Source organism: Kribbella sp. NPDC050124 (assembly GCF_044460355.1).
Classification (GTDB): Bacteria; Actinomycetota; Actinomycetes; order Propionibacteriales; family Kribbellaceae; genus Kribbella.
Window position 1 is genome coordinate 55,237 of the sequence record NZ_JBITJU010000026.1, and the last position, 57,671, is coordinate 112,907.

48 protein-coding genes, 2 tRNA genes and 1 pseudogene (1 of these 51 running past the window's edge) are annotated in these 57,671 nt (G+C 67.1%); 24 read left to right on the forward strand and 27 right to left on the reverse strand.

The features are described from left to right. Positions 1 to 1,263, reverse strand: partial view of a tetratricopeptide repeat protein gene (locus ACIBL3_RS38975; protein ID WP_396358988.1) — the start only. Its footprint begins 1,941 nt before the window's first position; 1,263 of the gene's 3,204 nt are visible here — the first part of the coding sequence; it begins with the start codon at positions 1,261 to 1,263; the stop codon falls past the left edge of the window. Positions 1,264 to 1,477: 214 nt separating this feature from the next. On the opposite strand from ACIBL3_RS38975, the gene ACIBL3_RS38980 reads away from it, so the two are divergent. The 3 genes from ACIBL3_RS38980 to ACIBL3_RS38990 all read left to right on the forward strand — a co-directional run bounded on the left by ACIBL3_RS38980 (position 1,478) and on the right by ACIBL3_RS38990 (position 3,180). Next, the gene (locus ACIBL3_RS38980; protein ID WP_396358989.1) at positions 1,478 to 2,377 is read left to right on the forward strand and encodes a class I SAM-dependent methyltransferase; all 900 of its coding nucleotides are present in this window, start codon (positions 1,478 to 1,480) and stop codon (positions 2,375 to 2,377) included. Positions 2,378 to 2,428: 51 nt separating this feature from the next. After that, entirely contained in the window at positions 2,429 to 3,076 is a 648-nt protein-coding gene (gene orn, locus ACIBL3_RS38985) for an oligoribonuclease (RefSeq protein ID WP_396358990.1), read from the forward strand. A 31-nt stretch (positions 3,077 to 3,107) separates the two neighbouring features. Continuing rightward, positions 3,108 to 3,180 (forward strand) — tRNA-His (locus ACIBL3_RS38990). Between the two features lie 436 nt (positions 3,181 to 3,616). On the opposite strand, the gene ACIBL3_RS38995 is transcribed toward ACIBL3_RS38990, so the two are convergent. Further along, on the reverse strand, positions 3,617 to 3,871 hold the full coding sequence (locus tag ACIBL3_RS38995; protein ID WP_396358991.1) for a hypothetical protein: 255 nt from the start codon (positions 3,869 to 3,871) through the stop codon (positions 3,617 to 3,619). Between the two features lie 100 nt (positions 3,872 to 3,971). On the opposite strand from ACIBL3_RS38995, the gene ACIBL3_RS39000 reads away from it, so the two are divergent. Beyond that, positions 3,972 to 4,514 carry a TetR/AcrR family transcriptional regulator gene (locus ACIBL3_RS39000; RefSeq protein WP_396359055.1) on the forward strand — a complete coding sequence of 181 codons (543 nt, stop codon included), beginning with the start codon at positions 3,972 to 3,974 and terminating at the stop codon, positions 4,512 to 4,514. Here ACIBL3_RS39000 and ACIBL3_RS39005 read toward each other — a convergent pair whose 3' ends face one another. The 3 genes from ACIBL3_RS39005 to ACIBL3_RS39015 are packed head-to-tail and all read right to left on the reverse strand — an operon-like array spanning position 4,515 to position 7,585. After that, entirely contained in the window at positions 4,515 to 5,837 is a 1,323-nt protein-coding gene (locus ACIBL3_RS39005) for a Dyp-type peroxidase (RefSeq protein WP_396358992.1), read from the reverse strand. It lies immediately after the preceding gene. A 1-nt stretch (position 5,838) separates the two neighbouring features. Beyond that, positions 5,839 to 6,996, reverse strand: coding sequence for a DUF4331 family protein (locus tag ACIBL3_RS39010; protein ID WP_396358993.1), 1,158 nt, complete (start codon positions 6,994 to 6,996; stop codon positions 5,839 to 5,841). Between the two features lie 19 nt (positions 6,997 to 7,015). Next, positions 7,016 to 7,585: a hypothetical protein gene (locus ACIBL3_RS39015; protein ID WP_396358994.1), complete on the reverse strand. Its 570-nt coding sequence runs from the start codon at positions 7,583 to 7,585 to the stop codon at positions 7,016 to 7,018. A 594-nt stretch (positions 7,586 to 8,179) separates the two neighbouring features. Here ACIBL3_RS39015 and ACIBL3_RS39020 point away from each other — a divergent pair. Both ACIBL3_RS39020 and ACIBL3_RS39025 read left to right on the forward strand, forming a co-directional pair. Beyond that, entirely contained in the window at positions 8,180 to 8,668 is a 489-nt protein-coding gene (locus ACIBL3_RS39020; RefSeq protein ID WP_396358995.1) for a SigE family RNA polymerase sigma factor, read from the forward strand. A 15-nt stretch (positions 8,669 to 8,683) separates the two neighbouring features. Continuing rightward, on the forward strand, positions 8,684 to 9,481 hold the full coding sequence (locus ACIBL3_RS39025; protein ID WP_396358997.1) for a hypothetical protein: 798 nt from the start codon (positions 8,684 to 8,686) through the stop codon (positions 9,479 to 9,481). Between the two features lie 52 nt (positions 9,482 to 9,533). Here the strand turns inward: ACIBL3_RS39025 and ACIBL3_RS39030 are convergent, their stop codons facing one another. Continuing rightward, positions 9,534 to 10,154, reverse strand: a complete 621-nt coding sequence (locus tag ACIBL3_RS39030; protein WP_396358998.1) for a response regulator — start codon at positions 10,152 to 10,154, stop codon at positions 9,534 to 9,536. Beyond that, positions 10,151 to 11,323, reverse strand: coding sequence for a sensor histidine kinase (locus ACIBL3_RS39035; protein ID WP_396358999.1), 1,173 nt, complete (start codon positions 11,321 to 11,323; stop codon positions 10,151 to 10,153). Before ACIBL3_RS39035 ends, ACIBL3_RS39030 begins: the two co-directional genes overlap by 4 nt. Positions 11,324 to 11,461: 138 nt before the next feature. Between ACIBL3_RS39035 and ACIBL3_RS39040 the strand changes: the two genes are divergently transcribed. Beyond that, positions 11,462 to 12,430 carry an SMP-30/gluconolactonase/LRE family protein gene (locus ACIBL3_RS39040; protein WP_396359000.1) on the forward strand — a complete coding sequence of 323 codons (969 nt, stop codon included), beginning with the start codon at positions 11,462 to 11,464 and terminating at the stop codon, positions 12,428 to 12,430. A 116-nt stretch (positions 12,431 to 12,546) separates the two neighbouring features. Further along, positions 12,547 to 13,623, forward strand: coding sequence for an ankyrin repeat domain-containing protein (locus ACIBL3_RS39045; RefSeq protein WP_396359001.1), 1,077 nt, complete (start codon positions 12,547 to 12,549; stop codon positions 13,621 to 13,623). Here the strand turns inward: ACIBL3_RS39045 and ACIBL3_RS39050 are convergent. Beyond that, positions 13,620 to 14,291 (reverse strand): DUF429 domain-containing protein, encoded by a 672-nt coding sequence (locus tag ACIBL3_RS39050; protein WP_396359002.1) that lies wholly within the window; start codon positions 14,289 to 14,291, stop codon positions 13,620 to 13,622. The genes ACIBL3_RS39045 and ACIBL3_RS39050 overlap by 4 nt on opposite strands. A 40-nt stretch (positions 14,292 to 14,331) precedes the next feature. Here ACIBL3_RS39050 and ACIBL3_RS39055 point away from each other — a divergent pair, with 40 nt between their 5' ends. After that, positions 14,332 to 15,066 carry a biotin/lipoate A/B protein ligase family protein gene (locus ACIBL3_RS39055; RefSeq protein ID WP_396359003.1) on the forward strand — a complete coding sequence of 245 codons (735 nt, stop codon included), beginning with the start codon at positions 14,332 to 14,334 and terminating at the stop codon, positions 15,064 to 15,066. Further along, positions 15,063 to 16,304 (forward strand): amidase, encoded by a 1,242-nt coding sequence (locus ACIBL3_RS39060; protein WP_396359004.1) that lies wholly within the window; start codon positions 15,063 to 15,065, stop codon positions 16,302 to 16,304. Before ACIBL3_RS39055 ends, ACIBL3_RS39060 begins: the two co-directional genes overlap by 4 nt. A gap of 25 nt (positions 16,305 to 16,329) precedes the next feature. Here ACIBL3_RS39060 and ACIBL3_RS39065 read toward each other — a convergent pair whose 3' ends face one another. From ACIBL3_RS39065 to ACIBL3_RS39080, 4 genes are all read right to left on the reverse strand, one after another. Continuing rightward, positions 16,330 to 16,557 carry a hypothetical protein gene (locus ACIBL3_RS39065; RefSeq protein ID WP_396359005.1) on the reverse strand — a complete coding sequence of 76 codons (228 nt, stop codon included), beginning with the start codon at positions 16,555 to 16,557 and terminating at the stop codon, positions 16,330 to 16,332. Positions 16,558 to 16,688: 131 nt separating this feature from the next. Continuing rightward, positions 16,689 to 19,460, reverse strand: a complete 2,772-nt coding sequence (locus ACIBL3_RS39070; RefSeq protein WP_396359006.1) for an ATP-binding protein — start codon at positions 19,458 to 19,460, stop codon at positions 16,689 to 16,691. Positions 19,461 to 19,530: 70 nt separating this feature from the next. Then, positions 19,531 to 19,842, reverse strand: a complete 312-nt coding sequence (locus tag ACIBL3_RS39075) for a hypothetical protein (protein WP_396359007.1) — start codon at positions 19,840 to 19,842, stop codon at positions 19,531 to 19,533. 121 nt (positions 19,843 to 19,963) lie between these two features. Further along, positions 19,964 to 21,700: an aminotransferase class V-fold PLP-dependent enzyme gene (locus ACIBL3_RS39080; RefSeq protein WP_396359008.1), complete on the reverse strand. Its 1,737-nt coding sequence runs from the start codon at positions 21,698 to 21,700 to the stop codon at positions 19,964 to 19,966. Positions 21,701 to 21,793: 93 nt separating this feature from the next. Here ACIBL3_RS39080 and tenA point away from each other — a divergent pair, with 93 nt between their 5' ends. From tenA to ACIBL3_RS39100, 4 genes are all read left to right on the forward strand, one after another. Then, positions 21,794 to 22,456, forward strand: coding sequence for a thiaminase II (tenA, locus tag ACIBL3_RS39085; protein WP_396359009.1), 663 nt, complete (start codon positions 21,794 to 21,796; stop codon positions 22,454 to 22,456). After that, the gene (locus tag ACIBL3_RS39090) at positions 22,453 to 24,000 is read left to right on the forward strand and encodes a phytoene desaturase family protein (protein WP_396359010.1); all 1,548 of its coding nucleotides are present in this window, start codon (positions 22,453 to 22,455) and stop codon (positions 23,998 to 24,000) included. The genes tenA and ACIBL3_RS39090 overlap by 4 nt, the downstream gene beginning before the upstream one ends. Before the next feature lie 71 nt (positions 24,001 to 24,071). Then, positions 24,072 to 24,144: transfer RNA gene (locus ACIBL3_RS39095), tRNA-Lys, on the forward strand. Between the two features lie 244 nt (positions 24,145 to 24,388). After that, a complete protein-coding gene (locus tag ACIBL3_RS39100) occupies positions 24,389 to 25,819 on the forward strand; it encodes a helix-turn-helix domain-containing protein (protein ID WP_396359011.1) in 1,431 nt (476 codons plus the stop codon). An 81-nt stretch (positions 25,820 to 25,900) separates the two neighbouring features. Here the strand turns inward: ACIBL3_RS39100 and ACIBL3_RS39105 are convergent, their stop codons facing one another. Both ACIBL3_RS39105 and ACIBL3_RS39110 read right to left on the reverse strand, forming a co-directional pair. Continuing rightward, positions 25,901 to 26,362: a PPC domain-containing DNA-binding protein gene (locus tag ACIBL3_RS39105; RefSeq protein ID WP_396359012.1), complete on the reverse strand. Its 462-nt coding sequence runs from the start codon at positions 26,360 to 26,362 to the stop codon at positions 25,901 to 25,903. An 11-nt stretch (positions 26,363 to 26,373) separates the two neighbouring features. Then, positions 26,374 to 27,669, reverse strand: a complete 1,296-nt coding sequence (locus ACIBL3_RS39110) for a hypothetical protein (protein WP_396359013.1) — start codon at positions 27,667 to 27,669, stop codon at positions 26,374 to 26,376. A 611-nt stretch (positions 27,670 to 28,280) separates the two neighbouring features. Between ACIBL3_RS39110 and ACIBL3_RS39115 the strand changes: the two genes are divergently transcribed. Both ACIBL3_RS39115 and ACIBL3_RS39120 read left to right on the forward strand, forming a co-directional pair. Next, positions 28,281 to 29,021: a helix-turn-helix domain-containing protein gene (locus ACIBL3_RS39115; RefSeq protein WP_396359014.1), complete on the forward strand. Its 741-nt coding sequence runs from the start codon at positions 28,281 to 28,283 to the stop codon at positions 29,019 to 29,021. Next, a complete protein-coding gene (locus tag ACIBL3_RS39120) occupies positions 29,021 to 29,497 on the forward strand; it encodes an NUDIX hydrolase (protein WP_396359015.1) in 477 nt (158 codons plus the stop codon). The genes ACIBL3_RS39115 and ACIBL3_RS39120 overlap by 1 nt, the downstream gene beginning before the upstream one ends. On the opposite strand, the gene ACIBL3_RS39125 is transcribed toward ACIBL3_RS39120, so the two are convergent. Both ACIBL3_RS39125 and ACIBL3_RS39130 read right to left on the reverse strand, forming a co-directional pair. Then, positions 29,477 to 30,043, reverse strand: a complete 567-nt coding sequence (locus tag ACIBL3_RS39125; RefSeq protein WP_396359016.1) for an HD domain-containing protein — start codon at positions 30,041 to 30,043, stop codon at positions 29,477 to 29,479. The genes ACIBL3_RS39120 and ACIBL3_RS39125 overlap by 21 nt on opposite strands. Positions 30,044 to 30,133: 90 nt before the next feature. Continuing rightward, complete coding sequence (locus ACIBL3_RS39130; protein ID WP_396359017.1) at positions 30,134 to 30,859, reverse strand: multiprotein-bridging factor 1 family protein; 726 nt, start codon at positions 30,857 to 30,859, stop codon at positions 30,134 to 30,136. A gap of 166 nt (positions 30,860 to 31,025) precedes the next feature. Between ACIBL3_RS39130 and ACIBL3_RS39135 the strand changes: the two genes are divergently transcribed. From ACIBL3_RS39135 to ACIBL3_RS39150, 4 genes and pseudogenes are all read left to right on the forward strand, one after another. Continuing rightward, complete coding sequence (locus tag ACIBL3_RS39135; RefSeq protein WP_396359018.1) at positions 31,026 to 31,229, forward strand: hypothetical protein; 204 nt, start codon at positions 31,026 to 31,028, stop codon at positions 31,227 to 31,229. A 152-nt stretch (positions 31,230 to 31,381) separates the two neighbouring features. Further along, on the forward strand, positions 31,382 to 31,654 hold the full coding sequence (locus ACIBL3_RS39140; RefSeq protein WP_396359020.1) for a hypothetical protein: 273 nt from the start codon (positions 31,382 to 31,384) through the stop codon (positions 31,652 to 31,654). Between the two features lie 347 nt (positions 31,655 to 32,001). Then, positions 32,002 to 32,340 (forward strand): annotated as a pseudogene (locus tag ACIBL3_RS39145) (recombinase family protein); the annotation flags it as partial. A gap of 131 nt (positions 32,341 to 32,471) precedes the next feature. Continuing rightward, entirely contained in the window at positions 32,472 to 32,588 is a 117-nt protein-coding gene (locus ACIBL3_RS39150; RefSeq protein ID WP_396359056.1) for a helix-turn-helix domain-containing protein, read from the forward strand. Between the two features lie 319 nt (positions 32,589 to 32,907). On the opposite strand, the gene ACIBL3_RS39155 is transcribed toward ACIBL3_RS39150, so the two are convergent. The 6 genes from ACIBL3_RS39155 to ACIBL3_RS39180 all read right to left on the reverse strand — a co-directional run bounded on the left by ACIBL3_RS39155 (position 32,908) and on the right by ACIBL3_RS39180 (position 43,908). Beyond that, complete coding sequence (locus tag ACIBL3_RS39155; RefSeq protein WP_396359022.1) at positions 32,908 to 33,399, reverse strand: hypothetical protein; 492 nt, start codon at positions 33,397 to 33,399, stop codon at positions 32,908 to 32,910. An 88-nt stretch (positions 33,400 to 33,487) separates the two neighbouring features. Then, positions 33,488 to 40,129, reverse strand: a complete 6,642-nt coding sequence (locus tag ACIBL3_RS39160; protein ID WP_396359023.1) for an RHS repeat-associated core domain-containing protein — start codon at positions 40,127 to 40,129, stop codon at positions 33,488 to 33,490. Between the two features lie 425 nt (positions 40,130 to 40,554). After that, entirely contained in the window at positions 40,555 to 40,755 is a 201-nt protein-coding gene (locus ACIBL3_RS39165) for a helix-turn-helix transcriptional regulator (RefSeq protein ID WP_396359024.1), read from the reverse strand. A 385-nt stretch (positions 40,756 to 41,140) separates the two neighbouring features. Next, positions 41,141 to 42,124, reverse strand: a complete 984-nt coding sequence (locus ACIBL3_RS39170) for a hypothetical protein (RefSeq protein WP_396359025.1) — start codon at positions 42,122 to 42,124, stop codon at positions 41,141 to 41,143. A gap of 28 nt (positions 42,125 to 42,152) precedes the next feature. Next, positions 42,153 to 43,505, reverse strand: a complete 1,353-nt coding sequence (locus ACIBL3_RS39175; protein WP_396359026.1) for a hypothetical protein — start codon at positions 43,503 to 43,505, stop codon at positions 42,153 to 42,155. Then, a complete protein-coding gene (locus ACIBL3_RS39180) occupies positions 43,489 to 43,908 on the reverse strand; it encodes a hypothetical protein (protein ID WP_396359027.1) in 420 nt (139 codons plus the stop codon). Before ACIBL3_RS39180 ends, ACIBL3_RS39175 begins: the two co-directional genes overlap by 17 nt. Positions 43,909 to 43,920: 12 nt before the next feature. Between ACIBL3_RS39180 and ACIBL3_RS39185 the strand changes: the two genes are divergently transcribed. From ACIBL3_RS39185 to ACIBL3_RS39200, 4 genes are all read left to right on the forward strand, one after another. Further along, positions 43,921 to 44,097: a hypothetical protein gene (locus tag ACIBL3_RS39185; protein ID WP_396359028.1), complete on the forward strand. Its 177-nt coding sequence runs from the start codon at positions 43,921 to 43,923 to the stop codon at positions 44,095 to 44,097. A gap of 395 nt (positions 44,098 to 44,492) precedes the next feature. Next, positions 44,493 to 48,089: a MobF family relaxase gene (gene mobF / locus ACIBL3_RS39190; protein WP_396359029.1), complete on the forward strand. Its 3,597-nt coding sequence runs from the start codon at positions 44,493 to 44,495 to the stop codon at positions 48,087 to 48,089. 506 nt (positions 48,090 to 48,595) lie between these two features. Then, the gene (locus tag ACIBL3_RS39195) at positions 48,596 to 52,234 is read left to right on the forward strand and encodes a hypothetical protein (protein ID WP_396359030.1); all 3,639 of its coding nucleotides are present in this window, start codon (positions 48,596 to 48,598) and stop codon (positions 52,232 to 52,234) included. A gap of 20 nt (positions 52,235 to 52,254) precedes the next feature. After that, positions 52,255 to 53,355: a hypothetical protein gene (locus tag ACIBL3_RS39200; protein WP_396359031.1), complete on the forward strand. Its 1,101-nt coding sequence runs from the start codon at positions 52,255 to 52,257 to the stop codon at positions 53,353 to 53,355. Positions 53,356 to 53,592: 237 nt separating this feature from the next. On the opposite strand, the gene ACIBL3_RS39205 is transcribed toward ACIBL3_RS39200, so the two are convergent. The 5 genes from ACIBL3_RS39205 to ACIBL3_RS39225 form a co-directional block, all read right to left on the reverse strand. After that, positions 53,593 to 54,732, reverse strand: coding sequence for a hypothetical protein (locus ACIBL3_RS39205; protein ID WP_396359032.1), 1,140 nt, complete (start codon positions 54,730 to 54,732; stop codon positions 53,593 to 53,595). Further along, positions 54,729 to 55,208: a DUF4365 domain-containing protein gene (locus ACIBL3_RS39210; protein ID WP_396359033.1), complete on the reverse strand. Its 480-nt coding sequence runs from the start codon at positions 55,206 to 55,208 to the stop codon at positions 54,729 to 54,731. Before ACIBL3_RS39210 ends, ACIBL3_RS39205 begins: the two co-directional genes overlap by 4 nt. Before the next feature lie 137 nt (positions 55,209 to 55,345). Further along, positions 55,346 to 55,624 (reverse strand): hypothetical protein, encoded by a 279-nt coding sequence (locus ACIBL3_RS39215; protein ID WP_396359034.1) that lies wholly within the window; start codon positions 55,622 to 55,624, stop codon positions 55,346 to 55,348. 103 nt (positions 55,625 to 55,727) lie between these two features. Next, on the reverse strand, positions 55,728 to 56,171 hold the full coding sequence (locus ACIBL3_RS39220; protein ID WP_396359035.1) for a hypothetical protein: 444 nt from the start codon (positions 56,169 to 56,171) through the stop codon (positions 55,728 to 55,730). An 873-nt stretch (positions 56,172 to 57,044) separates the two neighbouring features. Next, on the reverse strand, positions 57,045 to 57,170 hold the full coding sequence (locus ACIBL3_RS39225; RefSeq protein WP_396359036.1) for a hypothetical protein: 126 nt from the start codon (positions 57,168 to 57,170) through the stop codon (positions 57,045 to 57,047). Positions 57,171 to 57,671 lie beyond the last annotated feature (501 nt).

The following is a 57,671-nucleotide window of genomic DNA, read 5'->3' on the forward strand; positions in this document are numbered from 1 at the left end:
CTCCTTCGCACCCTGCCAGTCGCCGAGCACCTGCCGTGCTTCACCCTCCAACTGGTCCATGCCGGCGTCCCGCAGCTCGGCCGGGAGTGCGGCGACAGCAGCAACTACGATCTCGGCCAGACCACCGGTGACCATCGCATGGCCGCGCTCAGCCAGCATGCGAGCCGCTGCAGCCGGGTCGACAGCTTGGTAGCAGGCCAGCGCGTCGCGGTGTTCACCGGTCGACTCGAACCACTTGCCGGCTTCCAGGGACAGCTGTGCCATCTCCTGCTCGTCCACGGCCAGCCTGTCCTTGGCGAAGTTCTTCACCAGCGGGTTGAGCTCGTAGCCGTCCGCCTCGCCTGCTGAGACGAGCAGCCCACGCGTCCGCAGTTGCTGGAGCGTCTCTGCGCTGTCTGTCAGTCCTATTGCCTTGCACAGGTCCGACCCGAACCGCGGCAACACGGCTACGCCGGCGACCAAGCGCCGTACCGCTGGGGGCTCGGCTGCGAAGACCTCCTCGGCCAGGTAGTCGTACAGCGGACCGTCCGATCGCAGTGCACGCCGCAGCCGGCTGGCGCGCTCGTCCGACGGCGCTGTCCGCAGAGCCTCTACAGCAAGACGTACGGCGGCCGGCCAGCCCTGCACTGCGGTCTGCAGCGACTCGGCCAGGTCGTCCGTGCCCTCACCGAGCACCTGCTGCAGTACGGCGAGGGTCTCGGGCACCGTGAACGCCAGAGCGGGTGCATCGATCTCCAGGACCTGGCCACGACCGCGGAGGCGGTCGATGCCGAAAGGCATCTGGGTGCGAGAGGCAACGACCAGGTGCAGGTGCGGCGGCGCGGTGCGGACCAGGCCCTCGATCAGCCTGGTGGCCGGAGCCAATGGATCCAGCTCGTGCAGGTCGTCCAGGACCAGGACCAGGTCGTGGCTGAGGTTCTGCTCGAGACCGTCGGCGAGCAGAGCGGCGTACGCGAGCGCACGGGTCTGCTGCTCCGCGTCGGCATCCGGGCCGCGCGGGCTCTGCAACTCGGCCGGGATCGCTTCGAGGGCAGGCACCTGACGGCGAAGCGCCTCCACCAGCCCGGACACCATGGCCGCGAGCGATGCGTCCTCCGCGCGCACTGTGTGCCAGGCGCAGGGGCGCCCGGCCGCCCACGAGCTGAGCAGTGTCGACTTCCCGAACCCGGCATCCGCCACCACGGTCAGCAGCCGCCGCTGAGCACCCTCGTCCAGCAACGTCGCCAACCGGGGCCGCGCCACCGTCCCCGCCACGGAATCCACTCCCCACCTCCTCCCCAGACAGTGCCTAGGACAGCACCCCAGGTCACCGGGCCGCAACAGTGCTAGCCCTGATCTCCCGGTTGAACGTCACAATCTCCCGGCTCGGGCGGGATTGCCGTCCCGGGAGTTCCGGTACGTCGAGTTGCCGAAATGAGTGTTGCCGAAATGGCAACTGTCCATGGGAGTTGCGGCCGGCCCGCAGCAGACTTGGCTCATGGTGGAGATCGAATGGGGTGAATGGGCCGGGCACCTGCGGGAGTCGGCCGCGAACGAGGCCGACTGGAACGCCGCGGTGGCTGCCGGACTGGTGCGGGACAGCGACATGGTGGCCGTCGACGTCGGCTGCGGAGGCGGCGGCATGGCGAAGGCACTCGCCGCGGCCATGCCGTCCGGTACGACGGTGGTGGCGATCGACGCGGATCCCGACGTACTCGAGCAGGCGCGCGAGCACACCGCCGGAGCCGTCCGGTGCGAGCTGGCCTCGATGGACGACGGCGCCGAACCGTTGCGCAAGGCAATCGACGCACCGGCTGATCTGATCTGGGCGTCGGCTTCGGTGCACCACGCGGCCGACCAGCAAGCAGCGATCGATGCGCTGGCGTCGCTACTGGCACCAGGTGGACGGCTGGCGCTCGCGGAGAGCGGTCTGCCCGCCAGGAGCCTGCCGTGGGACCTGGGCATCGGCGAGCCCGGACTGGAGCTGCGGCTGGACTTGGCGCAGGACAAGTGGTTCGCGGCGATGCGTGACTCGTTGCCGGGAACAGTGCCGATGCCGTACGGGTGGACCGACGCGCTGACGCGGGCTGGGCTGGTCGAGGTCGGGACGCGGAGCGTGCTGACCGAGTCGTCGGCGCCACTGGGAGCTGAGCAGCAGGAGCGAGTTGTCACTCAGTTCCAGCACCGGGTGGAGCGGCTCAAGCCGGAGACTGGGGAGCATGGACAGGGGCACGGCCATGGACACGGGCACATTGAGTATCAGGAGTGGTTGTCGGCCGAGGACCTAGCGGTGTGGGAGCAGCTGCTCGATCCCGAGGGTGAGCACTACCTCGGACGGCGGACGGACCTCGCCGTACTGTCCGTGCGCAGCATCCACATCGGACACGCACCACGCTGACCGGCCTGGCGAACGCGACGGTGTCGGCGGCTCGCCGTAGGGTGGGTGCCCATGAACGACCGGCTGGTGTGGATCGACTGCGAGATGACCGGCCTCGACCTGGCGGCAGACGCCCTGATCGAGGTCGCGGTACTCGTCACCGACTACGAACTGAACGTGCTCGGTGACGGGATCGACCTGGTCATCGCGCCACCTGCTGCCGCACTCGAGCAGATGGGCGACTTCGTCCGCGACATGCACACCGCCTCCGGCCTGCTCGACGAGCTCGCCACCGGGATCGCGCTCGCCGACGCCGAGCAGCAGGTGCTCGACTTCATCTCCGGGTACGTCAAAGAGCCCCGCAAGGCCGCGCTGGCCGGCAACTCCGTCGGCACCGACCGCACCTTCCTGGTCCGCGACATGCCCCGCGTCGAGGCGCACCTGCACTACCGCAACGTCGACGTCAGCTCCATCAAGGAGCTCGTCCGGCGCTGGTACCCGCGGGTCTACTACGCCACCCCGGCCAAGACCGGCAACCACCGTGCGCTCGCAGACATCACCGAGAGCATCGCCGAGCTCCGGTACTACCGTGAAACCGTGTTCGTGCCCCAGCCCGGGCCCGACTCCGACACCGCCCGGGCCGCCGCCAGCCTGGTCGCCGAAGGCGTCAACGGCGCCCCTGCCGACCCGATTTCTGGTAATCGGCCATCATCGCTATGATTGCTCAGCCGTCGCAGTCCGGACGGCAATGGTGGGTGTAGCTCAGCTGGTAGAGCACCTGGTTGTGGTCCAGGTGGTCGCGGGTTCGAGTCCCGTCACTCACCCTCAGGCGAGGGCGACCTGTGTCCGCGGAGAGCGCGGAGCGGGTCGCCTTCGGCATTTTGTGCGGCTTCGCTTCGCTCGCCGCGGGCGGGGGCTCCGCCACCCGCACCCCCTACGCCTTCGCTGCGCTCGGCTCCCCGGCTGAGGTCGTTTGTCGGGTTCCCGCTTGCGCCTTCGCTTCGCTCGGCTCCGTGGTTGAGTTCGTTTGTCGGGTTCCCGCTTGCGCCTTCGCTTCGCTCGGCTCCGTGGTTGAGTTCGTTTGTCGGGTTCCCGGTCGCGCCTTCGCTCGGCTCCGTGGCTGGCGTCGTTGGTCGGCGCGCCTTCACTTCGCTCGGTCCCCGGCGGAGGTTGCTTGTCGGGCGCCTTCGCTGCGCTTGGCCCGCCGACCGTACTCACCGAGGCCTTCGACCAGGGCGCGACGGACGAAGTCGGCCTGAACTACGCGCCGAAGCCGGCCAATGCGTCGATCGGCTGCCCCACGCGCAGTCCGTCTTGCTGGTTGGTGCCCCAGGCAACGTCTTCGGCGGGGGCCTGGTCGACATCGCCGACGTCAGCCCAGCGCGTGTCCTCACCGCGGGGGCCACCGGCTTCCCACCCAGCCATGCCGTCCAGGGCAATCGGCGATGCGAAGTACAGCCCGTTCATCCGCATCGCCGGCTCACCGACGGTCTGCAACGCGGCCGACAGTCGCAATCGGCGACGGCCCGCACGGCCAAAATCGCAACTCGACTTGCGATAGACTGCGGTCGTGAGTGATAGTCAGGATCGTCCGGTCCGGCGGCGCGGCGAATATGTGAGGCGAACGGTCCTGGCCGCGACGGTCGACCTGCTGGTGTCCGAGGGGCTCCAGGGCACCACTGTCGGGGCCGTGGCACGGGCCGCGGGGGTGCACGAGACGTCGGTCTACCGGCGTTGGAAGACAAGGGAGAACCTGCTGGCCGACGCGGTGTTCGAGCACGCCAATGAGGCCATTCCTGTGCCCGACACCGGTCGGGTCCGCGACGACCTGGTGGTGTTCTTCGGTGCCGTGGCGCGGTTTCTGTCCTCACCGCTGGGGCGGACACTGGTTCAGATCAGCTTCGCGCAGCAGGACGGTCTCGACGACGATCGGATACGAGCAGACTGGACGACGCGCATGGACCGCGGCGAGAGCATGCTCCGGCGCGGCGTCGAGCGTGGCGAACTGCCTGTGCAGACCGATCCACATCTCGTGCTGGAGGCCATCTCCTCCTCGCTCATCGTCCGCGTTCTCCTGACCGGCGAGCCGCTCGACGAGGCTGTCGTGGCGCGGCTCATCGACCTGGTGCTGGACGGGGCGCGTACGCCTCGCAGCTGATCATGTCGTCAGATCGCCGAGCCAGCGCAGCGCGCGCAGGCCGGGGATGAAGCAGTACTCGCCACCGCGGTTGACGACGAACGCCGGCAGGTTTCGCAGGCCACGCCGGATCGGCCGCGACGGGATCGTGAACTGGCCGCCGGCCTCGCGCCCGGCGACCAGCGGGTCGCGTTCGCCGGGCGTGCCGATGAACTTGCCGTCGCCGATCCACTGCTTCTGGACGAACTCGAACTGGCGGTCCAGATGCGCGTTGACCGCGGCGAACATCAGGCCCCGGTCGGCTCCGTCGTCCTCGACGGCCCCGTCGGCCATCGGAGGGCCGTAGGTGGCGCCGCGGCGGATCAGCCGGTGCAGGCGCACCTCGCCGATGACGACGGAGTCGCGGGGATTCATCCGGCGGGCGTGTGATCCGATCGGGACCTTCAAGCCGCGAGGATCGTCGCCGTACAGAAAATTGTTGTTGCGGGCCGGATCCGCGCCGAGCTCGGGATCGTCCGCGTCGGGCGCCAGGGCCAATGGAGCCCCGCTGGGCCATCGCCCGACGATCTTGGCGGCCAGCAACTCCTCGTCCCCCGGGCCGGTGGCCTGCTCACGCAGGTAGCGCCGGAAGGCTGCCACATCGGTGTACAGCTTGCGGAAGACGAAGTAGCTGCCGTTCCGTCCGAGCACGTCGGGCTGCGGTACCGGCTCGACGGACCCGGTCTCGTCCGGGTAACCGAGGATGAACTCGCCTGGCTTGAGTGCCGGCTCCTGCCGGTTGCTTCGCCGGACGCCGCTGCCCTCGACGCCGGGCTGCGAGATCCCGTCGTTGAAACCGAAGGAGTTCTTGCCGTCGACCGGCGAGGACACGTCCTGCCGCCACAGCTCGGACATGCCGGGCAGGTCGTCAAGCGCGGCCCGCGTGTCCTGCAGCGTTGCCTCGAAAACTGCGAGGTCTGGCGCCAGGATCAGGATCACGACGTGCACGTCGGTGGAGCCGAGCGGCGACTCCCAATGCTCGGGGGCGTTCGGGCCGGTGTCCCCGAGCTCCGCCGCCCGCGCCGCCATGCCCTGCCGGAACTCCGGGGCGAAGGTCTCCAGCGAGTCCTGCGGGACTCCGAGCGCCTGCAGTCCTGCGTGGGTCAGCGCGATACTGACGGAGACATGGGTGAGCGGGTCGGGCATCTGGGAAGCCGGGTGCACCGCCTCGACCAGCCTGCGCATCAACGTCCGGCCGTCGCGCCGGTCGTCGATGCGCAGGAGCAGGTACGCACCGGCGTACGGGTTCGGGCGGCCGCGCAGGCAGCCGGCCTGGATGTCGTCGAGGTCGAGCTCGATCGGCATGTCAGGCTCCGGGGCTCGCCGGTAAGGGGGTGTTCGCCGGTGCGAGATAGGGGAACGTGTCACCCGCGCGGACAGTCGCCTGGGCGACGCCGTCGCTGATCCCGGGTCCGGTGTCCGCCGCGAGCAACAGCGTGTACAGGGTGTGCATGACGGGTTCGTTGAGCGATCGGCCGCCGCAGGTGGAGTTCGGGCGTCCGCCGCGGGCAGACTTCTCGATCTCCAGGAAGGTGTTCTCCGCGTACGGCTTGCTGACGTCGACGACGAGATAGTCGGCCAGGATCAGCTCGGTCAACGGGTGGTGACCGTCCTCGTCCGGCGCCCAGTCGGCCTTGCCGTCCAGCAGATCCAGCGCAGCCAGGTTGGCGTCGAGCCGGGCCCGGTACGCGCCCAGGTAGTCCTTGCCCAGGTGGAACGGGTCTTCCAAGTTGTACAGGTCGCGCAGTTCGATGTCGCCGTTGACTCTGTCGAAGTGCTTCCACTGGAGCATGACGTTCTTCACCTCGGGCCGTCCCACCCGCTCGAGCCGGATCGGGATCCCGGCGCGGACGACCGTCTCGGCGATCGCCGCGAACAACGGCCTGGTTCCCTCGGACAACAGCGGGGCGCAGTCCACCTCGATCACCACGCTGAGGACGTTCCCGCCGTGCAGCGAGTTCGTCCCCGGCTCGGTGAACGCCAACCGACCACTGTGCAGCGTGCGTTGAAAGGCGGCCAGGTCGATGAAGAACGGATCCGAACGCAGGCCCGCGTAGACCCGCAGACCGTCACTCCGGGCACCGGCCACGTCGCCCACCTCGATCGGGACCGGAGTCCCGAGCGTAGGGGTGGGGCCGCCGTGGAACGGACTGGCCGCACCACGCGACGGCACGACCCGGCCGGTCTGCCTGCCCGAGCCCGCCGCGTCGAAGGTGACGCTGTAGGCGACCTCCTCGGCCTCCTCTCCCAGGATCAACGCTCCGGCGTCGCCTACGGAGACCGGCCGCAGCCGGAAGTTGTAGCTGATGGCCTCGGAGAAGTGGTGTTCCGCGCCGGCGAGCGGATGCACGTTCATCACCAGGACGAGCTTGCCGGCGCGTTCCGGACTGGGGAACGCGTAGAAGTCACAGATGTCGCCGGCCGGGCCGGCCAAGGCCCGCGGACCGGAGAAGTGATCTGACATGATGCCGCACTACCTCCCGTCAGCCCGCGGCCTGCTCGAGCAGCGGCGCAAGCGCCGGCTGTCGTAGCGCAGCCTCGGCGTCCGGGGCCTCGAGCACCTGCTCGAACGCGGCTCCGAGCTGCTGAAACCGGCGAACCTCCGGCATCGTCACGTCGAACAGCGAGTCGAAGAATGCGGCGGCCGGGACCTGGACGGACTGCAGGAACTCCTTCACCTCGGCGTTGGTCACGGTGTCGGGATCGAGGCCCAGGGCCGAGTACTCGTTCGTATGCTGAAGCCAGTCCACCCAGCTCCGCATACCGATCAGCTCGAGGGCGTCGTCGATGTACGGGTCCCAATCGGTCTCGAACGCCGTCAGCCACATCAGCCGGCGCCCGTCGTCGAACACGATGTGTCGCATGTAGCGGATGCCGATCTTCTGGATGTAGCCGGGCTTGTGGGCGGCGGCCTGGAGCAGCCGCTCGTTGAACCGCCCGGACGCGGCTTTGAGCTCGTCCAGGTGGCCCTCGATGACGGTGAGCGGGGCGCTCAGCTCGGAGACCACGCCGTGCCGCCGGCCCAGGCCTGCTTTCTTGGTCGGTGTTGCCATGATTCCCTCACAGATGGAGCGGGTGATCGGCCGAAATCCGGCCGTCCTGATATCGCAAGGCTAGTTGCGATACCGCTGCTATCGCAAGATGACTTGCGATATGGCGAAGGTGACGTAGCCCACTGCCACCGGCGCCGGTGCCCATCGTTGCCGACGGCAATCTGCAGGAGCCCGTCCGAACGAGCGAAGGCGCCGCAAGGGGCCGATTCGCGGGGCGAGGGCCGGCCTTGCGGAGCGTGTTGATGGGTTCCTTCTGTGTCAGCGCATAGCGTCTGATGCGCGCAGGCGCCGCGGCGGAGGGCGGAGCAACGCGGCGCGGGCGGGGCTTCGCCATCCGCACCCCTGCGCCTTCGCTTCGCTCGGCTCCGTGGCTGATGTCGTTGGTCGGCTGACCCCGGTCCGCTAAGGCAGGATGTCGGGGTGAAGTCTTCTGGGAGCATGTGGGTCGGGTACGGCCTTGTGGTCGTTGTCACGTTTGTGGTCGGGTTTCTGGCCTTTGCGGTTTGGGTCCTCTCGAAAGTCTTCTGAGCGGGGTGTGATCTGCGTGGTCCGTCGATGCGTCATCTAGGCAGGAGCGTCGAACGAAGGGCTGCGATGAGGGGTTCTGAAGAGTTTGAGGAGTTTGCGCGGGCTCGGATTCCGCAGTTGTACCGGACTGCTTGGTTGCTGACTGGGGATCGGCATCACGCCGAGGACTTGGTGCAGGACACGCTCGCCAACATGCTCCGGACCTGGCACCGCGTCGACAACCCGATCGCCTATGCGCGGGCTGCTATGGCTCGGACGTTTGTGTCTCAGCGGCGGCGGAAGAGTTGGTCCGAGCGGCCTACTGAGGTGGTGCCGGAGCGGGTTGAGCGGGCTGGGGATCCTGAGCTTCGGGTGGCGTTGCAGGGGGCGTTAGCTCAGTTGGCTCCTTTGGATCGGGCGGTGCTGGTGCTGCGGTTCTTCGAAGATCGCAGCGTTGAGCAGGTGGCGCTTGATCTTGGGAAGAACGCCAGCGCGATCACGACGCGGACGTCTCGTGCCTTGGAGCGGCTTCGTGCCGTGCTTGGTGACGAGGCTGCCCAGTTGATCGTGCACTGACCTCAGGGAGAACTCATGAACAACTTGAATGACACGCTGCCGGGGCTGATGCAGCGGGCTACTGAGAATCTCGAGCCGGTCTCCAACGATCTCCTCGAACGCAGTGTCCGGCAGGGGGTTCGGCTACGGCGGCGCCGGACGACCCTTCTGTCGGTCGCGGGGGCGAGTGCGGTCGCTGCGACTGTGGGGCTGGTGGTGGGGGCGACCCAGCTCGTCGGTGGGCCGTCCGAGGCGGTGGTTGCCGGACCGCCGTCGCCGTCGACGACACCGGTTGCGACGCCGGTTGCGCCCAAGGCGACGGGTCCTACTGTGCAGGAGGCGCTGGGTACGTTGCGGGGCCTTGTCCAGGCGCCCGGTCGCAAGCTCTCGCAGCCGCAGACGTGGGGGGACGCGAGTGCGCTGGGGGCGGCGTACGTAGTTGACGACGGCAAGGGGGCGTCCCGGGTGGACGTGTTGCTGACTGGGGGCGGTGAGATGAACCGTTGTGCTGAGGCGGGTGCTCGATGCACTACGTTGCCGGACGGTTCCAAGGTGTTCAGTCTGGCCGCGGAGCCTACGTACGCCGGCTCGCGCAACGTGGACGGCGTCGTTGCGAACTACGTGGCGCGGTATCTGCCTGACGGGCGGTTCATGAGCCTGACCAGCTACAACGCGCCGGCGGAGAAGGGGTCGCCGCACACTCGGGCCAAGCCGTTGTTCACCGTCGCGCAGTTGACCGAGCTGGTGCAGAGCCCGGCGTGGAAGCTGCCTGACACTCGCAGCGTCGTGAAGCCGTCCAAGGGCGCCACGCCGCCGCCCAGCAAGACCAAGTAGGGCGCCTGCGTCCCGCCGTCCCCGGGCTTCAACCTGGAACGGCGAGTAGGCGTCAGGCGGGCGGCCGGATGATCCGCTGCTCGATCGCCCGGGCCACCGCCGCGGCCCGGGTGTCCACCTCGAGCTTGGTGTAGATGTGCGAGAGGTGGGACTTGATCGTCGCCTCGCTGACGAACAGGCGCTTGGCCAGCTCGCGATTGGACTGACCGGTCGCGAGCAGGCCTAGGATCTCGACTTCCCGATCGGTGAGGCTCGGGCCGGTACGTCGTACCAGGCGGGCGGCGACCGCCGGCGCCAGGACCACCTCGCCGCGCGCAGTGCCCCGGATGGCGCGGAACAGGTCCTCCGGCGGTGCGTCCTTCAGCAGATAGCCGGACGCGCCGGCATCGATCGCGCTCAGGATGTCGGCCTCGGTGTCGTACGTCGTCAGCACCAAGACCTGCGGCGCCTCCGGCAACGCACGCAGCCGTGCGGTCACCTCGGCGCCACCTGGTCCGCTGCCGAGGTTCAGATCCATCAGTACGACGTCCGGCCGGACAGCCGCGACCAGTTGCTCAGCGCTGTGCGCGTCAGACGCCTCACCGACCACGGTCAGGTCCTCCTGCCCCTCAACGAGCGCACGCATCCCCGCACGCACCACAGGGTGGTCGTCGACCAGCGCTACCCGGATCACGACTGCTCCAGCGGCACCGAGGCCGCGAGCGCCGTACCCTCACCTGGCTCGCTCTCGAGCACGAGCGTGCCGCCGAGCGCCTGGAGCCGCTCCCGAATGCCGACCAGGCCACGTCCGCGGTCAGGGTCCGAGCTACCGGCGCCCAGACCGCGGCCGTCATCGCGGACGTCCAGTACGACGGCATCCGGCTGGTAGGTCAGTGTGACGACCGCACTGGTCGCAGCAGCGTGTTCGAGCACGTTAGCCAGTGCACCACGCGCCGTACGCAGCAGTGCGGTTTCCACGTCCTGCCGGAGCGCTACCGGCGTGCCGTGCACCTGGACCTGCACGTCGACGCCACTGTGCTCGGCCAAGCGCTCACAGGTCTGCCGCAACACCTCCGGCAGCGAACCACTCACCAGATCGGCGGGCGCTAGGTCGCGGACGACCCGCCGTACCTCGTCCAGACCGTCGCGGGCAGTTGCCGCCGCCTGGGATGCGTGCTGGCGTGCAGCGTCCGGCCGGTCGTCCCAATCACGCTCGGCAGCCTGCAGCAACAGATTGATGCTGGACAGCCCCTGCGCGACGCTGTCGTGGATCTCCCGCGACAGCCGCGCCCGCTCAGCCAGTACGCCGGCCTGGTGCTGAGCATCGGCCAGGTCACCCTGCGCCGCGTGCAGGTCGTCCAGCAACGCCTGCCGCGCTAGTGCGTCCCGCTCCAACGCCCGGTAGGCGCTGACAGCCAGTACGGCGACGCACACCGGCCCCAGCACGATCGTCGGGTCCAGACGGTCGGTCATCCGGGTCCACGTGACCACCGTGGTCACAACCATCCCAGCGACGACCACACAGGCCGGCCAGAACGGCAGCACCCGCAGCGCCACGAACGACAGCGGTACGGCGCACCACGCGAACGACGGCGCCAGCAGCACCAGTCCGAACCACACCGCCACCAGCAGCCCCAGCCACACCCGCCCAGGCAGCACTCGGTACGCCGCATAGGTCGCTAGGAGCACACCAGCCCCGGCTAGCACCCATGGAGCCCGGTCTCCGAAGCCGTGCCCGGTCAGATAGCGCACGGTGGACGCCAGCACGAGCACGACGAACGCCGCGTGCAGCGCCGTCACCAGCCCGTCGGCGCGGGCGAGGATCCCGGTCACCCAAGGCAGCTGTGTGCGTGAAGAGGTCATGTCGAGCCGATGGTAGGCCCCAACCGCGGTCGGGAAAATCATCCGTTCGGCTATCCGTTCGTCCCCGAATGCCCGTCGTACCCGGGCCGCCTACCGAGCAGGCTGGAGACATCCACCCCTTCTCGAAGCGAGGTACTCATGTCCGTCCGCTCCCTGTCCGGCACGCTGGCCCTGTCCGCAGCACTGTCCGCCGCACTGCTCGGCGCCGGCGCTCCTGCTGCGTTCGCGTCCACCCGGCCCGCCAGCTACGAGCTGCCCGGTGACGCGGGCGGGTCCAAGTTCGAGGGCATCGGGTACGACGCACGCACGCAGCGGTTCTACGTGTCGGAGACGACCGGCGGTGAGATCCACCGCGGGGACCTGCGCTCCGCTGACGCGACGGAGTGGTTGCGCGGAGACGGCACTGACGGCCGCTGGACCGCTCGTGGCGTCACCGTTGACTTGGAGGGCCGGATGTACGTCGCCGGTGGGCCGAACGGCATCGACCACCCGGGCGCACCCGACCTGTGGGTGTACGACGGGTCGGGTCGGCTGCTGGCTGCCCTGCGCACCGGCGTGCCGAACGCGTTCCTGAACGACGTCGTGATCGGGCCGGACGGGGCGGCGTACTTCACCAACTCCAACGCGCCGCAGGTGTTCCGCGTGGCCGAGCGGCACGGCGACTGGACCGTGCGGACCTGGGTGGACGCCACTGCGACGATCCCGACGCAGACCGGGTTCAACCTCGGCGGCATCGTGCTCTCGCCGGACCGGCGTGCGCTGGTCGTCGCCCAGGGCAACGTCGGCAAGCTGTGGCGCTTCGACCTGCACAGCGGCAAGGTGACTGCTGTGGACACCGGTACGGCGGACCTGGTCAACGCGGACGGTCTGGTGCGAGACGGCAACGCCCTGTGGGTGGTGCGGAACTTCTCGCGGGTGCTGAGCACGCTGCAGCTGTCGGAGGACGGCCGTACGGCGACACTGGTCTCGGCGACCCCGACCGACCCGACCCGGGTGTTCACAACGGCCAAGCTCGCTCAGGGCAGGCTGCTGATGGTGGACAGCAAGTTCGACGAGCAGGTCGCCGTACCGCCGTACCAGGTCGTCGCCTTGACCCCGCCACGCTGATGAGCAGAGTTGTCGCCGTGGCTGCCGCCGTCCTGATGGCGGCGGCAGCCTGCTCCCCCACCGAGCCGCCGCCCGCGCCGACTACGCCGACAGCGCCGCCCCAGAGGACGTCCACTGTGAGATCACTTGACCAGCAACTCATCGACGCCGCGTGGAAGAACGACGTACCCGCGGCAGGTCGCCTGATCGCAGCCGGCGCCGATGTGAACGCGGTCGATAACACCGTGCAGAGCGCCTTCCTGATCGCCGCCAGCGAGGGCTACCTCGAGCTGCTCGAGCTGACGCTGCAGCACGGCGCCGACGTGCGCAGCCTGGACAGCTACCGCGGTACGGCGCTCATCCGCGCCGCCGAGCGTGGACACGCCGCCATCGTCGGCCGCCTGCTCCGCGCCGGCATCGCCGTCGACCACGTCAACCGCCTCAACTGGACCGCTCTGCACGAGGCGGTGCAGCTGGGCGACGGCAGCCCGCGGTACGTCGACACCGTCCGCCTGCTCATCGCTGCCGGCGCAGACCGCAACCCGCCCGGGACCACTCCGGTCCCGGCTGCCACTGGTGCCGTTGCCGATGCTTTGAGCACCAAGCCCCCGGCTCGCGACGACGCCACGGATGCAGTGCTCGCAGCAGCCGAAGCAGGTGACGCCAACCGGGTAGCAGCCGCTCTCGGGGCCGGCGCAGCGCTGGAGTCCCGCGACGGACACCGCCGTACGGCGCTGCTGCTCGCGTCCCTCCACGACCGGGTCGACGTCGCCCGACTACTGGTCACGCTCGGCGCAGACCCTGACGCGCAGGACGACCGGCAGGACTCCGCCTGGCTCGTCACCGGCGTCACCGGCAGCGTCGCCATGCTGGAGACCCTGCTCCCGGCGGACCCCGACCTCACCTTGCGCAACCGGTACGGCGGCATCTCCGTCATCCCGGCCAGCGAACGCGGCCACGTCGACTACGTCCGCCGCGTGGTCCAGACCCCGATCAACGTCAACCACGTCAACAACCTCGGCTGGACCGCCCTGCTGGAGGCCATCATCCTCGGCAAGGGCACCGAGCCCTGGCAGCAGATCGTCGGCATCCTCCTCGCGGCCGGCGCCAACCCGTCCCTGGCCGACGCCGACGGCGTCACCCCACTCCAGCACGCCACCAACCGCGGGTACGACGAGATCGCCGACCAGCTGCGTAAAGCGGGCGCCCGCTAGACCCAGATCGCGGCGGTGACGCCCTCGCCGAGCACCTCAGGAGGATCCGGATAGGCAACCGCCTTCCCCTCGGCGTACCGCGCGGCCGTCCACGCCACCGCAGCCGCGTCGAGCACGTCGTCGACGGCTCCGTACTCACCAGCCGCCCCGACGTCGGCGGGCATCGGCAGACCAACGCTCGCCAGCAGCCGCTTGCGCGCCTCGATGCCCGCCCACGTCGACTTCGGATGCTCGAGCGGGTGGCCTGCCATCGTCGCGAAGCACAGTTCCGGATGCACCTCGATTACCGGACAGCCCGCCGTCGGCGCCCAGGCGTCCACCTCCAGGATCCGCTGCGCCAACGCATAGGCCTGCCTGCTGACGCCCTTGCCGGTCAGTCGCTGGCTGACCTCTAGCGCCTCCGCGTAGGTGGCTGCCGCGACCGCGTCTCGCACGGGCGTCGAGAACACCGACGACGCCCGCCGCCCGACCATCCGCCGAGCCAGCACGTCAGCCTGGCGCACTCCGGTCGCCGGCATGCCGACCGGGATGTCGATCCCGACCACCTCCAGGACCCCGTCCTGCTCAGCGGCCGCGACCACCAGGTCGATCGTGCGGCCGAAGTAGCCGCGCAGGTCCCCCGAGACCCCGATCCACCCCTTCTTGCAGGCATCGACTCCGAGCACCATGGCCCACAGCTTTCCACGGCGGGCGTGACACGATGGCTGGGTGCTGGTGATCGGTGGCGGGGTCGACGACGCGGCTGTTGAGTTGGCGGTGGGGCATGCGCTCGTACGGCGGGTGTCGGCCGGTGAGGTGATGGAGGCGCTGCGAGTCTACCGACCTGCGTCGCCGGTGGTGGTGTTCGGGCGGCGGGACACCAGGCTGCCGGGGTTCGGGGCGGCTACGCAGGCTGCTCGGGCCGCTGGGTTCGTGCCGCTGGTGCGGGCGGTGGGTGGCCGGCCGGTGGCCTACACGACCGAGGCGCTGGTGGTGGACCACGTCAGGTATGAGCCGCTGGCGCCGGACGGCCTGGAGACCCGATTCAAGGAGTACGGCCTGCTGTACGCCGACGTACTGCAAGCCCTCGGGATCGACGCGCGGGTGGGGGCGGTGCCTGGTGAGTACTGTCCCGGTCCGCACAGCATCAATGCGCGGGGTGTGGTGAAGCTGGTCGGCACTGGGCAGCGCGTCGTACGCAACGGTTGGCTGTTCAGCGCACTGGTTGTGGTGGGTGACGACGCGCGGCTGCGGGACGTGCTGACGGAGGTCTACCGGCATCTGGAGTTGCCGTTCGACCCAGCGTCGGTCGGCTCACTCTCGACCGAGGTGCCCGGCCTGACCGTCGACACCGTCCAGCGTCAGCTACTTGCTGCGTACGGCGCACCGAGTCCGGCCGCACTGGACGACGCGACGCTCGAGCTCGCGGAGTCGCTGGCAGCCGATCATCGGGTCGACGCATGATCGAGGAGCTCGCTGACGGAGTACGGGCCGGTCGGCTGGATCCCGTCGTACTGGTTGAGGAGGCGCTTCAGCGTGCCGAGGCGAGTCAGCACCTGAACGCTGTGGTGCACCTTGACGCAGCAGGTGCACGCAAGGCGGCTGCTGACCATCCGCGATCGGGGGCGCTGGCCGCCGTACCCGTGCTGGTGAAGGAGATCATCGAGGTCGAGGGGCTGCCGTTCCGGTGTGGGTCGGCCGGGATGGACGAGGTCGGTCGGCGGGATGCCGAGGTGGTGGCTCGGCTGCGGTCGGCTGGGGCGATCGTCATCGGGCTGAGCCACACCCACGAGTTCGCTTACGGCTGCACCGGTACGTCGAATCGCGTCGGGCCGTGCCGCAATCCGCACGACCCGAGCCGGATGACGGGTGGGTCGAGCTCCGGCGCGGGCGCGGCGGTTGCCGCGGGCATCGTTCCGTTGGCTCTCGGCACGGACACCGCCGGCTCGGTCCGCATCCCGGCCGCACTGTGTGGCGTGGTCGGCTTCAAGCCCGCGTACGGCACGTTGCCCGTCGACAGGGTGTTCCCGCTCGCGATCAGCCTCGACCACGTCGGCGTACTCACCCCAACCGTCGCCGACGCCGCCTACGCCATCGCTGCTCTGACCGGACGACCTCAGGGCGCCGAGCAGGAACCCGGGCGGCTGGGTGTTGCGGTGAACGAGGAGTACCTGGACTACACACCTGAGGTCGGCGCCGCCTGGTCCGACGCGATCAGCCGATTGTCGACAATCGACGTCCACCTCCCCGACTGGTCCGAAAGCTTCCGGACCGCCGCCGATCTCCAGGGCCCGGAAGCCGCGGCCAACCATGCCGGTCGCGACACCACCCACTACCAGCCAGACGTCCAGGAACGCCTCCGCGAAGCCGCAGCCGTGCCCCGTTCCCGCTACGACGCCGCCCGCACCAAGGCCACCGAAATCACCGCCACCCTGGACGCCCTGCTCCAAGACGTCGACGCGATCCTGACCCCCACAGTCCTCACCACCGCCCCGCCCCTCGACGCCGTCGACACCCCATCCGGCTCCGTCGCCGTACGCACCCAACTCCTCAAGAACACCCGCCTGGCCAACCTCACCAGACACCCCGCAATCACCATCCCCCTCCCCACCCCAGGCCTCCCCGTCGGCCTGCAAGTCATTGCCAAAGACAACAACCAGGCACTCGCCACCGCCCACTGGCTTGAGCACCACCTGCGCTAGAACCCGTCAGACATCCAGAAACCGGTCAGGCAGGGGTTGTGGTGATGCGTACGTCGACGAGTCGCCGGATCATCGCGGCTGAGTAGCGTTCCGCGAGATCGTGGTCCGCGATGAAATCGCTGATCGGGGTCCCGCCGTACCAAATGCGGACCCGGCAGCGGCCGGCCACCAGAGTGTTCAAAGGCGGCGTCGCGAGTCGACGGGCGCCTGGTGCCGGGTGCATGGTTCGCTCGGCTTCGAGGATGGTGTTCACGATGGCCTCCGGGGCTCGGCCCGGCCGGTCGCCGGGTGCACTTCCACCGTGCTGCTAAGCCATCGGTCCGCGAATCTGGCGACCCACCCGGACTTATCTCGGCAGGTGCTTACTCGTGAGCGGAGACATCCTTAGCCGTCGGGCTTCGACCCCGTGAGGCCCAACTGCACTGCGATCGCGGCAGCCTGGACCCGGCTGCGGGCGCTGAGCTTGGCGAGGATGTGGGTGACATGGACGCTCGCCGTCTTCGGGCTCATGTAGAGCGCCGCGCCGATCTCGCGGTTCGTCTTGCCTTCGGCGAGCAGCACGAGCACGTCCCGTTCGCGATCGGTCAGTCCGTAGTCCTCGTTCGCCTTGGTTTGCTCGGCGCCGCGCTCGGTCGCGGCGTCGCCAAGCTGGATCCGCGCCAGTTTGGCCAGTTCGTCGATCCGTTCGCACAGCGGCGCAGCACCGAGGGACTCCGCCATGGACCTCGCGGTTTCCAGCTCACGCGCAGCCTGTGGACGAGCGCCGGCCACCCGCGGCTGGCCAAGCAACGCCTCTGCCGCACGCAGGCGAGCCCTCGCCTCCGGATACGGATGCCCGAGCGCATTCCATTCCCGCACCGCAGCCAACCACCGCTCCGGATCGGAAGGCCCACGAACGCGGGATCGCTCAGCCTCAATCATGGCGCTGACCGCGTCCGCCGCGGGTCCGGCGACGGCACCACCGAGCTGACCCACCAGCCGCTCGAAGTCCTCAGGCGCGTGTTCCGCGACCGCGGCCTCGAGACCGGCAAGCAGAAGGCCATGCGCCTGTGCCTCCTCATCCGTGCCGTGAACGACGTCGGCTGCAGCGAGCGCGAGCGCGAGTGCCTCGCCCCACTGGCCCTGCTGCAGGAGCAGTTCCGACTGAGGCTCGGCGTACGCCAGCTTGAACATCGGGAAGTCGTCCCGATCCGTGACGACCGCCTGGTGCTGTAGCCGAGCCGCCGACCGCAGCTCACCGCGAGCGACCCGGATGCGCGCGAGCGACCCCTCCAGAATCGGCAGCTCGGAGGTGGCTGCCGGTCGTTCGTAGCTCAGCGCCTCGTCCCAGCGGCCGAACTGGTAAAGGTCCTCGACGACATTGGACTCCATCATGTCCTCGAACCAATGCCGTCCGGACATGAGCTTCCGCAGCTCTCGCTGCGTCAGCCGCACGGCGTCGATCACCTCATCGACCTTGTGCTGCATGCCGTACGCGTACGACAGACCGAGACCTGCGGAGGCGATGTCATCCGGTTCTGCTACCTGCCTCGCGATCGACATCGCGGCTCGCAGCTCCTCGAGCGCCTCGTCGAACCGGCCTAGCGAAGTCCCGGTGATGCCGAGCGTGGTCTGGGCCAGGCCCTCCGTCCGAAGGTCGCCCGACCGAAGGGCCGACTCGAGTGCAGCTGTGGCCAGCTCGCGTGCCTCGGCCTCACGCGAGAACGCCAGCAGCAACAGGCCATGTCGCGCCAGGGTCGAGCCGAGGAGCAACTCGTCTGTGGCCGGAACCAGTCGCCTGGCCCGCTCCACGTCGAGAAGCGCATCGTCGGAGTTACCGACGTGCATACGCAGCCAGCTTCTGCTCAGCAAGGCGGGCACAAGCTCCGGACTGTCGTCGCGCCCGGCCAGTGCCTCGTCGAGTACGGCGATCGCCGCGCTCTGCTGACCTGCGCTGCCGAGGTAAGAGGCTGCTGACTGCGCGAGGTCCAGCTTGCTCGGTAAGTCCGGGCTGTCGCTCGACTCAGTTGCTGATGCGGCGACGGCGTACCAATGACCTGCCTCGGTGAGTGCGAACTGGGACTCTGCCGCGCGCGCCGCCTTGATCGACCAGTGCAGAGTCGCTGTCGGGTCGTCGGCACGCCGGTACTGTTCGGCTACTTCGGCCACGGCCGATGGGCTCGCGGACAGGTGCGCCTCGAGGTGGCGCGCGAGGCGCGCGTGGACCTGTCGGCGCTCCGGTGGCAGGAGATTCTCGTAAGCGACCTCGGCGAGCACCGGATGTCTCACGGTCGTGCCGTCGATGGGATCCCGGATCAGCACGCCGGACTCGCAGCCGGCATAGATGAGGTCACCGTCCCCGCCGGCCACAGCCAGCAGTTCGCCGTCGGTGAGAGGGCGGGCCAGCGTCCCGGTCGCGGCAACGAGCATGCGTACGCCGGGCGACAGCAGCTGCAAGCGGCCGAGCAGCATGCGTCGGAGCGAGGCGGGCACAACTTGCTGGCCGGCCTTTGCCAACTCAGCCGTCAGGTAAGGGTTCCCGACGCTGCGCCGATGGATCCGGTCCGCCTCCTCCGGCGTTGAATCCGGCTGCAGGGTTCGCACCTGCAGCGCGGTCTCGGCAGCAGTAAGCCGTCGCAGCTGCAGGTCGGTGAGCCGAGGGCTGCGCAACAGCTCGGCAAGCCACGCCTCCCGATCGGCCTCGGTCTCCTCGTCCCGCCAGGTCAGGAGGACAAGCAGTCCGCTCACCGGCAGGTTGCGGGTCAGGTAGGCGAGAAAGTCGAGCGTCGACCAGTCCGCCCAATGCACGTCCTCGACCAGGAGCACGGTGCCACTCGGCGGCCCGTCATCGAGCCCCTGCCGCAGTGCCTCGAGCGCCCGCGCCCGACCCGCAGCCGGTGACGGGAAGTCCCCGCTCGCCACCCCCGCGTTGAGCACAGTGCCGAGCGCCATGTCCAAGCCGCTGTACGCCGCGGCTCCCGCCATCGGCGCGCAACACCCCCGCAGGACCCGCGGACCGTCGTCCGGCCGGCCATCGAGCACGGTTTCGACGAGCAACGTCTTGCCGATGCCCGCCTCGCCCCGGACGATCACAGCAGTCGAGGTGGTCGGCAGTGCCGCAGTCAACCCCCTGAGAAACCCCGCCTCGTCCCCTCGACCCACCAGCTTGGTGGCCACATCCTCATCATGCGCCAACCCCAGGACATTGGTGTAGCCGTACCTCCGAGTTGGCAGGTACGGCTACTGGTCACGCGGTGTGGACTCGGCGACGCTGGAAGAGCCACACGCCGGCGATGGCGACTGCGGCGCCGCCGAGTGCTGCGGCGCCTGCTTCGAGGACCTCGGTGGCGGTGCCGTCGACCGAGATGACCGTGGAGGTGTCGGGTGGGGCGGGCGCGACGGGCGGGTACTCGGGGTAGTTCGGCGGACCCGGCGGGACGGTCTCGGTGATCGGCGGGCTCGGCTCGTCCGGGGGCATCGCCGATGCCGTGGTCGCGCCGAGCGTTGTGGTGCCGGCTGCGAACGCGAGCGCGGCGAGGATGGAAAGCGGGTGCTTCATGGCCAACTCCTTGCGGTGAGATTGCTTGCCTCACCACAGTCGCCGCGCAGGCCCCCGCACCACATCGGGCATCTGCCCACACCTGATCGCCCCAGGTCCTTAGGCAGCTCCCCCGAAGCCCTCAGGTCTGGAGGGGTGGGCGGGCGGTCAGGCAGCGGGACGGGAGGTCGAACCAGCGGAGATGGTCGAAGTCGGCGTTGACGTGGCCTTCGTGGTCGGGAGTGCCTTGGCAGGTCGAGAGGAGACTGCGGGCCTCGGCCAGGTAGTCCTCGAGGGCTGACTCGGGGGCGGTGTGGTCGTGGTGCGGGTAGCGGAGGGTGCCGTCGGCGTCGTACCCGACCTGGGACAGCCGCATCGGTGGCTCGACCGGACCGCGGTGGTGGCGCCACAGGCCGTTCGTAGGGTCGAACCGATAGTCACCGAGCAGCCGCCACCCGTCGCGGGCGACCAGTTTCACCGCCTCCACGACGTACGTGAAAACGGCCTCGGAGATGAAGTAGTTGAAGTTGACCCGCACCCAGCCCGGCTTGATCCCTTCGCAGCCGTGCAGGATCTCCGCGGCGAACTCGTGCGACCGCTCGAGGTCGATCCCGAGCAGCGTGTGCCCGTACGGACCCGCGCACGAGCACCCGCCGCGCGACTGGATCCCGAACAGGTCGTTCAGCAGCGCGACGACGAAGTTGTGGTGCAGATACCGCCCGGACGGCGCCTTGACCACGAACGACACGATCGACAACCGCTCGGCGTCCAGGTTGCCGAGGATCTGGATGCTCGGCTCCTGCTGCCACGCCTCGACCGCGCGCCGCAGGTACGCGTCCTCGTGCGCGCGGATCACGTCGATCCCGACCGCCTGCTTGAGCTGGAACGCCAGCCCGGCGCGGATCGACCCGATGATTGCCGGTGTCCCGCCCTCCTCCCGGTGCACCGGGTCCTCGAGGTAGCGGTGCTCCAGCGGGTTCACGTACGCGACCGTCCCACCGCCCGGCACGTCAGGCACCCGATTGCGGAGCAACTCCCGACGAGCCACCAGTACGCCGGGAGTCCCGGGACCGCCGATCAGTTTGTGCGGACTCAGGAAGATCGCGTCCTTGTACTCCAGCGGGTCCTCGCCGTACATGCCGATCTCCACGTACGGCGCCGCCGCCGCACAGTCCCAGAACGACAAAGCGCCGTACCGGTGCAGCAGCGCCGACACGCGACGGGTGTCGCTGACGATCCCGGTGACGTTGCTGGCCGCGGAGAACGAGCCGATCTTGAGCGGGCGGTCCGCGTACTGCGCCAGCCGCGACTCGAGTTGGTCGATGTCGATGTGGCCGTCGTGGTCCTGGCTGATCACCACCACGTCGGCGATCGACTCGCGCCACGGCAGCTCGTTGGAGTGGTGCTCGTACGGCCCGATGAACACGACCGGGCGCTGCTCCGGCGGGATCTGGTCGGTGAAGTGGTAGGTGTCGTCGAGCTCGGCCGGGATCCGCAGGCCCAGGATCCCGATCAGCTTGTCGATCGCGCCGGTCGCGCCGGACCCGCAGAAGATCACCGCGGTCTCGTCGTCGCCGCCGACGCTGTCGCGGATGATCCGGCGAGCGTCCTCGCGCAGCCGGGTGGTCTGCAGACCGGTCCCGCTGGACTCGGTGTGGGTGTTCGCGTAGCGCGGCAGCACCTCGGCGCGGATGAAGTCCTCGAGGAAGGTGAGCGCGCGCCCCGAGGCGGTGTAGTCGGCGTACGTCACCCGGCGCGGACCGTACGGCCCGTACATGACCTGGTCGTCGCCGATCACCGAGGCCCGGATCCGGCGCAGCAAGGGGGTGTCGGGCGGCATCCCGGCCGTCGCTTCAACCCGCTCCCCCTGGATGGTCATGGCGCCAGGGTAGAGCGAGCGAGTGACTTTCGTCTCGTGCTGTCGTGCCGCGTTGTGGATAAGGTCGTCGCAGTCGACGGCGAGGGAGTTGGGATGACGTTTTCCACCGAGCTCTGGGACCGCGGTGGGGCGGCCGTGTACGACGAGATCGTCCGGCATCCGTTCATCACCGGGCTGACCGACGGCACGCTGGACCACGACGCGTTCCGCTACTTCATCGTTCAGGACAGTCACTATCTGCGCTCGTACTCGCGGGCGCTGACCCTGGTCGCCGGCCGCGCGGTCGACGAGGACGCGGTCAGCATGTTCGCGCTGCACGCGGCCAACGCGATCGCGGTCGAGCGGGAGCTGCACGCGTCCCTGCTCGGCTCTCTGGGTCTCACCTCGGCTGATGTCGACGTAGCCGGGTCCGGTCCTACGACGACGGCGTACATGTCCTATCTGACCGCCGTGTGCGCGACGGGCACCTACGCCGAGGCCGTGGCCGCCGTACTGCCTTGCTACTGGATCTACCGCGATGTGGGCCGCGAGCTGCTGAAGCGGTCGTCGCCGGACCCGCTGTACCGGCAGTGGATCGAGACATACGGGTCCGACGAGTTCGACGCCGTGGTGGAGTCCGTGCTGGCGGTGACAGACGGTCTGGACGTGAGCGCCTCGGAGCGGGAGCGTTGTCATCAGCACTTCAGTACGACGTGCCGCTACGAATGGATGTTCTGGGACGCCGCGTACCACAAGCTGGATTGGCCGGTCGGATGAAAGACTTCTACGACGTCGTGATCGTCGGGGGCGGACACAACGGGCTGGTCGCCGCCGCCTACCTGGCCCAGGCCGGCATGTCCACGCTGGTGCTGGAGCAGCAGCGCCACACCGGCGGCGCCGCGGTCAGCCAGCAGGTGTTCGCCGGGGTGGACGCCCGTCTGTCCCGGTACTCGTACCTGGTCAGCCTCTTCCCGGACAAGATCGTCGCGGACCTGGGCCTGTCCCTGGACCTCCGGTCACGCGCGGTGGCGTCGTACACGCCGGTACGGCGCTCCGGCCGCGACGTCGGCCTGCTCGTCGAGCGTCCGGAGGGTGCGGGCACGCGGGCGTCGTTCGAGGCGCTGACTGGGAGCGACGCGGAGTACTCGGCCTGGTCGGAGTTCTACGGCGCGGTCGGGTCGCTGGCCGAGGTGATCGCGCCGACGCTGCTCGAGCCGTTGGTGCCGGCGGCTGAGCTGCGATCCCGGGTCGACGCGGGGATCTGGGACGAGATCATGGAGCGTCCCCTCGGCGAGACCATCGAGCGGCGGTTCGCCGACGACACCGTGCGGGGTGTGGTCGCGACGGACGCGGTAATCGGCACGTTCGCGGGTCTGCACGACGAGTCGCTGATCCAGAACCGGTGCTTCCTCTACCACCTGATCGGCAACGGCACCGGTGAGTGGCGGGTGCCGGTGGGCGGGATGGGCGCGGTCACGGACGCCTTGGCGGCCGCGGCTCGGCGGGCGGGCGCCGTACTCGTGACGAATGCCTCTGTGACCTCGGTGGAAGCGGATGGCGTCGGCGGGTCGGTGACCTGGCTCGGTGGGGACGGTGAGCGGTCGGTCGACTGCTCGTACGTGCTGTCCAACGTCGCGCCGACCACGCTGGACGCGTTGCGTGGCCGGCCGGTCGGTGCGAAGCCTGAGGGATCTCAGCTCAAGATCAACCTGCTGCTGTCCCGGCTGCCGGCGCTGAAGTCGGGCGACGACCCGCGGCGTGCGTTCGCTGGCACCTTCCACATCGACGAGGACTACAGCCAGTTGGAGTCCGCCTACCGATCGGCTGCGTCCGGTGCGCTGCCCGCCGTACCGCCGTCGGAGGTGTACTGCCACTCGCTGACCGACCCGTCGATCCTCTCCCCCTCACTGGTTGCCTCCGGCCACCACACGCTGACCGTGTTCGGCGTCCACTTCCCGGCACGGTTGTTTGCCTCCGACAACGATTCGGCCCGGGAGGAGGCCGCCCGGCGGGTGCTGGCCGGGCTGGCGTCGTACCTGGCCGAACCGCTCGAGGACTGCATCGCCCGGGACCCCGACGGCAACCTGTGCGTCGAGGCCAAGACGCCGTACGACATCGAGGAGTCGGTCGGGATGCCCGGCGGCCACATCTTCCACGGCGACCTGCAGTGGCCCTGGGCCGCCGGCGACGCCGACGCGGGCCGCTGGGGCACCGAGACCGACGTCGCCAACCTGCTGATCTGCGGTTCCGGCGCCCGCCGCGGCGGCGCCGTCTCCGGCATCGGCGGCCACAACGCCGCCATGTCCCTGCTCACCCGATAACCGATTTCGCATCTCCCATCCACCCCTGCTACGATCCTCATCGTTCGACCGCAAGACACAACACAACACAGGCGCCGCTAGCTCAATTGGCAGAGCAGCTGACTCTTAATCAGCGGGTTCGGGGTTCGAGTCCCTGGCGGCGCACATAAGCCCAGGTCACAAGCGTGTCCTGGGCTTTGGTGTATGTGGAACAAACCACAAACTGACCACTTTGCCGCCCCGAGCCGCCCGCGCGTGGCTCCGCGTGGTCAGTCGCTGCGCCCCGTCGGCCTTCAGTTGATCGTAACTGTGTGTCACATCACAGAGTTTCGCATCGTTGTCGGATTCGCGGATTCCGGCCCTTGGCCAGCGTTGAGCTTCCAACCGTCACACAGGTTGGAGGCGTGACATGTCCAGGCCACCACTGCCCATCGGAACCTGGGGCAAAATCTCGACTCGCGTGGAGAAGACCGACGTAAAGGGCAAGCCCGTCACCTACCTGGCGAAGGCCAGGATCCGCGACCACGACGGCTACGTCCGCCCGGTGACAGCCGTCGGCGGCACCAAGACGGCTGCCGAGCGCAATCTGCTCCAGAAGCTCCAGGACCGGGCCAGGACGAACCAGTCCGGTCAGCTGACCGCGATGCACAAGATCAACCACCTGCTCGATCTGTGGGAGAAGAGGTTCGAAGGAATGGTCGCGGACGGCACGAGGTCACCCACCTCTCTGGACACCTACCGCCGCTCGCTCAAGAACCACATCCGACCAGCCCTCGGCGAACTCCGCATCGGCGAAGCCAACACCCCACGCATCGACACCATCCTCACCAAGATCAAAACCCGAGCCGGCGCCCCCACCGCCAAGACCTGCCGCGCCATCCTGTCCGGAGCCATGAGCCTCGCCGTCCGCTACGGGGCCATCTCCGTCAACCCGGTCCGCGAAGTCGACGCCATCGAAGCCAAGCCCAAGAACCCACCCCGAGCACTCACCGCAGAGGAAGTCACCCTCCTCCGCAAGAGCCTCGCCGCCGACGAACGAGCCGTCCAATCCGACCTCCCCGACCTCGTCACCTTCATGCTCGGCACCGGCGTCCGCATCGGCGAAGCCCTAGCCGTCCTCTGGCATCAGGTAGAGCTCGAGGCTGGGACGGTCGAGATCACCCACACCATCGCCCGCATCCCCGGCGAAGGCCTACTCCGCAAGACCACCAAGTCAAGAGCCGGCGAGCGCGTCCTCAGCCTGCCCCGCTGGGCTGTCTCCATGCTCCGCGCCCGCCACGCCGCCGGCATCCGCCTCGACGACCCCATCTTCGGCGACACCCTCGACGGGTTCCGCGACCCTTCCAACAGCCGCCGTGCCATCCGCACCGCCCTCTCCCCCGTCGGCAGCACCGCCCGCCGAGACCTCGGCCTCACCCTCCGCGCCCTCCGCCGCAAGACCGGCATGACCCGCAAACAAGTCGCCGAAGTCCTCACTTGGCCCCAAACCAGAATCGAACTCATCGAAACCGGCCGCATCAAAGTCGACCACCAACTAGTACGGACCCTCGTCGCGACCTACAACATCACCCCCGAAGACTCTCCAACCCTCCAAGCCGAGATCGACGCAGCCACCCAACCAGCCGAGTCAGACAAGCTCGCCTGGATCCGCTCCCATGCTCTCCGCAAAACCACCGCCACCGCCCTCGATGAAGCCGGCCACACCGCCCGCCAGATCGCCGACCAACTCGGCCAATCCAAAGTCTCCATCACCCAAGACGTCTACCTGGGGCGCCGAGCCGCAAACCCAGCCGCCGCCGAAGCGCTTGAGCGGGCATTCGAAGACCCCGACCTGCTGTGAGCTCGGCCGGATCCAGGTTCCAGGGTCAGACTGGCGGCCGCGTCCGGCCCAGCCGAGCCAGCTGACGACGCCGTGCCCGGGTCAGCCGAGGAATCTGAGGAGAGGGACATCGAAGAGTTCCGGGTCCCTGGGACGCGTCCACCTCGGGTCGACGATCTCCACGACGTACATCTCCGTGAGGAATTGGACGGTCGCACCCAGAAGATGGCTCGTATAGCCGCTGGCAGAGTGGGACTTGAGGCCGACTGAGACGTGGATGTGAGGGCGGAGCTCACTGGTTGCGTCGTCGAAAGCGAGAGTGCCGCCGCCCAGGGCCTCGACGTACTCGAGGTGGACAGAGCTCCAGACCGGGGCCTCGGGGTTCTCGAGGCGTTCACAGGTTCCGACGAGTTCGACGTCGCGGAAGCCGGCGATGAACATGGGGATGAAGCCCTGGCGGATGTCGTGGGTGCGGCAGAAGTCGGTGAGGGAGGTGTAGAAGTCTTCGCCGTGGTCGAAGCGGACGGCGAAGGTTCGGCCGGGAGTGACCTCGGCTGCTTGCACTGGCTGCTCCTTCAGGAATTCGGAGATTGGTTGAGGTTGGCAACATAGCGGAGTGCCGTCATGAGGCCGTCGTTGGACAGCAGGCGGCTGCGTGGGTGAGCGAGGCCGTCGACGCCGACCGCGGCGAGTTCGCGGCAGCGGCCGGCGAACCACCCCCAGGGGATGTCGAGGTAGGCGGCCATCGCCTGGAGCCGGCCGGACGGGGTTGGGTGGGCGATGACGGACTTCGCCGCAGCATGACTCGCAATGTCGCGGTAGGTGGACCAACGCGATGACGGCGCGTCGGTGTCGACGTACCAAAGACCAGTCCCGCGCAGCCAGTTGGCCACGATGAGATCGTCGGCCACCACGAATCCCTCGATCTCTGCGAACTCAGGCTCGGGACTGACCTGCGCCTCGATGCCGACCGCCTCCATCAGCGCCACGGCGAGCAGCAGCAGGACGCGCTCGTACCTGGCCGACGCACGCACCTCGTATTCCGGGATGCAGAAGCCGCGGCGCAGCGCCGTGTACCGCCTCGACGTGTACCGCAGATAGCTGAGCTTGTGCGTCCACAGCAACCACGCAGCAGCTTCCTCGCCGCGCTGCTCCCGGCTCCAAAAGAACGGGCTCGTCGTGAGCCTGTGGAGGTGCCGAACGATGTGGCGCGCGCAGAAATCCGATCCAAGCCACCTCCGCGACACGTCGTTCAGCTTCGGCACCTCGCTCAGCGTCGCCGACGAAGCCGACCGCTCCTCATAGTGCGCCAACGACCGCTGGTACGAGTCCAGAGCACTGTCATCGGCCAAGATCGCCGAATCCGTGTTCGTCACAGCCCACACCACCGCGGTCGTCAAGTCATCCAGCCGGTATGCACGCGGCACTCGATGCGGTTCCGAACCTCGGATCGCACCGGCCGCAAACTCCCGGCCATCCGCGATGTGCACGGCCTGTCCCTCATCGGTGAGAGTCGGAGTGATCAGCAACGTACGGCGATGAGGCCGCCCGAGGATCGCCATGAGATCGGACGAACGTTCAAGTACGACGCCGCCGTCGACGGGGACTGAGGGTGCTACCACCGCGGCCAACTCAGCACCTTGGAAGAACCGCCCACCCGGCACATCCACGACGGCCGCCGTAATCGCATCGACGTCGCGTCCCAGGTCCATCAAGGCGACACTCCGACCGGCGCCGCCTTCATCGATGGCGCGTGCCCGCCGATTCTCGAAACCGAGCTCAGCGTCATCCGCCGCACCGAGAACCTCGCGCAACGCGGCCCGCACCTCGCTGAACGGCCAGTAGTACCAGCCACGCTCCCAGTCCGACACAGACTTCGAGGAGATTCCTCCTCGCCTTCCCGTTGCCCTCAGAATCGCCGAGTTCACCCTCTCGGCCAGCTCTGCCTGAGTCATCTCCCCTCGCGCCCGGCGCAGTCGCACGTTCGGCTTTCGCTCAGGGTCACTCACGGCCCTGCCCGACCAACGTCAATTGCGAATCCGGAAGCGCGCAAGCATCCACCCGGTCGGTTCCGATGTAAGCCACCGCAAGTTGGCGACCGGACCCGTCGCCAGCGAGAATCCGTACCCGCACGAAGGCATCGAAAGCTCTCGGCAGCCGACCGTGGCGGCCCTGGATAAGGACTCTGCCACCCCGCAACTGCCCTTGCTGCTCGTGAATCCACCGCTCGACGATGCTCCGAGCCGTCGCCTTCGGTCTCCGGCTGAAGAGTCCGGTCCTGACCGCCTCCAACTGCCACGCCCCGTTGTCTCGCCGGGTGGCGATCTCGAAGACGTACCTCACGCGGCCCCTCATCGCTTCCTCCTCCATTCGATCCTCAGAGGGTGCTATGAAGCGTCAGGACGGCGCGCGGTCTGGAACGGACGCGTCCGAGACGTCCTGCCTGCACTCAAGACGTCCCAAGATGTCTTAGGTTATGTGCATGGCCAACGAGCGACTGCGAGCCGCGATGCTCGAGAACGGCTTGACCGCCCTCACTCTCGCGGCGGACCTCGGCGTCGACATCAAGACGGTCGAGCGCTGGGTCAACGGTCGCATGCCTTACCGCCGCTACCGGTACGCCGTATCGAGTCGGCTCGGTGTCGACGAAGGCTACCTCTGGCCGGACGCACTGACCAAGGACCAGGTCACTGCGGCGTCAGCGAGCGAAGTCATCGCCGTGTATCCCCACCGGTCCGAGGTACCGCGAGATGCCTGGCGGCGACTGTTCGAGTCAGCTGACGAAGAGATCGGCGTACTGGTCTACGCAGGCTTGTTCCTGGCCGAGGACGCCGGACTGCACCGGATCATCCGCAAGAAGGCAAAGGCCGGCGCTCGGGTTCGGTTTCTCGTCGGCGACCAGCGGGATCAGCACATCGCAGAGCGAGGCGAGCAGGAAGGTGTCGGCGACGCGATGGCAGCCAAGATCCGCAACGCATTGGTTCTGTACAACCCACTGCGCGACGTCGAGGGAATCGAGTTCCGGATGCATCGGACCGTGCTCTACAACTCGATCTACAGGGCCGACGACCAGTTGCTCGTGAACTCCCACGTGTACGGAGCCAGCGCCTCTCACGCACCGGTTTGGCACCTGCGCAAGGTGGCCGGCGGCGAATTCGTCAGCGTCTACCTCGAAAGCTTCGAACGAGTCTGGGACACCGCCGTACCGCTATCGGAGAACTGATGCCACGCCGAATCGACTACTACGACGACCCGACAGCCCCCGCCGCGAACAGCATGGTTCCGTCGGTAAATGTCGTGGTCGAGAACGAGGCTGGGCAGATCCTGATGATCCGTCGCTCCGACAACGACAACTGGGCGGTGCCGGGCGGCGCCATCGACCTCGGTGAATCGATGTCGCAGGCCGGCGTCCGGGAGACCCTAGAGGAGACGGGGATCGAGTGTGAGATCACCGGCGTCGTCGGGATCTACACCGATCCGAAGCACATCATCCTCTACACCAGCAACGGCGAAGCGCGGCAGGAGTTCTCGATCCTGCTCACCGGCCGCTTCGTCGCCGGCGAGCCGACGCCAAGCAGTGAGAGCACCGAGGTGCACTGGATCCAGCCAACTCGGCTGGCCGACCTCAAAATGGACCGCTCCATGCGCCGACGTGTCGAGCACTACCTCGAGCGGCCCTCAACGCCCTACTTCGACTGACCACCCTCGCGCCATCAACTCCTCAACGTTGCGGATCGCGCCCCGGAGCAGCGGCTCAGCCCGTCGAATCGATCGATGGACCACATGCTCGGCCGGATACCGGCGCAGAATCTCCGCGAGCCGGTCGTCCACGTTCGTCGGTACGCCGTCGACCGCCGTACTCAAGTCGCAGTACGTCAGCGCATCCAACAGGTCGGCTGGAGGCGAGGCGAACTCGCCCGATATCGCCGGCATGCCGCGTTCGTCAGCCTCGATCGCGGCGCCGGTATGGTGCGCGACGAGCTGACAGACCACCTCCGGCACCTCAGGAAGAGCTCGCAGATACCTGGCACCGTCCAGCGAGTGGAAGCCGGTCAACGCCACAGACCGCGCATAGCCGATGTCGTGCAGCCAGGCCGCGACCTGGATCAGATCGCCCTCCTCCCCAAACATGTCAGCGAGCGACCTTGCCCGCGCCGCCACTCCACGAGTGTGTACCCACCGACGAGGTAACTCTTGTTCGAGAAGGTCCCTGGCGATGTCCCGGGCGTCGTTAGGTTTGATCACATCCTCGACGCTACGTCAGGCTCAGCGGGACAGGACAGGACCCCTCCCGGACATCTGGGACGTCTCTACTCGTCCGCCGTACCGCGAGCCTCATCGAACTGCAGGCATTGCATCGCTCCAGACCCGGTCGAAGCTGGCCAGGTAGAAGTTGAACATCTCGCCCTGGTCCGCGTTGAGCAGGTGGTAGACGGGCGCGCGGGCCGATGCGATTCCGTGCAGATGCTGATTGACCAGGACCTGGTTGTCGACGCGATAGATCGAGTTGTACAGGAGCACATCGTGCACGCGCAGTTGGACTTGCTCGGATGCCACGAGTGGTCGGATGCGATCGATCGAAGCGGCCATACTGTCTGAGAGTGCCTCCTCGTCGTCCTCCTCAGAGCCCGCGCGGGTGAGGTCCAGGCGATCCGGATCTCCTAACGCCACCGCAACCTTCTGCCCCTGGTCACCCTTGTCAGCGAGGATTCCGAGGAAGCGAGCATCTCCCACCAGGAAACCTGCACTGTAAGCGAGCACGTTGATCTCGGACTGAGCGCCGGCGAACATCGACAACCATGCCTCCTGCGAGATCAGGTCGCGCCGCGGGTAGGCCGCAGCAAACTCAGCAGGCAGCGACCGCCCGGCCGCTCGAACCTCGGGCCAGATCTCGCCTTCATCCAAGCCGAGCAGCCGAGCGAGCTGGTCTCGATATCTCGCGTACGGCAACCTGCCATCGAGCCAGCGCTGCGCGGTCTTGGGGTCGACACCGAGGCGTGCCGCCAGGTCGGCCTCCGAAAGTTGCGCCTCGAACAGCGCCCGCCGAAGCGTGTCGTTCACCGGACCTCCTGCCTCATCGAGACTCCAGAAGTCCCTAGTCGTCCCCAAGAGGCTAACACAAGAAGTCCTAAGACGTCCCATTTCCGGGGTGCTGCCGTCCTAGGTGTCCAGGCCAATCTTTGAGGACCCGACGAACACCATGCAGTTATCCAGGAGAGTGAAAAGGGTGAACGAAGCAACGGCTACGGAAGCCTCGGATCGGACTGTTCGAGTTCGTGTCTGGTTCGGCCGCTTCCCGATCGTGGACTACACGACCCACGAGCGCGCGGCACCCATGCAGGCGGTCGGGCTTGGTCGGCGGTTCTCGGGGCTGCGCGTGACGATCGAGCCGGACGACTCCGGCACTGGCATCGTCGGTGCGGTCCGGTGAGCCCTCGTAATGGAAGGCCAACTGCGCTGGGCACGGCTTCGCTCACGCCTCAGGCGATGGTGGGACGCAATCAACGCGAGGTTCCGGCGCTGGATGGACGACGGCACCTGACAATGCCGTTGGCCGTAGCCTATGTCCGAAGATATCCATGGATGCTGGAACGAGAGTTCGAGCTCCTGCACCAACGACTTGCCACGGCCGCTGCGCATGCCGGCTATTCGCTCGGCACGGTTCATGTCGAGGAGCTCCCGACAGATCCGCAGGCCTTCGAGGCATTGCTCACCTCAGTGGTGGACCTAGGGGCCCGAGCCGTGATCGTCCCGTCGAGAGCGCACCTCGGCTGTTGGGAGCGCAAGGAGTCGAAGTACGAGCAACTCAGGCGGTCGACGTCGGCGGAGATCATCGTCCTCGATCCCAGCACCTGAGCAAACGAGCCCGGGTCCCCTCCCCGCAGGTGCACCTCCTCAACGCCTGCCGGCCGGGCTCGTTTCACGGAGTGCTCGTCCGCGAGATCCCCGAGCATCCCCTGCGCATCTCGCGGACGAGGACTCCACACAAGAACCCCCGGAGCTCCCGAAGGTGTCCCGGGTCGGGAGTAGGCGGTCCTCCATGCCGGCCTTGACCCGGTAGCGCTCGTGTCCGTTTGGCGAACCCTCACCGGACAGCCGCGACCAGGACGGCCAGGCCGCCGCGGTGAGCGTGAACCGCGGTCTCAGTAAGGGTGTCCGATGAGTTGTCTCTCTGTCGGGGGCTATCCGTACAGTCATGGGGCATGACTGGGATCCGGATCGGCTACGCGTGCTGCTCGACCGACAAGCAAGACCTCACCGCCCAACACCAAGCCCCCGTTGAGCTCGGCGTCGAGCCGGACCGGATCTACATCGACCATGGCCTCACCGGCACCAGCCGTAATCGCCCCGGCCTGGACCAGCCGTTCGCCGCGCCGCGGCCCGGCGACACCCTGGTCGTGCCCAAGCTCGATCGGCTCGCCCGGTCCGTGCCCGACGCCCGCTCGATCGGCGACGACCTCGCCGAGCGCGGCATCGCGCTGGCCCTCGGCACGACGACGTACGACCCGGCCGACCCGATGGGCAAGATGCTCTTCAATATCCTGGCCACTTTCGCCGAGTTCGAGGTCGACCTGCTCCGCCTCCGCACCCGCGAGGGCATGCCATCGCCAAAGCCAAAGGCAAGCTGCGCGGCAAACAACCCAAGCTCACCGCCCGCCAGCAGGCCCACCTGGTGCAGCTACACGCTGCCGGCAGCCACACCATCGCCGATCTCGCCGAACTGTTCAGAGTCTCCCGCCCCACCGTGTACCGGGTTCTCGAACCTAACGATCTCGCCTGCGGCTGGTGACAGCGTTCTTACCAACGCCTCAGCTTCAGGAGTCTGACGGCGCTCGTTTGCCGCTGGTGACACGTTCCTTACCGACACCCTCAGGCGCAGGGATGACGGACCGATGAGGCGGCAACGCGGCCGACGTTCGTCCCTTGGGCCGCGTCAGCTGTTCGACGACTGCATCCGGGCCATGACGATCTTCGGCAAGACCGCCGAGCCCGGGCCAAGAGCGGCCCGTCGTAACCCCGCCCGGGCATCCCTGAATCTGGCGGCTGGTGCTTGTAGCAACGGTTTTGGGGGGCCACCCCTACTCGTTGGGTTCAGTAGCGGTGCTTCGTCAGCGGAGGAGCGCCAGAGCGCCAGCCGCGACCCAGACGATGAATAGCCCCAACTCGATAGTTGACGGGGCTCGGAGGTTCCGGGTGATCTGAGCGGTGCTTGATCGCTGGCCTGGCCGGTCCTCGAGATCTGCCATGGCCCGCGTCGTGGAGTTGCGATCGCGTGTCGACATCTTCATCGCAAGTGACGTCTCGAGGCCGGCGCATGTGTAGCCCTTGCCGTTGGCGTAGACCTTGACGTACCGTTCGCCGTCGTCGATGCGATCGATCGCGTCCAACGGTATCTGGATTGTACGAACTGGATTCCGGATCGTAATCGCGAGGTCAGACACTTCAACAGATGGGTACCAAAAGATCGCAAGCGCCAGCGATGCGACTAGCCCGAATCCCCAAGTCGTCAATGCCGCATCGAGAGCAGAGAAGCGATCTTCCGGACTTGCATCGGAGGGACTGCCGAACAGATACATGGGGTCCATGAGGAACCAGATCACAATTAACAGGATCGCTGACACAACCCCGGCAACGCGATTTGTCTTGTTCCTGTGAACCGTGGACCCCACGATCGTCCAACCCCTCTCGTCAGTCGGCCCCGTAACTGCGGCGTCGCTTGGGCCGCGACTTCCAGTCGACCTGCGAGAATGCCATCAGGCCTGCTCCCGCGTATCCCTGGTGGAAGTAGGCCATCGGCCGTCGCGGAGTCAGTGGTCGACCACGGTGGCCACGTACGTACCTCAGCCAACGCTTGCGCCACTTACCGATGCGCATGTGCTTCGCATAGCGTACGCCATGGCTGCCATACATCTTGCTGATGCCCCGGCCCACGCCGTAGCCGGCAGCGGCCCAGCCCACGCCCTTGGCGAACTCCCATGCGAACCTCTTACTCTTGAATGTGCCAGCCGTCGCACGTGCGCTGATAGCGGCGACCGCCACGCCCGCAGCAAAGCAGGCTCCTGCCGAGACGACGATGCATGCACCGAACGCTGCGACGGTAGCTACTTTGGCCGCGTTCTTCCAGTTCAACCATTTCGGCCTCTTCCATTTCCTCCATTGGCCGTCGAGGTCTGAACTGTTGATCGGATCGGCCGGGTATGTGTATGCATTCGCGTTTCCGCCTGCGATTGGGTCGGTGCTGGTGAACAGGCCGGTGGCGCGGTTGTAGAGACGTACGCCCATGAGCATCAGGCCGGACTCCGTACGTGCCCGTTGCTTGGCTCCGAGCCATCCGTAGGAGACGGTCCCTGTGCTGGTGGTTTCGGTGATGGGGTTGCCGTATTCGTCGTAGCTGTTCCAGCCGGCGATGGCGGTGGCGGGAGCGCTGGCTGTTGGCAGGTCGACGGTGGTCACGACGTCGCCGTGGTTGTTGGCCAGGGTCAGGTCGGCGGCGCCGGTCTGGTCGACGGTGAGTGAGAGGTCACCGCCGATGAGTTCGGCGTACCGGGTGGAGGATGTGCCTTCTGTGACCCAGGCCGGGTTGTCGCTCGTGTCGGTGTAGTGGCGAACCTTCTGGGTGGTGCCTGAGCCGTTGGTGATAGTTTCGACCGCCCGCCGGTCGGCGGCGTCGAGGGTGAATGTCGTGGTCGTTCCGGCCTGCGCGATCGACCGCGCGAGGTCGTTGTCGTAGTAGGCCAGCGTGATGTTCCCGTTGGCTGGGTTGGGTGCGTCGGCGGCGGGCAGGGTCGTGGTGCGTCCGAGCGCGTCGTAGACGTAACTCCCCGAGCCGTTGGCGCCGGTGACTGGCCGGTCGGCGGTGTCGAACGCACGGGTGACGGTGGTGGCGCCGGTGGTGGTGCAGATTCCGTCACCCCCGCTGGTGGCGGTGGCTTTGGTGAGGCGGTTGTCGTTGCGGTCGAAGCCGTAGGTGCGGGTGACACAAGGTGTGGCAGTGGGGTCGGTGATGTCGACACCGGTCGCCGACGCGGTGCGGTCCTTGACCGTCACGAGCCGCCCGGCGTTGTCGTAGCCGTAGGAGCGGTCGTAGGGAATCGCGTCCCCTGGGGGGCTGCCGGCGGGTCCGGTGAAGGCGGCGCCGTCGGGGGTCCACTCGCGGGCCACGCGGCCGGTGACGTCGTTGTCGATCGACCAGGACAGCCAGCCGCCGTTCGGGTCGACGGTGGTGGATCCGTCCTCGTTCTGTGTGGTGACCTGGCCGGTGTAGCGCAGGCCAGTGGGTTCGCCGGCGTTGTCGGTGTCGTTGTGCTGCGTGACGCCGCCGGGCAGCTTCTGCACGGTCATGGTGCCGTCGGCGTCGTATCCGCCGACCGAGGTCCAGGCGGTGCCGGCGGTGGTGACGTCGACCTTGGTCGCGAGGCCGCGGCGTTCTTGCTGGCCGTTGGCGTCGGTGCCGTCGTAGGTGTAGGTGGTGGAGCCGTTCGCGTCGGTGACGGTCTTGGCGCGGCCGGCGGCGTCGTAGACCGTCGTTGCCGCCGTCTCGCCGGAGGGCTGGTAAGTGGTTTGGCGGCCCCAGGTGTCGTAGCCGGTGGTGATGGTGCCGGCCGTGGTGCCGTCGGCGTTCTTCGCGGTCACCACGGTCGGCTGCCCGGTGGCGGGGTCGTAGGTGGTGACCTTCTCGGTGTTCGGGGTCGAACCGGTGAGGCCGTTGACCGTGGTCTTGGTCGAGTCGGTGCGGCCGTCGGGCAGGTACGTCGTCGTTGTCGTGCGGGTGACGGCGCCGGAGGTCTCCTCGACCGCCGTGGGCGCGAGCAAGTAGCTGAACGCTGTGGTCGTGGTGGCCGGCAGCGTCGGGGTGCCGCCCGTGGGCGCGGCGGCCGGGTAGGTCGTGCAGACCAGGCCCGCCCACTGCGGCTTCGCACCACAGACCGGGTGGGTCGCGTTGGCGGCCGCCGTGTAATAGACCGTCTTGGTGGTGCCGGCGTCGGCGCCGTTCGAGGCCGGTTGCCGGGTCTCGATGACGCGGCCCTCGGCGTCGTAGCGCGTCAGCTTGACGATGTCGCCGCTGCTGTTGGCGCCGTCGAGGTCGACGTCGGTGATGGCCTTGCCGGGCTGGCTCTTCGCCCAGCCATCGGCATCGCCGGCCACGGGCGGGCCGTAGTCGGTCAGCGTCTGGCTGGTGGTTTCGAGATCGGTGCCTGTGCCCGGGTCGTGGGCGTAGGAGGTTTCGGAGGTGGCGAGCCGGTACGGCAGCGACGTGTCAGGGTTGATCCCGGCGTTCGGGGCTCCATGGTCGTAGGTGGTGTGCGTGTGCGGCCGCACCCAGGCCACGGTGCCGTTCTTCAGCGCGGCATAGCGGGCCGGGCCGTAGGTGTCGGTCACCAGCGTGCCGGCCGGGGTGAGCACGGTGTCGCCCGCGGCGTTCTTGATCTCCAGGTTGTAGACCGTCACCGAGGCGAGCTGGTCCACGGTTGCACCAGCGGGCATCGCGTTGTCGATGACCGCGCGGAGCGCGCGTTCGTCGAGTTCGCGGATCGTGTTGCCTTGGGTGTCGTAGTCGGTGGCGGTATATTGCCAGTTCCCGGCGCCGTAGGTGGCGGTGTTGACGGTGTAGCCGGCGGCGTCGGTGTACTGCAGGTCGGCGTACTCCCAGTCACCTGCACCGGGGGCCCCGGTGAGCACATGGTCGGGGCCGAAGACCGCGTAGCCGCTGGTGGGGGTTGTTTTCTGGTTCCAGCGTGCGACCGAGCCGGCGGTCAGGTCGGGGAGGCCGTCGCCGGACAGCGGGATGTCGTAGACGTACTTGCCGAGGGTGGCGGTGCCGCCGGCCGGGTCACCGGCGGGCCGGGCCCGGGTGACGGTTTCGAGCTTTTCGCGGCCGTCGACGGTGACGTAGTTGAGCTGGTAGGCGATCTGTCCGGCGGGCTTGATGGAGGTCAGGTCGTTGCCGGCGTTGTAGGTGTACTCCGTCGACAGGTTGGAGCGCGGGTCGGTGACCTTCGTGAGCCTCGCGTCGGTGTCGTAGGTGTAGGCGGCGACCTGGATCGAGTCCATCCCGGCCCCGCCGGTCTTGTCGGGGTTGTAGATGTCCAGCCAGGCCTGGCTGATCCGGACCTTGGTGGCGCCGATGGTGGTGTAGACGAACCGCAGCGCCCGGCAGCCCGGGTTCATCCCGGTCAACGGGTTCGCCGGGTCGTAGATGCCGCAGGTGACGCCCGGGGGTGCGGGCGCGATGATCCGCACGACGCGGCCGGTGCCGTCGTAGGAGAAACTGGTCTTGCCGGCCACACCGGGCTCGGAGATCCCGTCCGGCCGGAACTCGGCGACCGCGTTCGCGACCGGCGCGGCCGGCAGTTTCCAGGTGGTGACGGTGCCGTCATCCTCGATGTACGACAGCACCGTGTTGATGCCAGTCCCTGCGATCGTCAGCCGCGCGGCGTCCAGCTCGGTCTCCTCGTCGACGGCAGTCCAGTCGCCGGTCTCGAACGCGGCGGTGGTGCGGCGCTGCCCGGTGGGGGATTGGTAGATCAGGCTGGTGCCGTCACCGTCCATCAACACCAGCGTGCCGTCCAGGCGGGTGGAGTCGATCACCTGCATCCCCGCCGCACCGGCGTCGGCGCCGTCGAACTGGGTGCTCCAGCCGTCGCCGAATACGTTGTAGAGCGGGGTCCGCGGCGTCTCGTAGGTCATGTGGGAGCGGGAGATCGACAGGTCGCCGGTGTAGCCGGGGACCGAGATGTCGGTGGCTGAGGCGTTGAACTCGCCGGTGAACAGCGCGACCTGGCCGGGGCCTGCGTCGCTGGTGGGGAAGCCGTTGCCGAACGCGTGTGGCAGCCGCTGCACAGTGGTGCCGGGGGTTTCGGACCAGGTGCACTGCACGGTCGCGTTGTAGGTGAAACAGACCTGGATGTCGAGCTTGACCGGGACCCGCTCGTTCAGCTCGGTGGGCTGCACCCCGGCGGTGTCGGGGTCGGAGTCGAGGAAGTTGTCGGTCTTGGCGTTGTTGGTGTCCCAGGTCGTGTTCACGGTGACGCCGCCGGTGCCGTTGTCGGTGACGGGCAGTTCGGTGGGGTCTTCGTTCCAGCCGACCAGGTCGTCGGCGCCGCCGTACCCCGAGACCCGCCACCGCACTTTCGCGGTCACCGTGGGCGCGGTGCCTTTGGGTGGGCCGGCCGCGGTGACCCGGATCGTGTCCGCGGTCGTGATCCGGGGCTCGGCGGCCGGCGACGACAGGGCGGCGTTGCCCCAGCCGAGCCGCCAGGTCGCGGTCGACGAGAACTTGCCCGACGGTGATTCGGCCTGGACCACGATCGTGTGCAGGCCGGGTTCGGTGTGCTTGAACGTCACGTCGTACTTCGCGACCGCCGGGTCGCTCGAGGGCGTGATCTTGACCTGCCCCTCCGGCGTCCCGGGCTCGGTGACCGGGCGCTGGCCGTCGACGAACATCCGCAGATAGCCGGGGGCGTTGTAGCCGGTGCCGGTCGCGGTGATCGTGCACGTCACATCCGCGGCCGGTTCGGTGTCCGACCAGGTGCTGTTCACGTCATACGGCGCCGGGCACGTCACCACTGGCTGGGCCGGAGTCGCTGCGGCGGTTCGCAGCCGCGTCCAGTACCCCGTCCATGGGCCGTCGACGCGGCCGTCGTTCGCCTTGGCGCGGATGTAGAGCTGGGTGTTGTCCGGCAGATCCGCGCCCGGGCTACAGCCGGCCAGGGTGCCGAAGGCATACACCGATGACGTGCAGGTGCCCTTCAGGCTGGTCTCGTTGACCGGGGCGGTGTGGAACTCGTAGATGTACTTGACGGTGTTGCCGTCCGGGTCCGTGGCCTTGGTCTGCACCCACGGCCGCAGCGTCGGCGAGTACATCGACGACTCGGACTCCTCGTCGGCCGCATAGGCAACCGCCCCGTCCACCTCCACGGTTCCGGGCTCGTTCGGGGGCCGGTTCCAGGTCAGTGAAATGTACGGAACCGCCGGGCCTTCAGACGCATAGAACCGCTTCCACGCGTTCGCGTCCGCCTCATTCGCCGCCTTCAACGCCACACCCACGGTGGCGTCAGTCTGCTCGGACCAGTACTGCGCCAGCCCGGTCATCGGGATGTAGATCCGGTCCGCCGCACACCCGGTGAAGCCCTTCGCCGCCGACACCGAACCCCACACCGTGGAACTCGTGACCGGCTGGTTCGTCCACCGGGTCGCCGTCGACGCCGGCAACGCCGCATGCAGGTTCACCTGCGTCGGGGTGCACGTCGTGGCGCCCCACTGCATGATCGACAGCTGCGCCGAGATCACGTCCTTGCCCTGGAACACCGCACCCGGGAAGTTCAGGAACGACCGCTCCGTCGTCGACCCGTTCTTCCCGACCCGCAGATCCACCGTCGTCGACAAGTCGTTGGGCCAGCCGGACTGCACGAACGTGTCGAAGCTCGACAGCACCGGCGTGTTCGCATACGTGGGGTCGACCGTCACCGGGAACACCCGGCCCGGATCCAGCAACCATTCCGCGTCCGGCGCGACCACCAGCGTCGCCCGCCCCGCCGACACCTGCTCCACCGTGACGTTCACGACCGCCTTGTTCACCGGATCCTTCGTCGCGGGATCAGTGACCGAGTCCCACATGTAGGCCACCGGGATCCGCGACCGCACCACGTTCTCGGCGTCGACGAACTCGATCGTCCCGTCCGCCGCAGTCCGCGCGGTCAGGCCCGTCGTGCGCAGCGGAATCCGCCACACCGGCGCCGCCGCCGGGCGCTCCTTCACGATGAAGTCGGCCTCGAACCCCGACCTGCGCGCATCCAGCGTCATATCGACACCCGGCTGCACCTCGGCATAGGTCGCCTTCGTGCCCTCGATGGTCGGCTCGGGCAGCCTCCACGGCGCCAGCCACTCCACCCCGCGCCCCGTACCGGCCGCCGCCGAGGCGAAGACGCCCCCGGTCGCGGCGTTGCGCTTGCCCAGCCGCAGGCCCAGCCTGTGGCCCCGCGGCGCGACCGTCCCGTCGGTGCCCCTTTCCAGGGTCAGGTCGATCGGCTGCCAGGTCCCGTTCGCGGCCTTGAACCGGATCGGCGCCGCGTGCGCCTCGGTGGTCATCGTGCCGTCCGGGTTCGCCCACGTCGTCGAGGTCTCCGACCGCATCGACTCGACCTCGACCTTGGAGCCCTGCGACCGCGCCGTCACCACCGCCGACACCAGGTCTGGCCGCGACGAGACCTTCGCTGCGGCTGGTTGCGGGTCCGCCACCGGGGCCGCCTGGGCAGGCTGCCGGCCCTCCAGCCCAGTGACCAAAAGCGCCAGCGCCATCACGGCAGCGACGATCCGCGGGAACTTCTGCACACGGACACTCTGCGAACGATCCAGAACGAACACAGGCGACTCCCCACTTCACGCCGGCCCAGGACAAGCACCGATGACTAGGCGGGTCACCGAGCTGGCCAGCGACCCGTACATCGCCAACCAGCAGCACGGCGTTACAGGACTGCAACAACCTGCAACTTCACGCCGAACCATTGACCCCAGGCCACGGGCGAACGTGCTAATCGGATGACCGCGTTCATCCCGCCACACCAGTCACCTTGGCGATCCAACTATGCTGGCGACCATTCGGCTGGTTCCGGCAGGCCGACTGTCTCTGATCTGGTCAACCGGCACAACAGCCGTCGTACCTGGCGACTGGAACGCCGACCGATCCAGTACGCCGAGCAGGCTCGCGGATCGCCTGCGTGTGCCAGCGCTCGTCGAGGATGCTCTGGGGTCAGCCGTTAGTCGTCATCGCCTTCCTCCATTAGGTCGAGCCATTCGATTACGACGCTGCGCCGGTAGCGCACGTGTCGTCCGACGCGGATTCCCCGCGGGCCGTAGTTGTGGGTGCGCCAGCGGTAGAGGGTGCGCTTGGGCACTTTCAGGTACGCAGAAACCTGGTCGATGTCCCAGAGTGGATCAATCGTCTCCGGCGTCTGCATCGTTGCCTCCTCCGTCTGACAGGGAAGCCATCTGTTCGGAACGCGGCCCGCGTCTGCCGACCGGCCTCTCAGGCGCGTCAGGCATTCGCTCCTGGTCGGCCTTGACGATCTTCCGGACGTCTCGCACAGTCCAGCCGAGGATCTCAGCCGCTGCATCAGCGGTTCCGCACACGCGGACAAGTTCACGGACCTCTGCGGCCGATGCTTCCTCGGCGCCTCGAACCCGTTCATCGTGACGCTCAGCTGCAAGCGTCCTGGCCCTCATCGCCCTGTCCAGCGCGGCTTCTGCCTTCGTCGCACGCGCCGTCGCCGCTTCGATCCGTGCCTGGCGCTGCCGGGCCCGTCGCAGCGCGGCAACTCTCGAATTGGGCATCTGTCCCCTCCATCACCACTCGGGACCGCCGAGAGATCGCCCAATCGGATCGTGGCGGGCTGTGACCTGCTCGAGGGCGGCCGCGTCCAGGGCTGGGCGCCGGCTCAACCCGGCGCGTCGAAGTCGGCGATCGACTGACGTAATCAGGCGGCGTGAGACCGACACGACACGGGCACCGGTCCGCTCGATGACCTTCTCGGGTTCGCGCTTGTTCACCGCAGCCGCCCAGCTGGCGATGTACTGGAAGGGAGAGCCGCCTGTCGACAGTCCGTGATGAGCCAGCAGGAGGTAGGCGACGGACTCCGCCTCGATCTCACGGATCCCGCGGCACATGATGCTCCCGGCCGATGTGATCTCCTTCGGATCGTGCATCCGCAGGTGCGCGACCTCATGCGCGAGGCGGGAGACGGCGGTGACGTCGTCCAACCCGTTCCGGATGACGACGGTCCGAGTCTGGTAGTTCGTGAACCCATCGAGGCTCCGGTGGCCAGTGTTGCCCTCGATGAGGGTGTATCCCGCCGAGTGGACCTCATGCGCGAGAGCTCGCCAGAGATCGCTCGCCGGTGCACCGGCTGCCGACGCACTCGGCGGCAGAAGCGGCGGACCATCGGTCTGTGAAATGTCCCAGACCGACCCGACCTTAAACCCGACGAGGCGGCCGCCGCCACGGGCCGACCGGCCGCGGTCAAGCTCGAGCTCCGCGTGGCCGGTCGCCTGGCCCGTACCGCGCTGGATGACTGGCGCCAGGATCCGGATGTCCCGGTTCTGTTGGTTGTTCGGGATCGATCGGCCGAACTTCTTCCAGATGTCGGACCTGGCCACCTGGCTGGCGTACGGCATCTGGAGCGTGATCAGTACGACGTTCCGGAAGCTGTAGTTGCGCAAGGCCACTGCGGCGTCCAGCCATCGGACCCAGTCGATGCCTGAGCTGTGTTCGCGGATTTCCGAGTGCAGCGCGTCGCGCAGGTTCTCGGGGGTAACTCTTGGCCGTTCCATCGGTCCTCCAAGTTGAGTCTGGGAAAGCTCAACGTTCGAGACCGCCCGAATCTCGGTAGATCTGCGGGATGAGGTCCGTCGATGCCTGCTGGGACCAACGCCACGGGGACCTCTTCGCTACAGGCGGGGCGGTGACGCGCTCGGGTCCGAACGGGCGCCGCAGGTCGGTCGTTCCGGCGATTCGCCGAGCCACCTGCGCGGCGGCAGAAAGGCTGTGTGCGACCTCCGCCAGGTCCGCGGTGACCTGATCGAAGCAGGAGGATTGATTGGTCCTCACCCAAGCCGGCTGCGGATACCTCAGACGCCAAAGGTCGGGACGCAGGTCGAACTCAGGATCCCGCTTGGCCAAATCGACACGTGGCACGAACAGGTGCCCTTGCGTGACGAGCCAGGTCAGAGTCTCCTGCTGGACCTTCGCTACCCGCGCGGCCGAATGCACCAGCTCGTCGATAACGTCTCGAACGACTGCTGCGGTTCGGCCGTCAACTATGAGGTCCTGTGACTGCCTGAGATGTTCTCCGTCACGCAACCACGTCCGGAGCACCCCGAGCAGTTCGACGAACGTCGCCTCGGCGGGGCCTTCGCTGCTGCCGTTCAGATCCGAGAGGCGAGTACGCCAGCCTCGTGCAACGCGTGCGGCGGCGACATCCGCCGTACGCAGAGCCTCTACGAGCTGGCGGAGCTCGTGGGTGGCGGCGGCGCTCTGGCTCAGCAGATCGGCCAGGTGCAACGCGTATCCGACCGCTGTCCGCAACTGGGCGGTGGTCGACCGGAGATCCCGGGTCAACGTACCGCCGGGCGTCGTCGCCTCATGCGCCGACTGCCAGCGCGCGGCCAACAGGACCACCCGGGACGGATGGTCGGCGTCGGTGCGCGGCAGGGTCGTCGCCAGGCCTCGCAGGGTCCCAAGGTCCGCGGTGCCTCGCACCCGGAGGAATTCGAGCTCGGCAGTCACTTCGACCAGGTGCCGAAACAGCCGATCGCTTGTCTCCTCCCCGTTCAGCTGCCCGTCGATGAGTCTCGTGAGAGCCGCGCGGGCCGCCAGACCCGTGATCGCTGCGAGCTCCGATCGGGCCGCCGCGAGCGACCTCTCGTTGTCCAACGCGCTGCACGTGCTTCCGTTCTGCGAGGCAAGGAGATCACCTCCGGCGCCGACCGACCGCGCGAGCGCAGCGAGTGGACCCTCCGCTGCGACGGTCTCCGTGCTGATGAGGTCTTTCGTGGATAGCTCGAGGCGGAGCCAGCGGAAGTGATGACGAGCGGCGGTCAGCGTCGCCTGCCAGCCGGCGAGCAGGTCAGTGTCGTCGGACTCGGCCAGATTGTAGGCAACGACTGCGTCTCGCCGCGCGACTCGCAGGAGGTCCTCATACGTCGCGCGCATCCTGGACCATCCGGATGTCCGTGGCAGCGGACCTCAAGGCATCGCCCAGAGCGAGACGCCAACTCAGGTAATCGATAGGCACGTCGAGCTGGTCGACCTCGATCGCCGCCAGGTCGAACAGTTCGGCCGGGTCAGCATCGAGGTCCCCGTCAAACGGCTCATACGGCAGGCCGAGCAACTGGAGGGCTCGGAACCGGCTGAACGCCGTCATCGCCCATCGACCGCCAGCCTGCTTCACCTCCAGCGCCCCGACGATGGCCTCCGCCTGGATCACCAGGGCTGCCACGCGACCAGGTACTTCGAAGTTGTTCTTCATGAGCTCCCTCTCGTCACAGAGAAGATGGGCCGCAACGCGCCCGTTCCCGCTGAATCCAGATGAATCTGTGGACAACTGCGCCAGCACCTGGCTGCGACCATGGCGCTCAACGCTTCCAATGGGTTCAACGTTTCGCGCCAGGACTTCCGGGCAGCGCCGGCGCTTCGCGGCCCGATGCCGGCGGCGGCGCACCCCAAACCGGTCACACTTCTTGCATTCAAGGCGTTTCCGTCGCCGAAACGATTGGATGCGATCTGGCTGCCAGCCCAGCGTTGAGCGTCTATGGACCACACCTCGTACAGATCTGAGCGCGTCAACGACCGAGCGTGCGAGCACTGCGCCGCCTTCTTCATCGCCCGCAGATCCGACCAACGGTTCTGCTCGGATCGCTGCCGTCTGCGCCACTGGCGCCTGCTCAAATCGGCTCTCCAGGCGTCCGCAGCGGAGGGCTCCCCCACCGCGCCGCCCACTCAGACAATCCGGGATCTGCTGATTGGCCTACTCGACGAGAACACGCCACTCGTCGTTGTCGAAGCAGTGCGGACGACCGTTGCCGAGCTCATCGATCTCGACCAAGAGATCGTCCGGCTTCGCCGTCAGAACGCCGTACTTCAAGCACGCAATCTGGGCAGCAATCGAGCCGGCACGTCGCCGGAGGATCGCGGCGACGGGTGCTGAGCATCCACCGGTTGAGCGCCGGCGACGGCTACACCTATCTGCTCAAACACGTTGCGGCCGGCGACGTGGATCGGCGCATGGCCACTCCGCTCACGGCGTACTACACAGCATCCGGCTACCCGGCCGGGCGATGGCTAGGTGGCGGGCTGAGTGGACTCGGCAACGGTCAACTGGTCCCCGGGAGTGAGGTCACCGAGCAGCAGATGGCTGCACTCTTCGGCCGTGCAGAAGACCCGATCACAGGTACGACGCTCGGCCGGCCGTACCGCACCTATAAGACCCCCAACGACCGCATCGCCGAGCAAGTGCGTGCACTCGATCCAGCCATGCCACCGGCCCAGCGCGAACTGGCGATCGACCAGATCCGCAAGTCCGTGTCACGCCAGAAGACGAGGTATGCAGTTGCTGGCTACGATCTGACGTTCTCCCCGGTCAAGTCAGTATCGGCGCTGTGGGCAACCGCCGACGTCGGCGTCCAGGAACAGATCGCCGCCGCGCACCACGAGGCTATCCGCGACGTCTTGAGGCTGATCGAAGAGGAAGCGGTGTTCACCCGCACAGGAGTAGACGGTGTTGCACAGCTCGACGCTCGCGGCGTCATCGCGACTGCTTTCGATCACTGGGACACCAGGAGTGGCGATCCCCAAATCCACACCCACCTCGTTGTCGCCAACCGCGTTCAGGGCGCCGACGACGGCCGCTGGCGCACAATCGACGGCAGGGTCCTGTACGCCGCGACCGTGGCCATGTCCGAAGTGCACAACGCGCTGCTGGCCGACAACCTCAGTCGGCGGCTCGGTGTCGGCTGGCAACTGCTCGAACGCGGCGAACGCCGGAACCCAGCCTTCGAGATCGACGGAATCCCGGACGAACTGATCTGCGAGTTCTCATCACGAACCGAACAGATCGAGTTGAACCTCGCCACCCTGCTGACAGACCGCGGTGACGAGATCCACCATCCCAGCCGACGCGAGACGTACGTTCTCCGACAACAGGCCACCCTGATGAATCGGCCCGCAAAGCACCCGGCCAAACCGCTCGCCGATCTGATGCGCGCCTGGCGTGAACGCGCCGAGCGGGTCACCCAGGGCCAGGCGACCGCCATCATCGAGAAGGTCCTTGACTACACCACCGACCGGCCGCTCACAGCTGCCGACCTCAGCGCCGAGACCATCCACGCCTACGGCGCCACGACTGTGCTCGCTCTGCAGACCAAGCGAGCCACCTGGACGCGGTGGAACCTCCTCGCCGAGGCGGCCCGGCAAAGCCGCCTGCTACGGCTCTCAACCACCGAGGACCGCCTGCAGGTGCTTGAGGCAATCGTCCGAGACGCCGAGCGCCAGTCGATCAGCATCACACCGCCAGCCACCTTCACCTCACCGCTACATCGTGCCGACGGTCAGAGCATCTTCACGATCCACAACGGCGAGATCTACACCTCACCGGCAATCCTTGGAGCCGAGAGCCTGCTCCTCGAGCTCACCGCGAAGCTGGACGGGCCGACCATCCCTCCACGCCAACTACGCGCTCTGAACCTCAGCGACGACAAGATCCAAGCGCTCTACCGAATCGCCCTGAGTGGTCAGACCGTCGAAGCCCTGATCGGACCAGCCGGCACCGGCAAAACCAGCCTCCTCGCTGCTCTCAGAACGAGTTGGGAAGCAGAACACGGCGACGGATCCATCATCGCCCTCGCTCCCTCATCCGCCGCCGCAACCGTGCTGTCCGATACTCTCGGGCTCCCTGCGGACAACGTCGCCAAGTGGATCTACGAAGCCGTCGGCGTGGCGGCCGACCAACGCAACCACTGGATCAGTGAACTCGAACGCGCAGCACAGGCAGCCGAGACAACCGGCCGCCGCCGACGACACCAGCGCATCACCGCAGAGCTAGCCCGCGCCTACGCCGAACGCGACAGATGGCGGCTCCGCCGCGACCAACTCGTCATCGTCGACGAGGCCTCGATGGCAGGCACCATGGAACTCGCCACCCTCGCCCGCGAAGCCGACAAGGCCGGCGCCAAACTACTCCTCGTCGGCGACGACGCCCAACTCGGCGCCGCAGACGTCGGCGGCGCCTTCCGCCTCATCGCCCACGACACGAAGGCGGCCGAACTCAGCGACGTCTGGCGCTTCAGCAACGACTGGGAACGCGAAGCCAGCCTGCAACTCCGCGACGGACAACTCCCCGTCATCGACCTCTACGACAACCACAACCGGCTCTCACACGGATCACTCGAAGACATGGAGAACGCCGCCTACCTCGCCTGGCAAACCGACACCACAGCAGGCGGCACCAGCCTCCTCATCGCTTCCGACAACGCCACCGTCGCCCGCCTCAACGCCCGCGCCCGACTCGACCGAATCACCACCGGCGAAGTCGAACCAGACGGCATCCGCCTCCACGACGGCACCCACGTCGGCCTCGGCGACCACATCGTCACCCGCCTCAACAACCGCCGCCTCCGCATCGGCCAACGCGGCTTCGTCCAAAACGGCAACCGCTGGACAGTCATCCGCCGCTGGCACGACGGCTCCCTCACCGTCCAGAACGACGACCTCCAAACCGTCACCCTCCCCAGCAGCTACGTTCGCGAATCCGTCGAACTCGCCTACGCCACCACCGCCCACCGAGCCCAAGGCGCCACCGTCGACACCGCCCACCTACTCGTCACCGACAGGCTCACCCGAGCACTCATATACGTCGGCATGACCCGCGGCCGCCACAGCAACCGCGCGTACGTCGCCACCCACACAACGACCGCCGAGCTGCACGAACCCCAGTTCCTCCAAACCATGCAAGACGTCCTCGAGAGCGTCCTCGAACAAGACGGCATCGAACGCTCCGCCCACGAGGTCATGCGCACAGAACTCGACAACGCCACCCGACTCGACCGCCTAGTCCCCATCCACGAACACCTCTGCCAACTAGACGCCCGCGAACGCTACCGCCCCGCCATCACCAACAGCGGCCTCGACCGCATCGACCAAGCAGCCCTCCAATCCTCCCCCGCCTTCGGCCCCCTCATCACCGCCCTACGCCGAGCCGAACACCTCGGCCTGAACGTCCCCACAACCCTCCACAAGGCCGTCACGCAGTCCTCCCTCGCCGACGCCAAGGACCTAGCCGCAGTCCTCCACACCCGCATCGAACGCCTCATCACACGAGCCGAACGGCGTACGCGCACGGCACCACCCACCCTCATCGCTGGCCTCCTCACGCCCTCCATCTACGTTTCCAATCCGGCCTACAAGGCCGCCCTCAAGGAGATCGAGTCGCAGGTAGCCCAGCGCGCAGACTGGCTCACCGAACAAGCCGCAGCAACCAACGAGCCGTGGTATCTCGCTCTCACCGATTCGATGCCAGAGAACACCGAGCTGCAGCGCCAACTCATCCACCACATCGCCGCCTACCGCGAGCTCTATCAACTCTCCAGTCCCGACCCTCTCGGGTCGCCGCCATCCACTGCCTACGCCCATCAGCGCGACCACAGTCGCCTCAATCGGCTCCTGCACGAAATCCACGACAGCGGCGTCTCGACGCCAGCAACGTCTGGTGAGCCGTCCAACACCGCGACGATCGATCACTGAAGCCCGCACGGTCACGGCAACGACGACTACCTCACGTGCTGTAGGCACATCGAGCCACCCGCCAAGCTCGCCTCAGCCCTGGGCGCTGAACTTGGACGCAGCGAAGTCGGCAAGCGCCTTGGTCACTATCTGGCTCTGCCGCATTCCCGACCTCGCCTCGCATGCAAGACGTGTGACGGTTCTGCTGGTCTCGTTTCGCGGGCGCGGCGCCGTGTTGGTGGGTTCGAGAGGATGGAGAATCGTTGAGCCTTCATCTATAGATGAGGTAGGCCGGAGGACTCGTCGTCGGGGGGATCCAGACGGCCAGAAGTGGCGATCGCGCTGGCAGTCCACATGTCTGGGCAGAACTCCGCGACCACTCGCCGAGGTCGCCTTCAGCGTCTCGTCGTCCTTATTGCGTAGGATTCTTCCGTGATTACCCGACGTGAACGTCCGGCGCCGCTTGGCGGCGTTTGTTCGCCGTGACGTCGTCTGCCTCCGCAGGAGGCGCCGCGGGAGCGTCTGGCGTGGGTCTCCAGAACCGCGTGTTCGGCTGGGCGGCCGCGGCGATGGTCGCGGAGCAGCCGCTGCTAACAGCGAACATCGTCGCTGGCGTGGTGATCCGGGTAGGCGCGCAGACGGCGTTCCTCGTTGACGACGTCGCGGTGCAGACTGACGCTGGCAACTTCGCGTTGTTCCAGGCCAAGGCTGGGATGAAGCTCGGGGCCAGTCACGACAGCCCACTTGCCAAGGCACTCGGTCAGGCCGTGGAGCAGTACCTGAAGGGACAGTTACCGACCGCGGCTGGGACCAACCGTGGTCTCGATCCACAACGCGACGCAATCGTGATCTGCACCGACAAGTCGGCCCCGGCCACAGTCAGGCTCCACCTGGCGAGAGCCCTGGCACGAACCGGATCCCAGCCGATCGGTACACCGTTTGGTACGGAGCTCACGCAGCAGGAGTCGAAGGCGTTGGATGTCGTGCTGACGCATGCCCGCCGGCTTTGGGAGGTGACGGCAGGTGCCACGCCGACTGACGAAGAGTTGAGACTGCTTCTTCGTACGCTGCGCGTGAACGCAATCGACGCGAACCCAGGGGAACCGGACAACGCGACGGCCATGGCCGTAGTCTCGACCGTGTTGCCAGACGGAGCCGATACGGCAACCGCATGGTCGGTGCTCGTCGACGAGGGCCAGGCCGCCTCGGTCGGGCGAGACTGGCGCGATCGGGCCAGCATCGGCATCGCCCTGTCGCGCCATCGGTTGTACTTGTCTCCGCCCGCTCGCCACGCCAGCGACATCGCGAAGCTGCGCGACATATCCGAGGCGAACCGGGAGAACATGGCACGTGAAGCCGCGCTGCCAGTCTCCGGCGGCATCTTCATCCGTCGGTCTGTCGGCCAGGTGATGGCCGAATACGCCGGGGACGACAGCCTGCTGATAGTCGGCGCAGCTGGTGCGGGGAAGTCCGCAGTTGCTCAAGAATTCGTCTCGGCTCGGGCTGCGACGCAAGAGGTGGAAGTTTTGCGAGCCGCCGACCTTGCCGGCGTCAATCGGGTTCAGCTCGACGGCCCACTGGTGACGGTGTTCAGGGCGTGGACCGGGGCACCTGGGCTCCTTCTGATCGATGGAGTCGACGCACTCCGTGGGGCGGAAGACCGCGAGTTTCTGAGCGGCGTCGTCGCCGACCTGCACGAGTCTCGGTGGCAGATCGTAGCGACCGCTCGAATCTTCGATGCACGCAACAACTACGAGCTCCGGGAGGCGTTCGGCGGCGCCCCCCTCAGTACGGAACCCAACTATGTGGACGGCCAACTCGCCGATGTACGTCATCTGCTCATCGGCGACCTCAGCGACGAGGAACTCGCGGAGGCAATCGTTCCGCCACTCGCCCTCGCGTCGCTGCTGACCGCGGCGCCGCCCGAACTGCGAGCATTGCTACGCAACCCGTTCAACCTGAGGCTGGCTGCGAGGCTGACTGAGAACTTGCCCGCCGACCAACAGTCCGACTTGCTGGCCATACGGAGCCGCGTTGGCCTCCTCGACGCGTACTGGCAGCGAAGAGTGCGCAATGAGGACACCACCGCACGCGAGGCACTGCTGTCGCGACTGAGCCGCGACATGGTCTCCAGGCGGACTCTCCGGCTAGTCGAGGCCGAGCCAGTAGTCACGGCGGCAGACAGCGGCGCAGTGCAGGCGATGCTCAGCGAGAACGTGCTCACCGCCGACGTTGGACTACTGCCGGCAGCGCGCCGCGTCCTGTCGTTCTCTCACAACATCTTGTTCGACTACGCCACGACCCTATTCGTCCTACTCGATCCTGAGGACCCAAAGCGGCTGGTGGCCGTGCTCGACGGAGATCCGTCGCTTCCGCTTGTCGCCGGCCCGAGCTTCGAGATCCTCGTCGACATGTTGTGGGAGTACCGCGGCGCCGGACTCTTCTGGCCAATGTGCCTCACGCTCGCGGATTCCTCGCATGTGCTCGCTTCGCTTGCCGTGGCTGCGCGACTGCTGAAGCTCATCCAGGCGTCGGACGACCTTGCAGCACTTTTCCCCGCAGCCGGCCGGCAGGACAGGGCCGGTCGCCTCTGGCCCGAGCAGGAGCTCGCTCGCCAACTCGTCGGCGCCGTGCGAGCCCCGACCGTACTGGCTGACCCCGGGGCGTCCGTGGTGCCCCTCGCCGTGCTCGCACGACGTTATGCCGACAATGCCGCTGGGTCCTACGTCGATGCGGCTCTCGCGGCCGATCTCCTCAGAGCACTCCAGGCCCGGGCCCCCATGCAGGAGGCCCTAGCCGCCGCCGACAACCGCGGCCACGCGCTCGCGGCCCTGCTCGACGGTTGCCGGACCGGCCCGAAACGCATGGAAGTACTAGCGGATGCTGCTGCCCGGCAACTGCCCCACGCGATCGGCATCAGCGCCCCAGTACGCGCGGCAGTCGACCGGCTGCTGGCTGACGACGCCGCGCTTCGACAGTGGGGTGGCACCGTCCTCATCTGGCTGGCGGATTGTGTCGTGCCGGTCGTGACCCACGACGCCGACCTAGCAAGGCGCATTGCGACCACGGTCGTGACGTTTAACGAGACCCGTGATGAGCAGGTCGAACTCGGTGGAAGCGTCCTCCTGGGGATGAATGAGTCGCGGCGCCAGCAGGCCGCGCACGGCGCGTACCGATTGGGGCAGGAGTTTGCCCGGCTCTGCAGTGCCGACCTGCGGGTCGCGGCTGAAATCTTCTGCGACCTCGCGGAGATCGATGCCGGGGAGCCACCCCGCGGCGACTGGCCGCTTGCGGTTGGCGACGCCGTCGGCTGGCTGCGATACGGCCAGGACCTTTCGCTGACCCCGCGAGACGTCGGCGAACATGCCGCCAACGCACTGTCGGCGGCACTTGCGAGCACAGCCCCAGCCGATGCGGAGCCCGTCGTCGCGACGCTCGTCACCCGACTGCACAACGCGGCCGCCTGGAATGCGCTTCTCACGACCAATGACGAGAATAGGCTGCACCTCGCCCAGAACCTGCTTTCCGCACTTCAGTCTGGCGCCCTACTCGTCCACCAACAAAGTCATGCAACTGCTGCCGGTCTTCTCACGACGCTCGCCAGGAACGAGCCTGCACTGGCAGGTCAACTGGAAGCGGCAGTACTGCATGCACACGCCGTCGCCGACGCCAACGGCACGGCACAGCGTACGAAGGACGCGCTCATTGGTTGCTTGCGGCCAGACGCGATCACATCACCCGAACTCCTAGCTCGGCTGCAAGAACTCGGCCCGAATGGCACACCAGAAGCAGAACCCGCATACCGGATGACTTCGTGGTCTGGGCCGATCTCACCACTTGACCACCTCGCGGATCAAGGTGTCGAACTGGAGACCGAGGTCGTCGCCGCCGCTCGAGCGCTAGATGAAGAGATCCGCCTGGCCACGAGCGGCTCTGACAATCGGACCCAAGCCGAGCGCCGGCTGTTGGAGACGTTCGAGGATGCCGACGCGGCGTTTAGCGCTTCGGAAACACTGCCGAACGAACTCGAGTTCCTGCGGGTCAGGGCAGCAGAGGTGCTGGCACACGACCAGCGTGTGGTTCCCGGCACGCCGCTCGGCGACCGGATCCTGGCGATCCTCGTAGCTGCGGTGGAGAGTCCCGACGCTGGGTCGTTTCTCGGATGAGCGCAGTCTGGGGTGCAGGTATGCGAGATGCAGGTTTTGGGGGCCTGGCGGCGCTTGTCAATCGGCAGGTCTGGCGCGACAGCGAGGCCGGGCCGCCGATTGTCGAGCGAGTGTTGGAGGGGATGCGCGACCCCAACCCTGTCGTACGGATGCGTGCAGCGACGGCGGTCCTGGCGAGCTATTCCCGCCAGACCGCGGGCGATCGAGCTGCCGCCGTCGGTGAATTGTTGCTCGCCGAGGAGAACCTCGCAGTGAAGACAGTCTTGGTCGGCGCGCTCATTGCAGACACGCCCGGGGCACCTCAGACCGTCGACACGGTCCTCGAACAGCTCCTGGAAGGAGCTGACGATTTGCCCGAGGCTCGCAGCGAAGCGACGCGTGGAGTGACTGAGATGCTCACGTACCTGGCGCTGGTAGCGCGCACGCCGTTCGCTGTGAGGGTTGTCGAACGGTGGTGCCGCGATGCCGCTTCGCGTTCGGCTGCCGTCGCTCTATTCGCACAGTCCTGCCGTGACTATCTTCGTCACGACAGCAGAGACGTGCAGGAGGCGGCGTTCCGGCTCCTGGGTACCGCGGTGGAGGTCTCGCTGTCTCGCTGGATGCGTGACCCGAGTGCGCATCGAGCGGGGGCAGAGCTATCGGAGGCGCAACTCGACGAATTCAAAGGAGCCGCAACGGTCTCCCATGAGATCGCGCAACAAATCTACTTCGCGAGCGGAGCGTTCGACCAGAAGCAAGCTCGGCAGGTACGCGCCGATAGCGACCTCGATGTCTTTGCTGAGCTGGCTTTCCCGGTCCTGCAGGCATGTGCCAGATTCAACATTCCGCAGTCCATACACAAGGCAGTTGAGACGATGATCTTCCTCGCGCCGCTGGACGAACCGCGAGCGCTGCTGGCCATCGCAGAGGCCGTTCCGATCGGTGGGACCTACGCGGGCGATTCGCTAGTCGGAGATGAGGTCATGCCCTACCTGCACCGGCTCCTGGCCGAGCACCGACCGCTAGTTTTGCATGACGACAAGGGTATCGCGGCGTTCCGCCATCTTCTCGCGGCATTCGCTGGGGCAGGAAACGAGCAGGCACTCGCTCTCGCCTACACCTTCGCTGACGTCTTCCGCTGACGATGGTTGTCCGTCCGCCGTGTCCGGGCAGCGAGCCGCCTCCGGGCGCGCAGGTGTCCGTGACGTACCCCGTAGGAAGCACGGTTTAGGAAACCGACCAGTCCGTCCCGCGTTGCCCAGGTAGACGCGCGAATCGCCCGGTGGCAGACGAATTCGAACGAGCAGGCCGGACAAACCGTGGCTACGCCTGATTCGACCTGATCTGTGGTCGCCAGGTGGGCTCGATGGGTCTTGCGATTACTGATCCTGCTCACTCATGAACTCTGCGTATCCGAAATTGGTGATTGACTCGAACTTCCATTGCCTCCCAGGCTCTCGTGCCAGAGTCCCGGTTACATACACAAGTCTCTCTTCGTCGGCAGCCATGAGCGCCTGATGGAAGTCGTCTCGACCCAACCACATGTGAACGAGCCGATCGGTTGAACCAATCGGTGCGCGAATGGTGACGAGGCCGAATTCCTCAGCCGGATCGCGACGAGTTCCACGCACGATGCCCACAATCGTCTGCTCGGCGACCACTTGGCTCCCACGTAACGACTCTGCGATGCCTTGGACGTTGGGGAGGGATGCCTTCGGGAGTCGGATGCGCTCAACTGCGTCCCGCACCGGGAGCCGCCGAGCCCAAGCGAAACTGACGTCCAGGCCGTCGACAGAATCCGCCGCGAGGACCTCCGAAACGGCTGCACATAGCTCGTGCGATACGCCGTGACCTACACTCTCGTTGATGCGCCGCATGTTCGGTGGATCCGCATCGACCGCCAAATCTTGGATTGTCGAAAGCGCTTCGGCCAGCTGTATCATTACGCGGCGGCCAAACGGTTGGGCGTCGATCCGGATATCGAGGCCGTCTTCCTGGCCGCCAGGCACGAGTGTCGATCCTGATACGTGGCTGATGATTGGCACGATGTAACTGCCGGGCATCGTCTGTCCCATGCGGACCGATTTTGCGTGTTCGCGGGCCGCCTTCGCTATGCTGTGGCCAAAGTACCCGCGCCGGTGGACAGTGGCATTTGCTGCAGCAACAAACGCGGTTCGTGCTCCGTGCACGAGGCGATCCCCATCATCCAAAGGGATCGTGTACTGATTGATCTGCTCCCCAGTAGCACGCCATTCGCACACATCTGCACCCTCGCTAAGAATCTCCTGCGTAATGAGTAGTGCATCGCGCTTCTCAGCGCGCGCAAGAGTTCGTAGCAAATCGGCGAGGCGAAGACGATAGTCAGTCGAGCCGGGCGCAAGTGGTTGGAGAACCTCATGGGCGGATCGAACCCACAGGGCCGCAGTCTCCTGGCTGGCGGGCACCCGACGCCAATCGTTCGCGGCGAGCCAACTCGTGACGTCTTCTGGCGCAAGTTCAAGCCTGAGGAGGTCGTTCATGCGATGAGTCGCCCTCTCGCGTCGAGCATAATCTCGCGAATGTGCGTCACGCACAGCGTGTTTGATAGCGGAAGTTTGATGCGCACGCTGTTCTCATTTGAAGTAGCCGGCAATCCAGTGAGATCGCGCCAGTAACCGCTGTGGAAGATTGTCATCGAGTCAGGATCCGATTGCAGCCAGGTGTTTACGTCCTCTGGCAAGACGATGACCAGCAAGTATCCGGGTGATGAGCGGACGCCACTGAGCAGGTCGTACGTTCGGACGTCTAGATCAAAGGCTAGGTCACCGCCGCTCATGATCGGGGACGAGGTCGCTTTGAGCTGGAAATCAACTGCCACTCCGCCATCACGGACCGTCGCGTCTACGCCGTGAACGTCATCGAGGTGATATTCGACCGTGTAGCCAGCCGCTGCCGACACTGCAGTCACGAATGCGCGGCTAAACCACTCCTTCTGCTGCTGGTCCAGATCACCCATAGTGCGCAGATCATAATCGGAGTGTGCTCGGCTGGCGAGAGTGTGGACTGTGCCAGTTTCCGACTTGGACCGAGCACGTCCGGCACAGGCATCCGCGTGGCGCGCCCGAACGACCTCCGGTCCGCATACCTGACGGGCTACAGGCGAAGCTCGATGCGGGTGCCTTGGCTGATCAGGGTTGCCCAGTCCGTCGCCTCGGCATCAGTCATGCTCCCACCGCTGCGCCGCCATTCGCTGAGCAGCACAGGTTTGACTGTTGAGACTGGCTGCCCCTTGTAACGGTCGAGCAGTCTGTCTAGGAGCGCTTGGGACTTGCGAACCTCGTCCTCGACGCCCTTCTGCGCAGCCTTGAGAATGTCCTTTTCCCAGCCCTTGTTGAACTTGATCTCGAAGCCCTTGGCCATGCTGCTACGCACTGAACTTCGGTCACCTTGATCGGCTCGTGCGTCCTCCACCTACGACGGTAGCTGGCTGCACCGACAATCTTGACGAGACCCGCTGGACGCCCTGTCCGTCCGTCTAGCCGCCGTACATGCCCTTCGTGATGACCTGAGCTGTCACATCGGTGAGTATGTCCCTACCGACACCGGCAACCGCTGCGGCCGCCCGGTGAAGCTTGCCTTTCTTCACTTCGTCCGGCTCGTTGTCAGCCGCGTCGTTCAGAGCGGCAATTATCCGGTCTGCGAGGGCGTCCGGCGTGGGCCAAGCGCCCACGACTCGCCGCGCGTGACCTGTCGGAGCACCGATGCCGATCGCGTCGCCAGTCAGGACTGTCTGTAGCCCTTTGATGAACGGCGGCTCCTCATGTTGAAGCGCACGCAACGCACGTTGGACAGTTTCCTTGTCGTCGAACCCGCACGCTTCCGTAATGTCAGACGGGTCCGGCGTGTGGCCGTTCTCGTCGTAGAACTCCACGATGTGCGTCAGGACCGGCAGGTCTCGGGTTTCCCCGGTTGATTCCACGCTGGTGACAGTAGTCCATTACTTCCGACAGTTTCGCCGCTGAACATTCCGCGGCTTCCTCCCAACGCTGGGCGGTAAGGACAGACCGAGGAGGAGCGATGCGAGCAGGGACCGTTCATGAGCCTAGCGAGTTCGATGAGAAGCCGGGACAGGCGAACACTCCACCCGCTCAACGAGACGAGGCGCTAGCGAAGGCACTGAAGGACTCCACCGAGCCGTTGCCTCCAATTGGCGGACCGTACAACGGCTGGCAGCGGTAGGTGGTCGAGAAGGTCAATCGACATTCGCTCGCGTTGGTCCTGATCCCGGATGGGGGTCAATTGGCGAGATGACGATGCTTGTGTGGATCGGCCGGCCGAGATGTTCCCGGACGAGAGCGACGTCGGTGGTACAGACGAACTCAGGCTGTGTCCGCGCAATGCTCCGTTTTTCGGAGGAGTGTCAGCCGTTCGCCTTCGCCAGTCGGGTGCCGTGGGGTGTCTGGGGAGGGGCTCACTACAGCCGAGTGCCGCGAGGAGTGGTATCGACGCTACGCGCCCAACAGCCCACACCCGGCCACGGCCGGCTGGGGCGAAGACGGCCCGGTCGGTTACAGCATCGGCGTAGTCGGCCCTAGAACGCTGTAATGGCTGCTGGCTCCAGTATGAGGCCGAGCAGGTGCCAGTCCTGGCTCAGATCGGCACACAGCGGTGAGCAGGCCGATGGCGTGAGGGACAGCGAGGGCATCGGTGTGCTCAACCGGCGTAGCCTCGCGCCTGACCTGCGGGTACACGTCGTGCAGACGCCAGTGATCACCGCTGGCGACCACCGGCACATCGCACAGCGACCCGGCTAGCGGGGCCAACCGGGGTCGATGTGTTGCTGGCGATGGCGTTACGGCTTGCGTCCCAGCTTGATGATCGCGTGGTCGTTGCGGCCACCCTGGAGGAATGCCTCCTCGATCACGTAGGGCGTACCGTCGAGCCGGAAGCGTACAGATCCGTCGTCGTATGCGAGCACGCGAACCTTACGGCCATCCGGCAGAACCAGTCCCTCTGAAAACACTCTCTCGGCCATACAGAATCCCTTCCTACAGACCGATATTTCTCTGACGAGTCAACACTAATCCGGCCTGTCAATGGTCCGCCCCCGGCAGCGATCTGAACCGCTGAGCCGGGGTCGGTTGTGGTACCCGTCGAGCGCGCTACGGCTGCTGCCCCGGGTCGTCGTGTCGCTGCCAAGCAGTGCCGCTGTAGCCAAGGGTCAGTGCCGCTGTCGAGCCAGCCGCCAGAGCGCGGGAGTTCGATCACTCGGGCTCGCCGCATCAGGTCGGCGAGGTTTCGGAGGCCTGGACCGCCATGTCGTCTGCCTCGACGCGGCCGCTGAGGTCGCCTGCGCTTCCTCCTCGGTCATGCCGACGTGCGCATCGCACACGGAGCTCGACTTCGGCCTGTAGGCGTGCGGCATGGTCGCCACCGCAGGTCGAAGACTCGCTTCTGGGCGAGGGCCCATGGCAGACAC

What these genes read in the sequence shown, in the direction of transcription:
- ACIBL3_RS38980 (WP_396358989.1), top strand. Translation starts at nt 1,478, where the DNA reads ATGGTGGAGATCGAATGGGGTGAATGGGCCGGGCACCTGCGGGAGTCG.
- orn (WP_396358990.1), top strand. Translation starts at nt 2,429, where the DNA reads ATGAACGACCGGCTGGTGTGGATCGACTGCGAGATGACCGGCCTCGAC.
- ACIBL3_RS39005 (WP_396358992.1), bottom strand. Translation starts at nt 5,837, where the DNA reads ATGCCGATCGAGCTCGACCTCGACGACATCCAGGCCGGCTGCCTGCGC.
- ACIBL3_RS39010 (WP_396358993.1), bottom strand. Translation starts at nt 6,996, where the DNA reads ATGTCAGATCACTTCTCCGGTCCGCGGGCCTTGGCCGGCCCGGCCGGC.
- ACIBL3_RS39015 (WP_396358994.1), bottom strand. Translation starts at nt 7,585, where the DNA reads ATGGCAACACCGACCAAGAAAGCAGGCCTGGGCCGGCGGCACGGCGTG.
- ACIBL3_RS39020 (WP_396358995.1), top strand. Translation starts at nt 8,180, where the DNA reads ATGAGGGGTTCTGAAGAGTTTGAGGAGTTTGCGCGGGCTCGGATTCCG.
- ACIBL3_RS39025 (WP_396358997.1), top strand. Translation starts at nt 8,684, where the DNA reads ATGAACAACTTGAATGACACGCTGCCGGGGCTGATGCAGCGGGCTACT.
- ACIBL3_RS39035 (WP_396358999.1), bottom strand. Translation starts at nt 11,323, where the DNA reads ATGACCTCTTCACGCACACAGCTGCCTTGGGTGACCGGGATCCTCGCC.
- ACIBL3_RS39040 (WP_396359000.1), top strand. Translation starts at nt 11,462, where the DNA reads ATGTCCGTCCGCTCCCTGTCCGGCACGCTGGCCCTGTCCGCAGCACTG.
- ACIBL3_RS39050 (WP_396359002.1), bottom strand. Translation starts at nt 14,291, where the DNA reads ATGGTGCTCGGAGTCGATGCCTGCAAGAAGGGGTGGATCGGGGTCTCG.
- ACIBL3_RS39060 (WP_396359004.1), top strand. Translation starts at nt 15,063, where the DNA reads ATGATCGAGGAGCTCGCTGACGGAGTACGGGCCGGTCGGCTGGATCCC.
- ACIBL3_RS39075 (WP_396359007.1), bottom strand. Translation starts at nt 19,842, where the DNA reads ATGAAGCACCCGCTTTCCATCCTCGCCGCGCTCGCGTTCGCAGCCGGC.
- ACIBL3_RS39080 (WP_396359008.1), bottom strand. Translation starts at nt 21,700, where the DNA reads ATGACCATCCAGGGGGAGCGGGTTGAAGCGACGGCCGGGATGCCGCCC.
- tenA (WP_396359009.1), top strand. Translation starts at nt 21,794, where the DNA reads ATGACGTTTTCCACCGAGCTCTGGGACCGCGGTGGGGCGGCCGTGTAC.
- ACIBL3_RS39090 (WP_396359010.1), top strand. Translation starts at nt 22,453, where the DNA reads ATGAAAGACTTCTACGACGTCGTGATCGTCGGGGGCGGACACAACGGG.
- ACIBL3_RS39100 (WP_396359011.1), top strand. Translation starts at nt 24,389, where the DNA reads ATGTCCAGGCCACCACTGCCCATCGGAACCTGGGGCAAAATCTCGACT.
- ACIBL3_RS39115 (WP_396359014.1), top strand. Translation starts at nt 28,281, where the DNA reads ATGGCCAACGAGCGACTGCGAGCCGCGATGCTCGAGAACGGCTTGACC.
- ACIBL3_RS39120 (WP_396359015.1), top strand. Translation starts at nt 29,021, where the DNA reads ATGCCACGCCGAATCGACTACTACGACGACCCGACAGCCCCCGCCGCG.
- ACIBL3_RS39140 (WP_396359020.1), top strand. Translation starts at nt 31,382, where the DNA reads ATGCTGGAACGAGAGTTCGAGCTCCTGCACCAACGACTTGCCACGGCC.
- ACIBL3_RS39165 (WP_396359024.1), bottom strand. Translation starts at nt 40,755, where the DNA reads ATGCAGACGCCGGAGACGATTGATCCACTCTGGGACATCGACCAGGTT.
- ACIBL3_RS39170 (WP_396359025.1), bottom strand. Translation starts at nt 42,124, where the DNA reads ATGGAACGGCCAAGAGTTACCCCCGAGAACCTGCGCGACGCGCTGCAC.
- ACIBL3_RS39175 (WP_396359026.1), bottom strand. Translation starts at nt 43,505, where the DNA reads ATGCGCGCGACGTATGAGGACCTCCTGCGAGTCGCGCGGCGAGACGCA.
- ACIBL3_RS39185 (WP_396359028.1), top strand. Translation starts at nt 43,921, where the DNA reads ATGGCGCTCAACGCTTCCAATGGGTTCAACGTTTCGCGCCAGGACTTC.
- ACIBL3_RS39200 (WP_396359031.1), top strand. Translation starts at nt 52,255, where the DNA reads ATGCGAGATGCAGGTTTTGGGGGCCTGGCGGCGCTTGTCAATCGGCAG.
- ACIBL3_RS39205 (WP_396359032.1), bottom strand. Translation starts at nt 54,732, where the DNA reads ATGAACGACCTCCTCAGGCTTGAACTTGCGCCAGAAGACGTCACGAGT.
- ACIBL3_RS39210 (WP_396359033.1), bottom strand. Translation starts at nt 55,208, where the DNA reads ATGGGTGATCTGGACCAGCAGCAGAAGGAGTGGTTTAGCCGCGCATTC.